The organism is Megasphaera cerevisiae DSM 20462 (genome assembly GCF_001045675.1).
GTDB lineage: Bacteria > Bacillota > Negativicutes > Veillonellales > Megasphaeraceae > Megasphaera > Megasphaera cerevisiae.
This window is the reverse complement of sequence record NZ_LEKT01000003.1, coordinates 1-57671: the sequence shown is the minus strand read 5'-3', so window position 1 is coordinate 57671 and position 57671 is coordinate 1. Positions and strand designations below refer to the sequence as shown.

53 protein-coding genes, 1 other RNA gene, 2 pseudogenes and 1 riboswitch (1 of these 57 running past the window's edge) are annotated in these 57671 nt (G+C 44.2%); of the genes and pseudogenes, 8 read left to right on the top strand and 48 right to left on the bottom strand.

Going from position 1 to position 57671, the window contains the following annotated elements:
• The 5 genes and pseudogenes from AB840_RS18130 to AB840_RS01630 form a co-directional block, all read right to left on the bottom strand.
• Nucleotides 1–244, bottom strand: the 5' end (the start) of a protein-coding gene (locus AB840_RS18130) for a hypothetical protein (RefSeq protein WP_152669407.1). The gene continues 593 nt to the left of window position 1, outside the view; 244 of the gene's 837 nt are visible here — the first part of the coding sequence; its start codon is at nucleotides 242–244; the stop codon falls past the left edge of the window.
• A gap of 438 nt (nucleotides 245–682) precedes the next feature.
• Nucleotides 683–841 carry a hypothetical protein gene (locus tag AB840_RS17025; protein ID WP_159445792.1) on the bottom strand — a complete coding sequence of 53 codons (159 nt, stop codon included), beginning with the start codon at nucleotides 839–841 and terminating at the stop codon, nucleotides 683–685.
• 74 nt (nucleotides 842–915) lie between these two features.
• Nucleotides 916–1181: pseudogene (locus tag AB840_RS01640) on the bottom strand (TonB-dependent receptor); the annotation flags it as partial.
• 186 nt (nucleotides 1182–1367) lie between these two features.
• Nucleotides 1368–2507, bottom strand: coding sequence for an acyl-CoA dehydrogenase (locus AB840_RS01635; RefSeq protein ID WP_048513080.1), 1140 nt, complete (start codon nucleotides 2505–2507; stop codon nucleotides 1368–1370).
• A gap of 33 nt (nucleotides 2508–2540) precedes the next feature.
• Nucleotides 2541–3323 (bottom strand): short-chain-enoyl-CoA hydratase, encoded by a 783-nt coding sequence (locus AB840_RS01630; protein ID WP_048513079.1) that lies wholly within the window; start codon nucleotides 3321–3323, stop codon nucleotides 2541–2543.
• A 238-nt stretch (nucleotides 3324–3561) separates the two neighbouring features.
• Between AB840_RS01630 and AB840_RS01625 the strand changes: the two genes are divergently transcribed.
• Nucleotides 3562–5025 (top strand): hypothetical protein, encoded by a 1464-nt coding sequence (locus AB840_RS01625; RefSeq protein WP_048513078.1) that lies wholly within the window; start codon nucleotides 3562–3564, stop codon nucleotides 5023–5025.
• A 78-nt stretch (nucleotides 5026–5103) separates the two neighbouring features.
• On the opposite strand, the gene AB840_RS01620 is transcribed toward AB840_RS01625, so the two are convergent.
• The 9 genes from AB840_RS01620 to prdC (AB840_RS01575) form a co-directional block, all read right to left on the bottom strand.
• Complete coding sequence (locus tag AB840_RS01620) at nucleotides 5104–6687, bottom strand: acyl CoA:acetate/3-ketoacid CoA transferase (RefSeq protein ID WP_048513077.1); 1584 nt, start codon at nucleotides 6685–6687, stop codon at nucleotides 5104–5106.
• A gap of 182 nt (nucleotides 6688–6869) precedes the next feature.
• A complete protein-coding gene (selB, locus tag AB840_RS01615) occupies nucleotides 6870–8756 on the bottom strand; it encodes a selenocysteine-specific translation elongation factor (protein ID WP_048513076.1) in 1887 nt (628 codons plus the stop codon).
• 111 nt (nucleotides 8757–8867) lie between these two features.
• Complete coding sequence (locus tag AB840_RS01610; RefSeq protein ID WP_200809915.1) at nucleotides 8868–9770, bottom strand: permease; 903 nt, start codon at nucleotides 9768–9770, stop codon at nucleotides 8868–8870.
• A 16-nt stretch (nucleotides 9771–9786) separates the two neighbouring features.
• Nucleotides 9787–10263 carry a glycine/sarcosine/betaine reductase component B subunit gene (locus AB840_RS01605; RefSeq protein ID WP_048513075.1) on the bottom strand — a complete coding sequence of 159 codons (477 nt, stop codon included), beginning with the start codon at nucleotides 10261–10263 and terminating at the stop codon, nucleotides 9787–9789.
• A 20-nt stretch (nucleotides 10264–10283) separates the two neighbouring features.
• The gene (gene prdD, locus AB840_RS01600) at nucleotides 10284–11021 is read right to left on the bottom strand and encodes a proline reductase cluster protein PrdD (protein ID WP_048513074.1); all 738 of its coding nucleotides are present in this window, start codon (nucleotides 11019–11021) and stop codon (nucleotides 10284–10286) included.
• Nucleotides 11022–11059: 38 nt separating this feature from the next.
• Nucleotides 11060–11785: a D-proline reductase (dithiol) protein PrdB gene (gene prdB, locus AB840_RS18050; RefSeq protein WP_078791694.1), complete on the bottom strand. Its 726-nt coding sequence runs from the start codon at nucleotides 11783–11785 to the stop codon at nucleotides 11060–11062.
• A 22-nt stretch (nucleotides 11786–11807) separates the two neighbouring features.
• Nucleotides 11808–12095, bottom strand: coding sequence for a CBO2463/CBO2479 domain-containing protein (locus tag AB840_RS01585; protein WP_048513071.1), 288 nt, complete (start codon nucleotides 12093–12095; stop codon nucleotides 11808–11810).
• Between the two features lie 23 nt (nucleotides 12096–12118).
• Complete coding sequence (gene prdA / locus AB840_RS01580) at nucleotides 12119–14035, bottom strand: D-proline reductase (dithiol) proprotein PrdA (RefSeq protein WP_048513070.1); 1917 nt, start codon at nucleotides 14033–14035, stop codon at nucleotides 12119–12121.
• Nucleotides 14036–14076: 41 nt separating this feature from the next.
• Entirely contained in the window at nucleotides 14077–15378 is a 1302-nt protein-coding gene (gene prdC / locus AB840_RS01575; RefSeq protein WP_327077804.1) for a proline reductase-associated electron transfer protein PrdC, read from the bottom strand.
• A gap of 310 nt (nucleotides 15379–15688) precedes the next feature.
• Here prdC (AB840_RS01575) and AB840_RS17695 point away from each other — a divergent pair, with 310 nt between their 5' ends.
• Together AB840_RS17695 and AB840_RS01570 are read left to right on the top strand one after the other, a co-directional pair.
• Nucleotides 15689–16093, top strand: a complete 405-nt coding sequence (locus tag AB840_RS17695; RefSeq protein WP_234984862.1) for a helix-turn-helix domain-containing protein — start codon at nucleotides 15689–15691, stop codon at nucleotides 16091–16093.
• A 60-nt stretch (nucleotides 16094–16153) separates the two neighbouring features.
• Complete coding sequence (locus AB840_RS01570; protein WP_234984861.1) at nucleotides 16154–17149, top strand: hypothetical protein; 996 nt, start codon at nucleotides 16154–16156, stop codon at nucleotides 17147–17149.
• A 128-nt stretch (nucleotides 17150–17277) separates the two neighbouring features.
• On the opposite strand, the gene AB840_RS15750 is transcribed toward AB840_RS01570, so the two are convergent.
• From AB840_RS15750 to prdC (AB840_RS01545), 5 genes are all read right to left on the bottom strand, one after another.
• On the bottom strand, nucleotides 17278–17616 hold the full coding sequence (locus AB840_RS15750; protein ID WP_053078121.1) for a glycine/sarcosine/betaine reductase component B subunit: 339 nt from the start codon (nucleotides 17614–17616) through the stop codon (nucleotides 17278–17280).
• An 85-nt stretch (nucleotides 17617–17701) separates the two neighbouring features.
• The gene (gene prdB, locus AB840_RS01560; protein WP_048513069.1) at nucleotides 17702–18427 is read right to left on the bottom strand and encodes a D-proline reductase (dithiol) protein PrdB; all 726 of its coding nucleotides are present in this window, start codon (nucleotides 18425–18427) and stop codon (nucleotides 17702–17704) included.
• A gap of 37 nt (nucleotides 18428–18464) precedes the next feature.
• A complete protein-coding gene (locus AB840_RS01555; protein WP_048513068.1) occupies nucleotides 18465–18887 on the bottom strand; it encodes a CBO2463/CBO2479 domain-containing protein in 423 nt (140 codons plus the stop codon).
• Nucleotides 18887–20656 carry a D-proline reductase (dithiol) proprotein PrdA gene (gene prdA, locus AB840_RS01550; RefSeq protein ID WP_048513067.1) on the bottom strand — a complete coding sequence of 590 codons (1770 nt, stop codon included), beginning with the start codon at nucleotides 20654–20656 and terminating at the stop codon, nucleotides 18887–18889. The genes AB840_RS01555 and prdA (AB840_RS01550) overlap by 1 nt, the downstream gene beginning before the upstream one ends.
• A gap of 58 nt (nucleotides 20657–20714) precedes the next feature.
• Nucleotides 20715–22010 (bottom strand): proline reductase-associated electron transfer protein PrdC, encoded by a 1296-nt coding sequence (prdC, locus tag AB840_RS01545; RefSeq protein WP_072061714.1) that lies wholly within the window; start codon nucleotides 22008–22010, stop codon nucleotides 20715–20717.
• Nucleotides 22011–22316: 306 nt separating this feature from the next.
• Between prdC (AB840_RS01545) and AB840_RS01540 the strand changes: the two genes are divergently transcribed.
• Nucleotides 22317–23777 (top strand): hypothetical protein, encoded by a 1461-nt coding sequence (locus AB840_RS01540; protein WP_048513066.1) that lies wholly within the window; start codon nucleotides 22317–22319, stop codon nucleotides 23775–23777.
• Between the two features lie 97 nt (nucleotides 23778–23874).
• Here AB840_RS01540 and AB840_RS01535 read toward each other — a convergent pair whose 3' ends face one another.
• The 26 genes and pseudogenes from AB840_RS01535 to AB840_RS01405 form a co-directional block, all read right to left on the bottom strand.
• Complete coding sequence (locus tag AB840_RS01535; RefSeq protein ID WP_048513065.1) at nucleotides 23875–24906, bottom strand: sirohydrochlorin cobaltochelatase; 1032 nt, start codon at nucleotides 24904–24906, stop codon at nucleotides 23875–23877.
• Between the two features lie 179 nt (nucleotides 24907–25085).
• Nucleotides 25086–25269, bottom strand: a riboswitch (cobalamin riboswitch).
• 88 nt (nucleotides 25270–25357) lie between these two features.
• Nucleotides 25358–26269, bottom strand: a complete 912-nt coding sequence (locus AB840_RS01525) for a polyphosphate kinase 2 family protein (protein WP_048513063.1) — start codon at nucleotides 26267–26269, stop codon at nucleotides 25358–25360.
• A 64-nt stretch (nucleotides 26270–26333) separates the two neighbouring features.
• Nucleotides 26334–27533, bottom strand: coding sequence for an MFS transporter (locus AB840_RS01520; RefSeq protein WP_048513062.1), 1200 nt, complete (start codon nucleotides 27531–27533; stop codon nucleotides 26334–26336).
• A gap of 105 nt (nucleotides 27534–27638) precedes the next feature.
• Nucleotides 27639–28430, bottom strand: a complete 792-nt coding sequence (locus AB840_RS01515) for a glucose 1-dehydrogenase (RefSeq protein WP_048513061.1) — start codon at nucleotides 28428–28430, stop codon at nucleotides 27639–27641.
• Nucleotides 28431–28621: 191 nt separating this feature from the next.
• Nucleotides 28622–29353, bottom strand: a complete 732-nt coding sequence (locus AB840_RS01510) for an amino acid ABC transporter ATP-binding protein (protein WP_048513130.1) — start codon at nucleotides 29351–29353, stop codon at nucleotides 28622–28624.
• 22 nt (nucleotides 29354–29375) lie between these two features.
• Nucleotides 29376–31115 carry an ammonium transporter gene (locus tag AB840_RS01505; RefSeq protein ID WP_143745057.1) on the bottom strand — a complete coding sequence of 580 codons (1740 nt, stop codon included), beginning with the start codon at nucleotides 31113–31115 and terminating at the stop codon, nucleotides 29376–29378.
• Nucleotides 31116–31138: 23 nt separating this feature from the next.
• Entirely contained in the window at nucleotides 31139–32002 is an 864-nt protein-coding gene (locus AB840_RS01500) for a transporter substrate-binding domain-containing protein (protein WP_048513060.1), read from the bottom strand.
• Nucleotides 32003–32033: 31 nt separating this feature from the next.
• Nucleotides 32034–32732, bottom strand: a complete 699-nt coding sequence (locus AB840_RS01495; protein WP_048513059.1) for an amino acid ABC transporter permease — start codon at nucleotides 32730–32732, stop codon at nucleotides 32034–32036.
• Between the two features lie 27 nt (nucleotides 32733–32759).
• Complete coding sequence (locus AB840_RS01490; RefSeq protein ID WP_048513128.1) at nucleotides 32760–34037, bottom strand: aminotransferase class III-fold pyridoxal phosphate-dependent enzyme; 1278 nt, start codon at nucleotides 34035–34037, stop codon at nucleotides 32760–32762.
• A 139-nt stretch (nucleotides 34038–34176) separates the two neighbouring features.
• Complete coding sequence (locus tag AB840_RS01485) at nucleotides 34177–34944, bottom strand: helix-turn-helix domain-containing protein (protein WP_048513058.1); 768 nt, start codon at nucleotides 34942–34944, stop codon at nucleotides 34177–34179.
• 261 nt (nucleotides 34945–35205) lie between these two features.
• A complete protein-coding gene (locus AB840_RS01480) occupies nucleotides 35206–36573 on the bottom strand; it encodes an AsmA family protein (RefSeq protein ID WP_048513057.1) in 1368 nt (455 codons plus the stop codon).
• Between the two features lie 221 nt (nucleotides 36574–36794).
• A complete protein-coding gene (locus AB840_RS01475) occupies nucleotides 36795–37961 on the bottom strand; it encodes a GNAT family N-acetyltransferase (RefSeq protein WP_048513056.1) in 1167 nt (388 codons plus the stop codon).
• Nucleotides 37962–37995: 34 nt separating this feature from the next.
• Nucleotides 37996–38859, bottom strand: a complete 864-nt coding sequence (locus tag AB840_RS01470; protein ID WP_268776068.1) for a DUF2156 domain-containing protein — start codon at nucleotides 38857–38859, stop codon at nucleotides 37996–37998.
• Nucleotides 38860–38924: 65 nt separating this feature from the next.
• Nucleotides 38925–39530, bottom strand: coding sequence for a DNA-3-methyladenine glycosylase (locus AB840_RS01465; protein WP_048513054.1), 606 nt, complete (start codon nucleotides 39528–39530; stop codon nucleotides 38925–38927).
• Nucleotides 39527–40255, bottom strand: coding sequence for an IclR family transcriptional regulator (locus tag AB840_RS01460; RefSeq protein WP_048513127.1), 729 nt, complete (start codon nucleotides 40253–40255; stop codon nucleotides 39527–39529). Before AB840_RS01460 ends, AB840_RS01465 begins: the two co-directional genes overlap by 4 nt.
• 54 nt (nucleotides 40256–40309) lie before the next feature.
• Nucleotides 40310–41434: an efflux RND transporter periplasmic adaptor subunit gene (locus AB840_RS01455; RefSeq protein ID WP_048513053.1), complete on the bottom strand. Its 1125-nt coding sequence runs from the start codon at nucleotides 41432–41434 to the stop codon at nucleotides 40310–40312.
• Nucleotides 41435–41455: 21 nt separating this feature from the next.
• Nucleotides 41456–41701 carry a pro-sigmaK processing inhibitor BofA family protein gene (locus AB840_RS01450; RefSeq protein WP_048513052.1) on the bottom strand — a complete coding sequence of 82 codons (246 nt, stop codon included), beginning with the start codon at nucleotides 41699–41701 and terminating at the stop codon, nucleotides 41456–41458.
• A 9-nt stretch (nucleotides 41702–41710) separates the two neighbouring features.
• Nucleotides 41711–42301: a recombination mediator RecR gene (gene recR / locus AB840_RS01445; RefSeq protein WP_048513051.1), complete on the bottom strand. Its 591-nt coding sequence runs from the start codon at nucleotides 42299–42301 to the stop codon at nucleotides 41711–41713.
• A complete protein-coding gene (locus tag AB840_RS01440; RefSeq protein WP_048513050.1) occupies nucleotides 42301–42618 on the bottom strand; it encodes a YbaB/EbfC family nucleoid-associated protein in 318 nt (105 codons plus the stop codon). The genes recR and AB840_RS01440 overlap by 1 nt, the downstream gene beginning before the upstream one ends.
• Before the next feature lie 22 nt (nucleotides 42619–42640).
• The gene (gene dnaX, locus AB840_RS01435; RefSeq protein ID WP_048513049.1) at nucleotides 42641–44617 is read right to left on the bottom strand and encodes a DNA polymerase III subunit gamma/tau; all 1977 of its coding nucleotides are present in this window, start codon (nucleotides 44615–44617) and stop codon (nucleotides 42641–42643) included.
• 74 nt (nucleotides 44618–44691) lie between these two features.
• Nucleotides 44692–44791, bottom strand: an RNA gene (gene ffs, locus AB840_RS15935) — signal recognition particle sRNA small type.
• Nucleotides 44792–45333: 542 nt separating this feature from the next.
• Nucleotides 45334–46437 carry an amidohydrolase gene (locus AB840_RS01425; RefSeq protein ID WP_048513047.1) on the bottom strand — a complete coding sequence of 368 codons (1104 nt, stop codon included), beginning with the start codon at nucleotides 46435–46437 and terminating at the stop codon, nucleotides 45334–45336.
• A gap of 141 nt (nucleotides 46438–46578) precedes the next feature.
• Nucleotides 46579–48192 carry an ABC transporter substrate-binding protein gene (locus tag AB840_RS01420; protein ID WP_048513046.1) on the bottom strand — a complete coding sequence of 538 codons (1614 nt, stop codon included), beginning with the start codon at nucleotides 48190–48192 and terminating at the stop codon, nucleotides 46579–46581.
• Between the two features lie 160 nt (nucleotides 48193–48352).
• Nucleotides 48353–49453 (bottom strand): annotated as a pseudogene (locus AB840_RS01415) (OmpA family protein).
• Nucleotides 49454–49610: 157 nt separating this feature from the next.
• Nucleotides 49611–51155 (bottom strand): M20/M25/M40 family metallo-hydrolase, encoded by a 1545-nt coding sequence (locus tag AB840_RS01410; RefSeq protein ID WP_048513045.1) that lies wholly within the window; start codon nucleotides 51153–51155, stop codon nucleotides 49611–49613.
• Nucleotides 51156–51173: 18 nt separating this feature from the next.
• Nucleotides 51174–51623: a GtrA family protein gene (locus AB840_RS01405; protein WP_048513044.1), complete on the bottom strand. Its 450-nt coding sequence runs from the start codon at nucleotides 51621–51623 to the stop codon at nucleotides 51174–51176.
• 181 nt (nucleotides 51624–51804) lie between these two features.
• On the opposite strand from AB840_RS01405, the gene AB840_RS01400 reads away from it, so the two are divergent.
• From AB840_RS01400 to AB840_RS01385, 4 genes are all read left to right on the top strand, one after another.
• Entirely contained in the window at nucleotides 51805–52380 is a 576-nt protein-coding gene (locus AB840_RS01400) for a phosphoribosyltransferase family protein (protein WP_048513043.1), read from the top strand.
• Between the two features lie 96 nt (nucleotides 52381–52476).
• Complete coding sequence (locus AB840_RS01395; protein WP_048513126.1) at nucleotides 52477–52914, top strand: MarR family winged helix-turn-helix transcriptional regulator; 438 nt, start codon at nucleotides 52477–52479, stop codon at nucleotides 52912–52914.
• 231 nt (nucleotides 52915–53145) lie between these two features.
• Nucleotides 53146–53301, top strand: coding sequence for a hypothetical protein (locus AB840_RS17020; RefSeq protein WP_159445791.1), 156 nt, complete (start codon nucleotides 53146–53148; stop codon nucleotides 53299–53301).
• A 32-nt stretch (nucleotides 53302–53333) separates the two neighbouring features.
• On the top strand, nucleotides 53334–54485 hold the full coding sequence (locus AB840_RS01385) for an acyl-CoA dehydrogenase family protein (protein ID WP_048513041.1): 1152 nt from the start codon (nucleotides 53334–53336) through the stop codon (nucleotides 54483–54485).
• Nucleotides 54486–54627: 142 nt separating this feature from the next.
• Here the strand turns inward: AB840_RS01385 and AB840_RS01380 are convergent, their stop codons facing one another.
• The 3 genes from AB840_RS01380 to AB840_RS01370 all read right to left on the bottom strand — a co-directional run bounded on the left by AB840_RS01380 (nucleotide 54628) and on the right by AB840_RS01370 (nucleotide 57347).
• On the bottom strand, nucleotides 54628–56025 hold the full coding sequence (locus AB840_RS01380) for a GntP family permease (protein WP_048513040.1): 1398 nt from the start codon (nucleotides 56023–56025) through the stop codon (nucleotides 54628–54630).
• A gap of 291 nt (nucleotides 56026–56316) precedes the next feature.
• On the bottom strand, nucleotides 56317–56739 hold the full coding sequence (locus AB840_RS01375) for an OmpH/Skp family outer membrane protein (RefSeq protein WP_048513039.1): 423 nt from the start codon (nucleotides 56737–56739) through the stop codon (nucleotides 56317–56319).
• Nucleotides 56740–56759: 20 nt separating this feature from the next.
• A complete protein-coding gene (locus AB840_RS01370; protein ID WP_048513038.1) occupies nucleotides 56760–57347 on the bottom strand; it encodes a hydrolase in 588 nt (195 codons plus the stop codon).
• Nucleotides 57348–57671 lie beyond the last annotated feature (324 nt).

Sequence of the window (57671 nt, the reverse complement as noted above, 5' to 3'; positions counted from 1 at the left end):
TTTTATCGATGGGCGGGATCTGATCTTGGACGAGGACGCTACCGAGGGCGAGCACTTTAGCGCCCGTGAGGAACGTAAGAGGCAGAGAGCTGTCTTTTTCTGGTTTCCAGTAGAAATCTAATATCGCTAAAAGACCGGATTGCATAGTTTCAATGCCCAATTTATCGTCACTCATGTTTTTCACAGACAAATCCGTAAGCGCTTTATACGCCAACTCTTTGGCTTCATCTCGCGTCAACCCCAAGTGTAAATTCCCTGGTTTGACCTCATCTATAGAAAGTGCGTTATCATAAGAAGGCCTAGGGCTAAAATTGCCGTTAATGTTTTCAAATTTTTGATTGCCCGTATACGTCCCATAACCAATGCATGTGCTGGCTATTTCACAGTCGATCTTCGCTCCATCAGTGAAAATCAACTGCGCAGACGATTTTTCTATCCCACCTGTGTGTATGTATTGTTCTCCCCATTTCCACTATTTTTCAAAATTTTTTCGCCGCAATTCTAGATCAATATAATTTGCAATCGTATTCTCAAGGAAAGAGCTCATCCCCGTTTTCATCGAAATATAGGTATCCAACACCTTTCCGGCAGCCTTCTCTGTAACCGTTATTTGTTGCCAGGCATATTCATTGTAGCTAGTGCCATACTTTTTATTTATGAGGGTATCCCAAGCACCCTGCCCCTATTCCTTAATTACATTAGCTTTGACTACCTCGATGTATTCCATCAGTATTTTCCGCTGTGCTTCCTCCGTTTTGGCTGTTTTTAATTTATTTCTTAATCCTTCATATCCCGATACTTTTTCATCACCCAACCATTCTTTTTTAGTGGGATTCCGCAAGAACCACTGCCGCGTCGCAGGGGTATAGGCCGAATCGGCAATCCCTGTACTCTGACTGAAATCACCATAGACTAGGGGAAGATATCGCCGTCCTGCTTGACTCTCCGGCCTTCGACGTTCACCTGGAAGACTGCCGTCTTTGCGGCTTTCTTTGTAATGACGTTGATGACGCTACTCCCTGGGTGATTTCAATATGATCTACATTTTCCGTGCCCAGCCGCTGCAGCTCGTCACCGTCACCGCTGTATTTGGCAAAGTCCCCCATGACGGGCTGTCCGTCAATGAAGATTAGTGTATGGCGAGGCTCTGCCCCGCAGATAGATACGGTGACGCGTCCCATGGCGTCTCCTGTCACAGAAGCATTATAGTAAAGACAAAATACCGCAGCATTTCTGCTGCGGTATCAAGGTGTAAGCATTGCATTTTATTGTGTAATGTGTAAGCGGTTTTATACTATTTCTATTTGTCTATACTATTTTCAACTACTATTTTATACATCTTTCAAAAAAGGAGGTTTCTCTCAGGATTATCTCAGGATAGCGCCGGAAATGACCATCTGCTGTACCTGGCTCGTACCTTCATAAATCTGGGTGATCTTAGCATCGCGCATGTAGCGTTCTACCGGATATTCACGAGTGAAGCCATAGCCGCCGAATACCTGTACCGCATCCGTGGTGACCTGCATAGCTACGTCAGATGCGATTTTCTTGGCAATAGCAGCATCCAAACTGTAAGAAACGCCCTGATTCATGCTGTACGCTGCCTTGTATACGAGGTACCGTGCGGCTTCTATCTTGGCTTTCATATCTGCAAGAATAAAGCTGACAGCCTGGAACTTTGCGATCGGTTTGCCGAACTGTACACGTTCCTTGGCATATTTCAGTGCATGTTCATATGCGCCTTCTGCAATACCCAAAGCCTGTGCGCCGACGCCGACACGGCCGCCGTCCAAGGTCATCATAGCGATTTTAAAGCCTTCGCCTTCTTTGCCGAGGAGGTTCGCTGCCGGTACTTTGACGTCCTGAAATACGAGTTCACGCTGCACAGATGCACGGATACCCATTTTCACTTCTTTTTTGCCGTATGTAAAGCCTGGGGTGCCTTTTTCTACGATAAATGCACTCATGCCCTTGGCACCTTTAGATTTATCAGTGCTGGCAAATACAACCGTGATTTCAGCTTCGCCGCCGTTGGTATTGAAAATTTTAGAGCCGTTCAATACATAATGGTCGCCGTCTTTGACTGCTGTCGTGCTGCCGTTCAGCGCATCTGTCCCTGCGTTTGGTTCGGTCAGGCCGAAGGCACCAAGTTTTACGCCGCTGGCAAGCGGTTTGAGGAATTTCTGTTTTTGTTCTTCTGTACCGAACTTCCAGATCGGCCAGGAGCAAAGCATGGTATGTACTTCAAAGCTGAGTCCGATAGACGGATCTGTTTTGGAGATTTCTTCACAAGCCATTGCCATGCTGAGGAAATCGGCGCCAACACCATCATAGTCTTCTTCGTAAGGGATACCCAGCAAGCCGAGTTCGCCCATTTCATTGACAATACTGCGGTCGAAAATTTCCTTTTCGTCCCGTTCCTGTACTGTCGGTGCCAGACGTTTTGCTGCAAAATCAGCAGCTAATTTTACGATATCCTTATCAATATCTCTTATTGCAAAATCCATGAAAAAATCCTCCTACATCTGTTTTAGATTATATTATTTATCCGTGAAATGTTTTTCACGTTTTTCAACAAAAGCGGCCATGCCTTCTTTTTGATCGTCCGTGGAGAAGCAAAGGCCAAATACTTCATCTTCATACGCAATGCCCGTGATAACATCGCAGTTGATACCGCGATTGATAGCTGTTTTAGCAAGCTGCACAGCAATTTTAGCGTTGGATGCAATTTCCTTCGCTACTTTCAGGCAGGTATCCATCAGTTCTTCCTGAGGAACAACCGTATTAACTAATCCGATGCGATGTGCTTCCTGCGCATTGATCATGTTAGCTCTGTAGATAAGTTCTTTGCCATAGCCGCGGCCTACGACACGGGGAAGGCGCTGTGTACCGCCAAATCCCGGAGTAATACCGAGACCCACTTCGGGTTGACCGAATTTAGCATTTTCCGAAGCATAACGGAAGTCGCAGGCGCATGCCAATTCGCAGCCGCCGCCGAGAGCAAATCCGTTGACTGCCGCAATAACCGGCTGCGGCAGGTTTTCAATACGTGTAAACGTATCCTGCGAGATCTTACCGAAATGACGGCCTTCGATCGGGTTCTTTGTAGACATTTCAACAATATCGGCACCTGCCACAAACGATTTTTTACCGCTGCCTGTGATAATAAGAACTTTTACTTCGGGATCATTTTCGATTTTTCCGACGCAATCGTTCAGTTCTGTAACCGTTTCCGTATTCAATGCGTTCAACGCCTTCGGACGGTTAATCGTCAGGATACCAATACTGTCTTCTTTTGTAAATTCAATGTTTTTGTAAGCCATTCATAAAGCCTCCTTAAATTAAACGAATCTTTAAGTTGATTTTTATTCAACCAACTTTGTACCTTCAGTATACATATTGCCTTACGGGAACGAAACAGGAAAGATTGGCATTTTTTAGCATCAATTTAGTCCATGGATTTTTTTGACTATTCATTGAGATTTTTTTGACCTTGTGATATGATAAATATGTCAAAATGTGCGTATTTGTAAATTGAATTGAACAAGGGAGGGTTATCATGTGATTTCAGATGGTTATGCATCTACCTTAAAACGGCTGATCACCTTTACGCAGGCAAAGTTTATTTCCCTGGCAGACGTCGTTGGATATGATGTTTCCTACGTTAACAAGTGGAGCAACGGAACAAAGCTGCCATCTTCGCGTTATGTCGAACGGATCAACGAGGAAATGGGCCATTATTTTGCAGAACTTATTGCAAAACAAGGCAAGAAAGAAAAATTTTTCAAAACATTCCCCATTTCAGAAACTGCCGAGGATCTGGGCTTTGAGATCAGTCAATACCTCTGTGCCGCATATAGATCTACGTTACATCAGGACCATTCATCCAAAGGAAAAGAAAACCAGCCCTCCATTCAAGTCATTACAGGCCATCATGATACGGCAGATTTTTTATCTGATATTCTGCAGAAAAGTCTGCAAAATCTGGATGGCGACGGTGAACTGCTCATTCTCGGTGATTTTTGCTCCTTATACGATGCCGGTTTTTGGAAGTATTTCGACGATATTCATTTGACAGCATCCAATCTGACGCTTCGCGTCGGTCTGAACATGGATAAATTAGAAAAAAATCCGCAGTATATCGGACATCTCTATGCTACATTAGATCGATTTTTAGATTTTGATTTTGTGTTTTATGATATTTGTGATATTGAAAATTCCAATATCATTCTTTTAAAAGGTGTTTTTGCTGTACAATACGCTATGTCCACACCACCTCGCTTTAATATGTGCACCTACATTTTTGATGAATCAATGGTGTGGGATATTTATGAGAAATTCAGCTTTACGGGAACAGAAAAAAAGGCTCTCAATTTCACGGTGAGCTCCCTGGGAATGGATGATCTCGGCTATCGTACAGCATTTTATGCCACCAATCGTTTCTTTTTTTTCCTTACAAACGGTTTTGAATTTTTACTGCCCCATGAGGTTTTTGACAGCATTATTCAAAAGGTATCTCCCGAGCAGGCCTTTGCCGTGCAGCGTCTTTGCGTAACGTGGGAGGAAATTCTCGATGTCTCAAAGATTGATTTTATTATACCGGCAACGTCTCTCATGCGGTATCTTGAGGACGGCTATATTTACTTAACAGACGTAGAATACAACCTGAGCGCGCAGGAGCGTCGGGAGCATATCAAAAGCGTACTGCAGGCCATGTCCAACAACGATCATATTACGATGGCAACCTTATTGCCCGCCCTAGGTGATGATATATATAAAGGAAAGAATTTATCCTTTTATTCCAATTACAAAACAGGCTTCCTGAAAAAGAACAAACAGCGGGTTCATAATAATGCGGATACATTTTATTTGATCGTAAATGACCGCCTTCATTCTCTTATTTTAAACTTTTTCCAGAACATGAAGGAGCTGCCTTCTTATCAGCAATATACATGTGAAGAACTGACAAATAAATATGAGGTATATAAGCCTTTGATTGAGCGTACTCTTTCATTAAACGAATAAGAGTACTAAAAAATATGGCCGAAACAGATGCTCTCATCCGTTTCGGCCATATTTTTTAGTACCTTGCTATTATGTTGTTTATTTGCCGATCTGATTCTTCATTTCCTTTAGGCCCATCGGCTTGTCTTCAAACAAATATGCCGGCATACGTTTGACATCATCAACAATCGGCTTGAATCCCATTTGATCCAAGACATCCTTTTGCAGATCAATGCCCGGTGCGATTTCTATCAGATGTACGCCGTCTTCCTTCATTTCAAAAACGGCCCGTTCTGTAATATACAGAACATGCTGATTATGATTACGGGCATATGTACCGCTGAACGTAATATGATCTACTGTCGGAACAAATTTCTGGACTTTGCCTTCCTGCAGAATATGCAGTTTACCGTCTTTGATTTCTTCCTTGAGCTTACCTGTTGTAAAGGTGCCGCAGAAAACAACGTTTTTCGTATTCTGGGTAATATTGACAAAGCCGCCGCAGCCGGCAATCCGCGTACCGAATTTAGATACGTTGATATTCCCGTCCGCATCGCATTCCGCCAAACCAAGGCAGGTCAAATCCAAACCGCCGCCATCATAGAAATCAAACTGCACGGCCTGATCGAGATAGCATTCTGCATTAACACTGGCACCGAACTGCACGCCGCCCAAGGGAATCCCCCCGATCGCACCGGCTTCTACAGTCATCGTAAGGGTATCACCGATGCCTTCTTCATTGGCAACGGAGGACACGAGTTCCGGAATACCGATGCCTAAATTGATGACCGCTTCACTGCTCATGTTGAGCAGCAGCAATGCCGCACGGCGGGCAATAACTTTTTTAGCGTTGAGAGAGGCCGGTTCCAATGCCTTGACCGGAACGGTCGCTTCACCGGTCAGAGAGGGATCGTATGCACAATCGAAGGATTGCTGATGCTTGGCCGGGTCGTCGCACTGTACGATATAATCGACATATATGCCCGGTACTTTGACAAGCTTCGGATCCAATGTACCGCCCTTGACAATTTTTTCGACCTGTATAACGACGATGCCGCCGCTGTTGTGAACGGCCTGCGCAATCGGCGTTGCGTCAAATGGAGAAACTTCCTTCGTCATGACTACGTTGCCCCATTCATCGGCATAGGTACCGCGGATAAAGGCAATATTCATATCCATACGCGGATAGAACAGCTGTTCATGGCCTTCGATCTCAATTACTTTGACGAAATCATCTTTTGTGACAGCATTCAGCTTGCCGCCTGTTATCCGGGGATCCGCGAAGGTTTCCAAACCGACATGCGTAATCGTGCCGAGACGGTGTGCCGCTACATCACGGAAATATTGAGCCAGCGTGCCCTGCGGAAGGTTATACGCCTGAATTTTATTTTCATTGACCAGCTTCTGCAACGCCGTAACCGCATTCCAATGGCCAAGAATTGCTTTTTTCAGCATGCCTTCATGAGCAAAGTGATCGCCGCCGCGGCCATCCGTATTCCCCTGTGACGCCGCATAAATCAAAGTCAGATCCTTAGGTGCGCCGGTTTCGAGAAAACGTGCTTCCAAGGCACTGGTCAAAGCTTCCGGCTGACCGGAGCCTACAAACCCGTTGGTCGTAACGACATCATTGTCCTTTACGAGCAGTGCTGCTTCTTGTGCTGTAATTATTTTCACTTGTTTCATTCTGCTTCCATCTCCTATTTCACGTCATTTATGTATTATCTATGTTTTTATTATACGAATACGGTATATGGAATACCACGTGAAACGAATGAATGAAATGGTACAAAAAAATTCCAAGAATTCCAAAACACGATAGGATTGGCAAAAATGGCAGCTGTATATAATGCTGCCGTCTGTACTATTTATAACGGATTCAATATCCGGTAGTTCTCAACCCGCCGGGTAATTCCTTGCTGATCCATATATTCCAGCAGCAGCATCGATGATTTTCGGCTGGATACCGTCATATCCCGAAAATCAGCCAGGGTCATTGTATCATGATCCCGGAAAAAATCCCGAACCTGCTGCACAGCCTGCTCGTACTGCTCTGCTGCAATAACATATTCAAAGGTCAACGCTGCCAGAGACTGTCCCGTTATTGCCAGCAACACCTCTTCGGCTTCCCGATCCAGCTGTAGCAATTCGTCTTTTTTTACCGGCGTGCTTCCTGACTGACGCACTATATCCTCTATCTTTTTCCGCACGTCTTTTTGATGCGCGGTAAACGTGATTTCAAAACGGGCTGCCGCAATCCGGCCGCCTGTATTTTTACAATACTGATCCGTCAGCATTTGTTTAAGAAGCGTATTGCACTCTTTTTCCGTCAGCGTTTTGCGCAGGCGGGAGCGGAATTCTTCAACGGCAATTCCCGGCCGCAGCGGAAATTTCTGGTGATACGCCAGCAATACCTGAACTGCCTGGCCGCGCAGCCTCTTGTATGTCTGGGCATGCATATATCCTAACGGGGTCTGCAGAACGGCTTTTTCCTTCTGCAGGATCTGCATCGACTCCTGCAGTATGTCTGGTGCCGCACGCGTATAGGCGGCCAGATCGTCCAGCGTAACAAAGGATTGGTCTGTATTGACTAAAAAGTCTTCGAGAATATGATCCAGATTTCCTTCTTCCTTGGTTTTCAGGCTTTGCAGGACGCTGCTTTTAAACCGGCGGTGTTTTTTGGGTGCTTCTTCCAGGACTTCCCCGCCGGCAATGGTATAAATGGGCGAATACGTACGCAGGATAAAATGATCGCCGGCTTTAACGACAACCTGTTCTTCCAGCCGCAGCTGTACAAACCCTTCGGCCCCCGGTACGATCCGATCTATGCCCAGCGGAACGGTACGGGCCATGATTTCCCGCGTTCCTACTAAAAGCCGTACCCGATCCCAAAGCCCGATAGATTTGACCGCATTTTTTAAGCAGACTGCCTTTACGTCAATCATCCATGTCGGCTGCAGTCCTGCCGACGCTGAAAGGACCGTGCCGCGCTGTATTTCTTCTTTCGTAATATTGGTCAGATTCAGTGCTGTACGATGCCGCGCCGAGGCAGTTTTTACGTTTTGATTGTGTATCTGTATATTACGGACGCGTACTTTTTTGCCGCCAGGATATACCGTAAGCTCATCATCAATAGAAATAGACCCGTCCAGCAGTGTACCTGTCACGACCGTGCCAAAGCCTCTTACACTGAAAACACGGTCCACATTCAAGCGAGCCGCGCCGGTTTCAGGCACATCTGGTATGCGTTCCGTCCATTCCTCCAGCTTTTTCACCAGATTTGCCATGCCGCGGCCGCTGATAGCATCCGTTTCTATGATTTCCGCATCCTGCAGCGGCGTATCTGCCAATTGGTCCCGAATATCTTCGATCGCCAGTTCCTTTATTTCTTCATCTACCATATCTACCTTGGTCAGTACGATCAAAAAATTGCGGATACCAAGAAGGGTAAGGATATCCATATGCTCCCGCGTCTGCGGCATCACACCTTCTCCGGCATCAATGACCAGCATTACCAAATTAATACCGGGCAGTCCGGCTACCATATTTTTGATGAATTTTTCATGTCCCGGCACGTCGACAATGCCGACGCGCTGCCCATTCGGCAAATCCAGATAAGCAAATCCCAGATTGATGGATAAGCCTCTTTTCTTTTCTTCCTTGGTTGTATCTGTTTCAATGTTTGTCAGGGCCTTGACCAGGGTCGTCTTGCCGTGATCTACATGCCCGGCTGTGGCTATTACAATGTTAGACATACAAAAAATCTCCCCTTTTCATACATATACAAAGGAGCCGCAGCAGGATTTTCACATGTAGTGTTTATTGCCAGCTGCGACTCTATCCTATTTCTGTATTTATTCGTAATATTATGCTTCCTGACCCGCTTTCGGTATATCGCCCTTGTTTTTAAGCCCTTTACGGATATAGGTAATACCCGTATAAATAACGACAACAATAATGACCCATGTCAATAATTTCAAATCCATATTAACGATCAAATTAGCGGCCACTAATACCCCTGCGATACCAGAAATCGTAAACGCCAGGCTGATCTTACGGGCATAATCGCCTGCCATAATGAATTCCTTGGCAGCTACCGGCATCAATGCCGCCGCTGATCCCATCATGACGGGAAACGCTACGATGGGGTTCATGCCCAACATAAATACCATGACCATGCACGGTGCATAGAGACCGCACCCCAGTGTCATCAGTGCTCCAAAAATAAAATTCAGCACAATCGCAATGATCAGCTTGCCGCCTTCCAGACCGACAGCTGTATTGCCGCTGCCAAGAAAATCAATAAAACCGGTCTGTTTTCCGATCATCAATACCGCTGTCACCAAAAGGGCCAGTCCCAGGTACGTCTGCACTTTCCGTTCCGGCAGCTTCGGCACAAGCCTGCCGCCGATAGCGGCACCAATAATGGCCGCAAAAATCAGGGAAAATAAAGTGATAGGCTCTACTTCAACATTTTTAATGAAAATATACGCCTCCATCATGACCGGAATCGTAAACGCCACGTTTAAAATTCCCGGCAGATGCTTGTCATGCTTCAGCTGTTTTGTCACATTCAGCAGCATTGTCGAAGTAGCGAAGCTGCCTATGCCAAACACATCAAAAAAATCGACGATAAAGCCAATACCTAAATTGACAGGCCAGCTGCCATATCCCAAATCATGGCGATGGGCAATTAAATCACGAACAAAATAAAATAAAAAGTAAAGGAATAGTATAGCCAACAGGCCTAGTAACATTGTAACGATCACGGTGCCTCGCCTCCAGTTATGTACGTTGATGATCTTTGCGCATAACTAACTTAATAGCAGCAAGGGCTTTTACAGCATCGACAGCCGCAACGGCATTCTCACCGATTACTTCTGTTTCAATGCCTGCAGCAGACTTATTAATATCTAAAACCTGTCGGGTGTATTCGTTTTCAACGACAAATTTTGCCTGCCGGCCAATAAATTTGAGACCTATAACACTTATATCCCTGCGACCGATCTGTTCCATTGTATTCATAAAATCAACATCAGAATTACCCCAACCGTCAGCGGATATAACCGCACCGCTGCAATTCATCCCTTCCAGCCACACGGCAGTACGCTGCCCAACCAAATGCTTCATCCGATTATCCTGCGGCGTACCTACGATAATAATACCGCAAAAATCAATATCCGGATCATCCGCAAATGCCTTGACCATGGGATCTTCAAAATAATGCTTCGTCGTTTCTTTTGTAGAGGGACCGATTCCCATATGCACACCTCTTTTCTATATTATACCATAGCCCGCAGCGCACCGTCGCGAAATTCGTTCGCAGTCAGCAAAACGGGCATGTTATTCATATCGATGATGGATATGCCGCCGGCAAACCCTCCGGGCTCCTGCGGAAATACCAGGGTATCATACATGGCACCTTGTCCGGCTACTTGTTTTACAATCGCTACTCGGGGTTTTCCCGGATGTGATTTTTCTTCATATACATGGGTTTCCACTGCATCTCTGCCATCCATGATTTTCAATAGTTCACGGATACCTTGTATAAATCGATCTGCCAGGGCAAACATCTCCAGACAAAGCTTTCTCGTCAGAATGCAGTCTTTTTTAGCCAGCATGTCTATCAGGATGATATAGTCTTCCTTTTTAGGCGTACCGGCACAGTTCCATTTCATGTTTTCATGCAGTATCCCTTCCGTCGAACCGAATTCGTGCATCTGCTCACCATCCCGGATTGCGCCGCACAGGACCACGCACACCCCGGTCAGGGTATGCGTAATCCCGGTCCCCATGAGGCCCAGCACCTTTGCCGATAGGGGAATAATATCCATAATCGTATTGGTCCGGACGTCATGATGGTGTGGCGGCAATACCTGAATCGTCAGCTGTTCGATATCGGGGTTCTGGCATGCCACATGATCGGGTATGATCAAACGGTCTGCTTCCAGATAGAAGTAGTTTCCCACAGTAACTTCCTTCATGTGAAAAACTCTGATCTTTAATGGCTCGCCTCGCATCTTTCCACCTGCTTTTCAGTCAATTACACTCACTTAAATTAAATGTGGGCAATATATTCGTACGGCAGTGGCACGATTTTCCCCGGTGTCTGAATATCTTCCAGCTGCTGCAGCGTATCACGGACGATACCCAGCTGCATGGGGATATTGTGCGGTTCACCGGCATTCGCACCCATAGGAACACGCGGCGCAACAGCACGGGGGGTTCCGTTTTGACGTACAACGGGCGGTAATGCTGCGATAATAATAGTCGGTATACCAATTTCTTCAATAGCTCTCTGCACGATCACGGCAGTTCTGTGGCAAGTGCCTCACCCGGCGGTCAGGATAACGCCGTCAACTGCTTCTTCCTTCAGCCGCTGCGCGATTTCCGGACCGGTCTTGTCGTGAAATACTTCCTGATCACCGCCGCCGCCCATAAATCCATAGTGGAAGGGCGCCGTTTCTTTGATAAATCCTTCTTTGACCAAGTCATGGAGACGATCCAGCGGGAACATACTGTTGATGTCACGGTTGGCATCGGTATTGTCGTAGCCGCCGTGAGACACCATCAGGTCAGAAGCAGGGGTACCATCGGGTATAACACGAAAGGATGTATCCCCGGCAAGATTGAAGCGTTTATCAGATTTTAAATGAGCACCGCAGGCTGACGCCAGGGCAATTCTCATTTCTTTTAACGGTTTGGTAACCGGCGTGAAAATGGATTTAGGTGTAATCGGCACATAAACCTCAGATTGCAGGCCTTCAAATATTGTTAAGCTCATAAGGCTGTATCTCCTCTCTCTATCAGGCTTCAGAATGTTTTCGTTCTTCTATGATGCGCTTTTGCTCACGAATCGCCCGGACATAATGAGCCGCCGGTTCTTTATCAAAGACCTCCGGATAAGACATGAGAAACCCGACTTCCTGACCGACTTCCAAATCATAGTTGGAAATAATCATTCGTTTCGGTATCCGCAGCTGTCCCAGACGGCCTTTCAGATCAATCGCGACGCTGCCATCATGTACTTCGACGATAATACCTTCATACATGCACTCACTGGAGGTATATTTTAGTTCGTGTTCATTATCCATGCATATCATCTCCATGCAGCGTTTTACTCTTCCGGCTCATATTTTTCGAGACGTTTCCTGCTCTTCGGCAAGGCTTGTTCATTGTCGGCCAGCGGAATTTTTCTGTCCAGCTTCTTTTCGATAATTTCGATATTGTTCAGCTTGACATTGGGGTTCCATTTCCGTTCGGCCGGTTTGATCGTGCCGCCTCCCAATAGAGTTTTCAGCATCGCCAGCTGACGAACTGCATCCTCACGGCACAACGTGTTATTGCCAAAAATCTCATTTTCAATGCCCTGCTTCGATTTGTTATTATCGCACATAGCACCCATATACTGATTACCGACAACCAATGCTCCCTGAACAGCGCAATAGGAAGCGCCAACGACTTTTACGCCTCGCTTGCCGATCTGTTCAATGTGAGAAGCAAAGTCTACATGATTGTTGCCAAAGCCTTCCGTCGTAACGATGGCGCCGTCTACGCCCATACATTCTATGGTTTGTCCCACACGGCCGGAAACATAGAATTTATCGGTGTTGGCCTGTGGTGAGCCTACGAGCATAATACCGACCAAATCGATTTCTTCGTCATGCATCGCTTCATGAACCAGCGGTTCTCTCCAATAATGCCGGGAGGTCTCCTTCGATGCCGGTCCAATGCAGGTAAGTGCATGGATGCCGCCGTCGACTAATTCCAGAGGATTGAGCATGACCGGCAGGTTGCCAAGGTCTACGTTTGGTTTGGCGCCTAATGTACCGACCGGTTCCGTAGGAAGAATCAGGTTATCATGCATAGCGCCCTGCCCCATAATTTCCTTGACAATCACGACCTTCGGCTTGCCGGGATGACGGGATTGGACAATTTCTTCTTTTTCTGTTACCAGAGATTCATCAGCCTTTTTAATGGCCTGGCGGATTTCTTCACAAATATAATCGGAAGCTCGATGCGCTGCCAGGGGGCCTGGACGTTCCATATTTGCATGTTCACGTATGGTGACGTTTGTTTTGATAAAGATCTCTCCCTTATCCGGCGCGCCCGGACGTCCCCACATAATATTGCGGTCCATTTCTCCTTCGCAGGAACCAAATTCACCGATTTGCACACCATTATGATCCGTACCGGTAACCATGAAAATAACGCCGTCCAATACACGGGTAACGCCTTCTCCCAGTTCGCCTTCCATTTTGGCGGCAATAGGCTGAACGTCCATGATCGTATTGCTGTATTCACCATACCGTTCCGGCGTAATGATGTCCAATTCCAATTTTTCTACAAGTTCCTGTGAATCTGCTGCTTCTTCGCATATTCCGTCTTTACGAATCGTCAGCGTAGTGCCTGCTATTTTTGTTTCATCACCCAGCACCACCTTTTCAATTCTCAAATGATCGTGATGGATTTCACGCACTTTGACAGCTTTTTCTTCCTTCGTTTCCGAAAGCACGGCTTCTGCCTTATTTTCTGCGGCTTTAGATACGATTTCTGCCGGGCCGGTACTTACAGCTGCCGGCGCGGCCATTGCCGTACCGCTGATACTCAGCGGAAACTCCAAATCAATGCCTTTTCCCTCGGCAATATGTATCTTTACCATGCCGTTTGAAGAAACAACGGATCCTGAAACTGCCGGTGACGTCTGAACCGGCATTGCATCCGGTACCTCTTCAGTTGCTGCAGCGGATACCGTTTCGGGTACAGCTGCGGATTCTTCAGCGGTTACACCGTCCAGCATATCTGCCGTAAGCGGTACCAGCGAATCCGCTGTCGTCTTAAGTGTGGCTCCGATAACTTGTTCGATTTTCAACACATTATCGGGAATCGTTAATAAACCAGAGTCTTCCAAATCCGGAAAAATATTGGGATCTTCCAGATTTGAGGATTGTAATACAGTGCCAGCTTCGGCACGGCAGCATAATACTGCTGGGTCCTTGGCGTGTTCTTTCGCCGTTTCTGCTGTAATCGACATATCAATTCCTCCTGACGTAATAGACATTCATTCTTGCGTCCTTATGGCAGTTTTCGATACAGCCTGTGACCATCTGCTCGCAGTACATGATCAGTATGATGATAAACCGGAACTCCTAACCTAGGAGCTACACCCATAACGGTGTTCGTTCATTCAGAACAAGTTCCGATAACTAATACCTGTGCCCCCGCTCGTTTCAGAGCGATGACTTTTTCTGCCTGCCCCGGGCATATGCCCGGCAAGCCACATCTGTATCGTCCATCTACTTCAACCATTCGTTTGCACATTTCCTTGGCAACAACCTCGGCTCCCATGCTTTCTGCCACATGAGTAAGTCGTTCCTCAGAACCGCCGCATTCACAAATCAAAATACCGGCCTTGCGAGTTTCCTGTGGAAATGGCATAGCAACCAAAAAAGCGCCGCTCGTCTTTGTAACCGGTGCAGCTTCGCTGCCGGCACGACCTGTCTGCGGTCCTCCGACAACGATCTCGCCATGAGGCTCTATATATCCGCCAGCTCGTTCTAATAATTCTTTTGCCGGAGTCCCGATGGGTACATTGACAAATACAGATTCCTTCTGCCGCACCCGTCCGGATACGGTAACATCCTTATCAATTACCGGCTTACGGTCTTCAATCGCTTCCACAATATGCTTAATCGTTTCCACATTATCGATGCAGGCCCCCACAGTTCCCGGCAGCTGTCCCGGTTCAAGCTCGATCCCCATGACTTCCCGGACAATGACTCGTTCATCTCCGGCAGGATACATATCAGGGAGTCTGAATATATCGATATGCGATTCATTCAGAAGGGCTTTTACCAACGCAATGACCGCTTTTTTATGCTTGGGCTTAATCGCGATATATGCCTGCGGCGCTTTGGTGATCTCCATGCAGTATTTAATCCCCCGCACCAGCTGCTGCGCATGTTCTTCCACCTGTTTCATATTATGAGCCAGCAGCGGTTCGCATTCTGCCGCGTTAGCAATAAATGCACCATTCGGAATTTCCGTTTTCAGTTTGACAGCCGTCGGGAATCCGGCACCGCCGGCACCGACAATCCCCGCCGCCGCAATGGCTTCCAGCTTTGTCCGGCATTCAGGAATTTTTACATAAGAGGCAGCGTCCTGCTGGGCATTGGCATCAATGGCGATATAGCTGCTCGTTATTTCTGCAATCGTGCCGTCATAACTGGCATGAATATTAGCGCCCAATCCCTTGGGTATCGCAATCAGCTGCCCCCGTCTGACAGTATCTCCTGCCGCTACCAGGGGACTGCAAGGTCCTCCGACATGTTGTTTCAATGGCAATACAATTCGTTTCACGTTATCACCTCCTTCCATCTGCAATGTGCACACGGACAATAGCTGCAGCGTATCACCCAGATGCTGCATCGGATAAGCCTGCTCTTCAGCATTCTCATGAGGAATGTCCTGTGTTACATATAGTATATAAGGGACATCGGTTGAAAAAAACAGGAAAGGTTGAATTTGGGTTGAATATATCTTGAATTTGACTGGTTCTTCCCAAAAGAGGCCATCACGTTTTTATATCAAATTTATATATAGACTATTTATCTTATTAAACATATAATTAGAATATACAAAGTACACAGAGCTCGCACGAATATTATATTGGCAGTGAGGTTTATTTATGAATGTCGAAACATATGCATCTGCACTAAAAAAATTAATACGATTTACAAAAACAAAATCCACATATCTGGCTGATCATGTAGGCTATGACGTATCCTATATCAGTAAATGGAGCAACGGAACCAAACTCCCATCTTCTCGTTCCGTTGAACAAATCAACAGTGAAATGGGCGTATATTTTTCTCGCCTCATCCAAAGTCAGACGCGAGAGGACGCATTCAAAAAAGCCTTTGCTCTGCCGTCAGATACAGCTGATCTGGCCTTTGAAATCAGTCAGTACTTAGGCAGCGCCTATCGATCAACGCTGCAAAAAAAGCCGGCCACGTCATTGGAAAGTAAATCCCTGGTTCGTATTATGACAGGTCATCACAATACTGCCCAATTTATATCCGGAATGCTGTGAAGCCATTTCACTTCCCTGACGGGTCGTCAGGAACTGCTTATTTATGGGGAATTCTGCGCCTTGTACGATGCTGGTTTCTGGAAATCTGTGCATGCGATCCATTCGTCCTGCTCCCATATCCAAATCCGTGTCGGTCTGGACATAGAAAAATTAGATAGAAATCCACACTATACGGCCGGTTTATATGCCGTATTAAATCAAAATCTCAATTTTGATTTTTCTTTTTACGACATCCATGACATGGAACATGCCGATTTGATTATTTTGAAAGGAAACTTTGTCATTCAATATGCGCTGCTTACTCCCCGGGGCTTTACCATGTGCACGTACATTGATGATCCGGCCTCCGTGCAGGATATTTACGAAAAATTCAGTTTGGAAAATGCCGGCAGAACAGAGATCATTACTAATGTAAAATCGCTTTGGATGGTAGATCAGGGATATCGCACTTCTTTTTATACAGCCGGCGATTTTTTCTTTTTCCTGACCAACGGCATCGAGTATTTGCTTCCTCACGAGGTGTTTGACAGTATTTTAAAAAAGGCCTCGCCGGAACAAGTACCTTCTGTAGAACGGCTCTGCATCACCTGGGAGGAGATATTAAACAAAGCAGGCATGGACATCATGGTGCCGACATCATCTCTGATGCGGTATCTGGAATCCGGTTATATTGACCTGACTGAAGTGGAATATAAGCTGAGTCCCCAAGAGCGCAAGGCTCATATCTTCCATGTATTGGCCGCATTGCAGAAAAACCCGCGGCTTTCCGTAGGCATGATCAGTGTGTCGTCAAATACGACCGCTTTTCAGGAAGCCAATCTGTCTTTTTATTCCAATTACAAGACAAGCTTTTTTAAGAAAAATCCACAGTATATCCAACGTGACACTAATTCTTTTTATGTAATCCTAAACAAACGGCTGAATGCGGTTATTTTAAATTTCTTCCGTCATTTAAAAGACCTTCCTCAGTATCACCACTATGATGAGCCAGAACTTACGGAAAAATATACGTTATATAAACCACTTATCGAAAAAATTTTATCTTTGAGTAAATAATAATATCTTTTCTTAGGAAATAATTCAAAAGCACCACATCTTCATGCACTATTTGCATAAAGATGTGGTGTGTTTTTTACTAGCTTTTATATAAACCAACGCAATTTATTCAAGATTTATTCAATAATTCAATCTTTATTCAAGATTTTCCTTATGAAAGAGAGTGCATGGCTCCATCCAAACACTGGGCCGGCGATATGACAGCCGGGGTATGCTGCATATCCATCAGACAGCGTGCGCCCAGAAAACCGCCCGGCTCTGCCGGAAACAATGACACCGTCAATACGCATGGCTTCGGCAATCGCGCCCGTCCGTTCTGCGGAAAATCTTTTATCAGCATACCTCTCAGATACACCGTTTACGATAATGCCGCTGCATTCTATATTCTTTTCCTGCAGCAGCGGCTGTGTAATCGGGTATCGATCGTGATGAAGCGTTGTCATTTTCGCACTCGGGCCCAAACCCATTCCCAATCCACTCCCTTCCCAGCAGGCAAAAAAGGGCACGCATTTTCATCCGTGCCCCTTTTTTATCCATCAGTACCCTGCCCCTTTAGACATTATGTCTGTATTCATATGGCAAAACCTTCAAGCCGTTGAAGCTGGGGCAATCCCGCACCCATTCCAGCGATTCCTTCAGGATTGCGGTCTGCTGGGGAATATTATTAGGTTCGCCGGCATTAGAACCAATCGGTACATGCGGAGCCGTAATACGAGGGGCTCCCTGCTGCCGCGCAATGGGCGGCAGCGCAGCGATGACGCAGCAGCTCATTCCTTCCGCTTCGCAGCAGCGTGTAACAATCGTGGCAGAACGATGGCATGTACCGCAGCCGCCGGTACAAAGAACAATATCCACGCCTTGTTCTTTTAACTTTCTGGCAATTTCCGGGCCTGTTTCATTTTTAAATTTTTCGACATTCCCACCGCCGCCCATAAACGTATAGGTTTCTTTCGGCAAAGATCCAATAAAGCCTTCCTTAATCAATTCGTGCAGGCGATCAACAGGGAACATAGCGTTTACATCTTTGTTAATATCAGAATTATCAAAGCCGCCATGCGTGACCATCAGTTCTGCCGACGGCGTATCAAACGCAATGACTCGATAGGAAAAATCTCCGGACGTATTAAACGGGGTCTGATTTTTTTTATGAATACCTCCGGCAGTGATAAATGCCACCTTGCACTCACTCAAGGGCTTTTTTAATTCTGTAAATACTGGTTTCGGCGTAACGGGAACAAAAATTTCCGAACGCATCCCTTCTACGGTTGTTAATTTCATGGAATGAACCTCCCTTATATTGTAAATGAATATATCCCTATATATGTTTTACTTTTATACGGCTTACATAAAACTCCGCCTGCTGGCCGGCGGCCAATGGCACGGATGTAAATACCCATCTCCGCGGCACAGCCACTGTTCCTGCCTGGTTACCCATTTCAATTTTCACGGCCGTATCATTCACTTCTATGATGACGCCGCCAATAAGTACCGGATTCACTTCAGATTCATGTTCCAGCGGAAAATAGTCGTAATCTAATGGTTCCGTGACGATCTGAATATAACTAAAATAAAATTGTACAGCAGCTCCCGGAGTTATATTCGTTCCTTGAACCATGGAATTGCGGACATACAAGACCCCCAAACGTCCGTTCAAATTGATTTTGACGATATTCTGTCCAGACTGTGTAACAACACCGCCCATTAGAACGGGATTGAGTTGATATGCGAGATCCGGCATCAGTGAAGAGTTCCGTTATCGAGAAGTTCCATATCCGGGAGACCTACCAATGCATTATTTTCATTAATAACGTCGTTATTCCACTTTTTAAGTGCCGGCAATACAGCTACGCCGGCCATTTTATTTTTCAGCATTTGAATGGCCCGGATTGCCACTTCCTTGGTTACGCAGGAGCAGCCGGCAACGTCATTTTCAAAACCGCCTTTATCCATATTTTCTTCCACCATCGCGTCTGCATAGGGATTACCAACAACAAGCTGCCCCTGATATGCGCAGAACGATACGCCTACAACGGGAATACCCCGTTTACCAGCCTGACCGATATGCTGAATAAAATCAATATGATTGTTGCCAAAGCCCTCTGTCGTAATAATGCAGCCATCGATGTCAAGACTTTCCAGTAATGAACCGAGACGTTCGGATACCCAAAGCTTTTCATCGTTGACCTGCGGAGAGCCTACAAATATAACTCCGATAAGATCCAGTTCTTCATCCTGAGCCAAGCCTTCTACGAGAGGTTCACGAATATAGTGGCGGGTCATTTCTTTCGTTGCCGGCCCGATACACGTCAGGGCATGGATAGAGCCGTCACGAACCTGATTCGGTGTCAGCACGATAGGCACGTTGCCAAGATCAACATTCTTCTGCCCTCCGGCAACACCGCAGGGTTCGATGGGGCAAAGGACATTATCATGCATCGCGCCCTGGCCCATAATTTCTTTGACCAGTACGATACGGGGATTTCCCTTGCGGCGGAGATCTTCGCACCGCTCTTCACGAATGACCGTGCCTTCGTATTTTTTCAATTCATCGCGAACAGCCTGAATAATGAAGTCTTCACATGTATGGGCTGCAAAGGGACCAGGGCGGCTCATGCCGGTAAGGCGCTTAATGACGGCGTGGCAGCGTATAATAATATCGCCTTCATCAGCACATCCGGGATGACCGAAGTACATTTTTTCATCCAAATACCCTTCTGAGGAACCAAATTCATGAATCTGTACCCCGTCTTCGTCAACACCAGTCAGCATGAATACAACACCATCTACTACTTTAGTTACACCCTCACCAAGCTCCCCCTCTACTTTCGTCGCAATGGGGCATACATCCATAATCGTATCGGTATACACATGGCGTTTATCCGGATAGATAACGTCCAGTGCCATGCTGATGCATAACGCATCTTCCCCAACAGCTTTTTTCACGATATCACCATCAATAAAAATCTTACCGTTTTCAATTGCTGTTTTGTTACTGATTTCAACATCTGTAATTTTAATATGTTTTTTCAGCAGCGTCCGGATAATTTTTTTCTGTCCTGCCGGTGCCGCGGAAGCCGTCCCGTGAATAACTGAACCCAGCGATGTACCTACAGGGATATCCAAAGACAGGCCTTCTAATTTATCAATTTTCACATGAATCATACCATTACCTCCTGAAGCGGAACTTGCAATCACTGCTTCTGCTGCGCTGGCTTCTTCCCTTGCTTTCTCCTGACGGGGCACACCCGCGGCGTCATTGACTTTATCAAGAACGCTGGCGGTAATAGGCATCAGCGCTTCTACATCCGTAAGCAGCGTACTCCCCAAAACCTGTTCGATAGTCAACCCATCCTCGCTCAAGGTAAGCAGACCTGCATCTACCATATCGTCAAACAATGTTGGATCTTCTAAATCCGCGGCCCCAATAACCGTACCTTTATCACGGCGGCAGCAGAAAATAGCCGGGTCTTTCAGGTGTTTGTTCAGCGTATCTTTCGTAATGGACATTGGATATCACACTCCTTGAATAATAGTACACAATATAAAAGATTTAACTAAATGCTGCTTACGTTTTAATCCGGCGCACAAGCTTATGATTGACGGCCCGCAATGCCCCATCTGTACAATGATATACGGGCAGCTTCAGTTGGGGAGCACAGGACATAACCGTATTGGAACAGTCTGTACAGTTGCTGATCAATATACCTTGTGCTCCCGCTTTTTTGATGGCCAGTACCTTTTGTACCTGTCCCGGACAGATACCGGGATTTTCACACTTCCTTGTGCCATTTTTCATACGCTTTGCTTGTTTGCAAAACTCTACAGCGACAACTTCGGAGCCCATACTGGCAGCCAGCTGTTCCAGCCGGGCTTGATCACCGCCGCAGGCACAAACGAGGAGGCCGATTGTATCCGGTCCCTTCAGAAAAGTTTCAGCTGCAATAATGCCGCCTGTGGTTTTCACAATAGGAGCGTCCCGCTCTGTCCGGTGTCCCATAAAGGGACCTCCCATAATAAGTTCACCGTATTCATCCTGCAAGCCTCCGGCCCGTTCCAGTAAAGCTCGAACTGGCAGTCCCAGCGGTACATTGCGGAACACTTGAATCAGTTCTCCCTTGATTTTTCCGGCAACCGTCACATCCTTATCGATGAAAGGCTTCTTATCATCTACGGCCTCCTGTACCTTACACAGCGATTCAGCATTGATGACAATAGCAGCTGCTGCCAACGGCAGCTGATCAGTCTCTAACAGACGCCCCAATACCTCTCTTACAATGGCCCGTTCTTCGCCGACCGGGTAACTATTCGGCAGTACATGCAGCACAATCCGGGAATCTGTCACGACGTCCCGGAGTTTTCGAATCGCCTTTTCATGAATTTCCTTGATAGCAATAATACCTTTCGCCGCATGGACAATATCCATAGCAATTTCCAGTCCGCGAACCAATTTTCCCGCATCTTCTTCAATTGCCGCTATATTATGTGCCAATATAGGCTCACATTCAGACGCATTAGCAATCACAACGCCCTCGCCGGAAAAAGGCCTGGATAATTTAGCATAGGTCGGAAAACCGGCTCCGCCTAATCCTACAATACCGGCCTCCCGGATAAGATCCCATGATTCCGTACTTTGAAGCCGTATGAATTCCAGAGATTGCTGCTCTGACGCTATGATTTCAATAGCCGTATCGGTAACAATTTCCACCACACCGGACACGCTGGAAAAAATATTGCTTCCCAATGCCTCCGAAGCCGCCGCTGCAATCAACTGGCCCCGCTTAACCGTATCGCCTTTTTGTACGATGGGAACAGATCGCATGCCAATATGCTGCTGTAACGGAAACATAAATACTTGTTCCATAAACCTGCCTCACCTTCCATCTCTTTGTTTAGGATATGAATTTATAACAAAAAATAAATTCATATCCATCAAAAATCATGTGTAATTCTTCACTTATGATGACGGTTGTCATCCTGAAACCATCATACGGTACTCTCTTCTTGAAAAAAACAGGACGTCATGACTTTTCGTTGACTTTATTTGGACTAATAAAAAATACTGTATTCTTGATATTTAAAAAGCAGCAAATATGTGATAAAATACACATAGTTGAGCACTTCGTTTTACATATTAGTTTTTATTTAAAATCTATATAAGGAGTATTTTATGCCTAGTGAAACGTATGCCTCGGCATTAAAAAAAATAATAAAATTTACCAAGATCAAGTTTACCTATTTAGCAGAACATATCGGGTATGATGTATCCTATATCAGCAAATGGAGCAGCGGCGCAAAGCTTCCCTCCTCTCGCGCAATTGACCGGATTAATACTGAAATCGGAGTCTATTTTGCCAATAGTATTCTCCGTCAGGAAAAGAAAGAACTATTCTGCAAAATGTTCGTCCTTCCTGCAGATACGAAGGATCTGGCGTTTGAAATTACGCAATATCTTAACAATGCGTACCGAGCTACGCTGCAAACGCAGCAGGTCCATACATCAGAAAACAGATCTACTGTCCGCATGGTAACGGGAAATCATAATATATCCCAATTTTTTTCCGAAATACTGCAAAAAAGACTGCATACCTTGACCGGAGAGCAGGAATTAATCATTTACGGTGAGTTTTTTTCTTTGTATGACGCTGGTTTTTGGTCCTATTTAGATACTCCCACACTTGTATGCTCCCGCATGAAAATTCAGGTTGGCTTAAATCTGGATAGGCTGGAAAAAAATCTGCAGGAAGTAGCTACGCTGTATATGATATTAAATAAATATCTTAATTATGATTTCACCTTTTATGACATGCATGATATGGAAGATGCGTGTCTTATCATTTTGAAAAATGAATTTGTCATCCAATACGCCATTCAGTCATCTCAGGGAATTACCCTCTGCACCTATACGGATACACCGGTTGCACTTCACGATATTTATGAACGCTTCTGTATTCAAAAGCTGAATAAAAAAGCCTTGCTTACGACACTGACTTCTCCTTGGAGCATTGATTCTGGATATCGTTCCGCATTTTATGCCACGTATAAATTTTTCTTTTTTCTCACAAATGGGTTAGAATATCTGCTGCCGTCTTCCGTATTTGATGACATGATGAAACAGCTGCCTCCGGAAAAGTTTTTTTCCATAGAACGACTCCGTATTACCTGGGAGGAACTGCTGAATAAAGCAGAATTGCATATTATGATGCCGACCACTTCATTGATGCGCTATTTAGAAACAGGGTATATCGATCTGACTGACATTGAATACAAAATGAACGTCGACGAACGAAAGGCCCATATTGCCAACGTATTGGCAACAATGAAGAAAAATCCTAAAATTACGGCCGGCGTTATCAATTTATCTTCCAAAATTCCGTTCTATCAAGAAGCGAATTTATCCTTTTACTCTAATTACAAAACAAGCTTTTTCAAAAAAAATCCTCAGCATATACAAAATGAATCGAATCCGTTTTATGTTATCCTGGCTCCCCGACTTCATGCTATACTGTTGAATTTTTTCCAGCAATTAAAAGAATCTTCCCAGTATCGGGAATACAGCCAGGAGGAATTATCGCAAAAATATACCGTATATACACCACTTATAGAAAAAATTTTTTCACTTCATTCCTAACAGGTACTCGTTATCCCGCATATATGTAAACACGGCCATGAAAATATTCCATCTATTTTCATGGCCGTGTTTTTTATATATCGGTACAGCGTAACGACTATTTTTTATGTTGTTTCTGCGATACAGCAGTGTTTGCTTCCAAGGCGTTCCAAGCTTCATCAGCCCGTTCGACAAACATATGCCGGACTGCGGCATTTTCTCCCAATCCATGAAGATATGGAGTTACCGTAAAGCCTTCCTTTTCAAGAATGCTTTTATGGGAATCCACTTCGGCGCCAGCCATATCATTATTAGCATGATCACCTGCAACCATCATCATCGGCATAAGAATGACATTTTTAATTCCCTTGGCCTGCAGCTGAGGAACAACCGTGTCGAGATGAGGCCAGCCTTCCACAGAGTAGACAAAGACGTTTCCCAGCCGGGCCGCATCAAATCGGTTTTGTACAACAGAATAGTAGGCATTCGCCGGATGCGGCGTACCATGTGCCATAACCAAAATAGCATCCTCTTTTCCAAGCTTGGGAAATTGTGTCGAAAAGGCCTGCACAAATTCGGCAATATCATCCCGTTGCCCTTCCTGACCCATCCAATACAAGATAGATGTTCCTATGGTCATTTTTTTGAAATCATGCTTGTATAAATCAAAAATAGCTGTGTCATATGCATATTCCATACCGGGAATAACATCCAACGAGGTAATCGCAACACGCGTGTAGCCTTCTTTTTTGAGCTGCGCCAATGCCTCTTCCGGTGTCGGAATCGTAAGATGTTCCTTAGCTTTTATCCGATCCACAATGATATGAGAGGTAAAAGCCAGCACTACCTTTTGATCTGGGTGCGCTGCCCGAATATCTGCTACTGTTTTATCAATAGTGGCCTTCCGGCTATCCTTATATGTCGTGCCAAAGCTAAGAACCAAAATTGCGTCTTTATTTTTTTTATCCTTCATTGATTCATTATTAAAGGTACGAACTCCGATTTCAGCAGCCTGCCTTAACGCCGGTGTTGCATCCTTGACCTCCGGATTCAGCGTATAGCCGGCCGCAGAGGCAGAGCCGCCAGCAGCTCCTACTGCCATCATAGTCAAAGACAAGAACAACACTGTTTTTAATTTTTTACCAAACATGATACCACTCCTTTTATGATATAAAAATACAGGCCTGAGCCCGACACATATTGGTCCACTCACGGGTATAAAACTCCAATTGATAAGTAACAGCATTGCTCCACAAAAAAAGCCGCACGGGTCTCCGGCGGCATATACAGCAATATCATAAATCTCCATTCCCATCGCTCGCAGGTCTATCGGTGATTATCAGTCAGGCAGTTCTTCTGGCTCGGATTCATCAGTCTGCAGCGCCTTCCCATGCTCATATGGCACAGTGACATTTATGCAGCAGACCTCCTCCTTACAGCGGCGGGACCGCGCCGGTTTTACACCGGACTTCTCTATTGAGTCTATTACGACACCTGACTTGCAATATGTATTTTTTTCAATATAACACACCACTGCAGGCATGTCAACAATCGCCACCGCGGCTGCGTCCCTCTCTTCAAAAAATTACGGCTTCATTCGCTTATTTTTTTACATCCGGCTTTTCACCCATCAGAGTTTTCAGGTCCTCAATATCTACAGCCCGGAGAATATTCCGGAATTGTTCCAGCTGTGCCTCTATATCGGCAGACAGTTTCGGAAAGCGCGGATTGATCTTCCGCAGTGTCTTCAGAACAATTTGGGAAACAACGTAACGCGTATACCACTTGTCATCGGCTGGCACAATATACCATGGTGCGTATTTTGTCGTTGTGGCTGTAATGACCTCGCCATATATCTTCTGATAGCGATTCCAATACTGTCGTTCCTGAATATCAGACATAGAAAATTTCCAATTTTTCTGCTTAGTCACGATCCGGTCAATCAACCTTTTTTTCTGTTCGTTTTTGGATAAGTGCAGGAAAATTTTGATAACAGGAAAACCATTTTCCGTCAAATATCGTTCCCAATCGCAGATCTGACGATACCTTTTCTCCCAAATATCCTTCTTAATGAGCTTTTCCGGCATGCCGTCACTTTTGATGAGCTCATGAATATGCGACACAATAACATCTTCATAATGGGATCGGTTAAAAATTCCGATTTCACCGCGGCCTGGTAATTCCTTGTTGATACGCCACATATAATCATGATCTTTTTCTTCTGTGCTGGGTTGTTTGAAACTATGTACGTGAACGCCGGCAGGATTCAACGGTGCAAAAACATGCTTAACGGTTCCATCTTTACCCGCAGCATCCATGGCCTGCAGTACAACAAGAATACCATAATGACTATCGGCAAACAACTTTTCCTGCCATGCATTCATTTCATCGATAGCCTGCGGCATCAGTTCTCCTTTAACCTTTTTTTTATCAATATCCACATCACAAGCCGTAGCATATTCACTCAAATCAATTTTAGTTCCTTCCTTAGCTAAATACTTTTCAATATCCATGCCAAAGCCCTCCTTCCCATTATACAAAAATCTTTATATTTCGCGCAAAGCATGACCCGTACCGCTATATTTCACCTGCAGCCTGTGCATAGCGGCATACTACAAACAAACACCATACAGCATTGATTAAAAACAAAAAAGCCGTCAAAAAAAATACATTGCGGATACCGACAGCCGCAGCTAAATGGCCGCCAAAAAAAGCTCCGGCAAACATTCCCAAAAACTGGGCAGATTGGTTGAATCCATAAATACGGCCCAGGCAGATTGACGGCGTATACTGCCGGACAAGATTATTAACAGAAGGCAGCAGCCCCGCTATCGCAAGGCCCAGCATAAACCGGTAAATACCCAGCTGCAGCGGACTAACTGCAAATCCCTGCAAAGCCAACGCCACACCGGCCAGACAGAGAGCCGCAAAAAGGACCTTTTGAGAACCGATATGATCTGCCAGCCGGCCTAACCGCGAAGCTACCAGCATACTGGCAATACCCGTACAAGAAAAAACAGCTCCGGCAATTAATGCAATATGAGCAGAAGATGCCGCAAGATATCCTACATATATTGTAATAATTGGTTCTATAGACATAACAGCAAACTGCATAACAAAGGTCGTAACAAACAACCCGACAATCAGCTGCAGACTTGGCAGTTTGAGAAACGTATCCCGCAGCGTGAGTGCCGCTGCCTGCGGCTGTGGTTTTATCGTTTCATGGATCCGGAATAATAAGAAAAAACCCAAAAAGCAGAGCGCGCCTATAACAAAAAAGTCATACCGGATACCTACCGTTTCATATAAAAAACCTCCGATGAGGGGCCCTAATAACGTCCCGGTAACCTGTGATGTAAAAAACATGCCCAATGCCCAGCCAGAATGCTCCCGCGGTGATTCCTGCGCGATAAGCGGAATAATTGCCGTCTGAAATCCACTCATAGCTCCCTGCGCCAGACGCAAGGCCGCCAATTGATATACAGATTGCGCAAAGCCCATACCAATCATAATAAACCCCAGCCATAAGCTGGCGCGTAATGCCATCGGCTTGCGGCCATACCGGTCAGACAGCCGTCCCCAGATAGGAGAAAAAATGGCCAGGCTGAAAAAATTACAGCCAAAAATAATCCCAGACCATTTCTCAATATCACCAGTACTATGAATTCCCATATCGGCAATATACAATGGCAGCATAGGTGCCATCTGACTCATACCAATAGATACGATAAATCCAGCACAGCAGCTGATCCAAAGATTTCGTTTCCATTTTTCCATATACCCTTTTCTCACCCTTTTCTGATATTTTTTATTATATCACACGCAGCAAGAAAAAAGCGCATCCTACTCCTGATTTTTTACGTCAGGTAAAATTTGTATTTTTTATGTTCGTAATCCCATGGATATTGTCTCGGGAATACTATTCCCGCCGTCAATAATAATCGCTTGTCCTGTAATGTACGCAGCATCTTCACTAGCTAAGAAAACTGCCAATTCTCCAATATCACGAGGTGTCCCCAAGCGTCCCAGAGGAATACTGCCGGCAATATCATCCAGTATCTGCTGCGGATTTTGAGGATTGGATATGCTGGCACTTCCCTTTACCATATCTGACAGCACATATCCCGGGCAGATTGCATTGACAGTTATGTTATGGGCCGCAAATTCTACAGAAAGAGATTTTGTAAAACCGATTAAAGCGGCCTTCGTCAGTGCATACGCGCAATCTCCTGGATCAGCTACAAAAGGGCCTGTCACGGAAGATATATTGATAATTCTTCCATAATTATGCCCGACCATATAAGGAATAGCTAGTTTTGTACAATAAACAGCACCTAATACATTGGTTTTTACATGCTGATCCAATATTTCTTCCGATAAGTCCATAAATTGACAAAGTCTTGAAATGCCAGCATTATTCACTAAAATATCCACTCCGCCCAGCTTCTCGAGTATCGGAGAAATCGTTTTTCTTACGGAAGCACAATCACTGATATCAATCTGGCAAGGAATTACATTATCTCCTAACGTCTCAGATATAGAAAAAACATTTGAAGTCCTGCCTGCAATAATGACCTTAGCCCCTTCACGAATGAGGCAGGTGGTGATACCAAGACCGATTCCTCTGCCGCCGCCTGTTACCAGCGCTGTTTGTCCTACTAGTTTTGCTGCCATAATTTCACCTCCATCACACCCTGAACCGCTTAATATAAGTATCTTGCATAACGTTATATTCGTTACAATAGAACCAAATATGGTTATGTCATTATCTTTGTTCTCAATCCAATATATGCTGCCCATCTGAAAAAGCCGCCATTACAAAAGTAATGGCGGCTTTCCGCTAAGACAGTAGTGCATCCAGTCTCTTATGACGCCAAAACACGCTGTAAAAAGATCTGCGTCCGTTCATTTTTAGGATGAGAAAAAATATCCGCCGGTTTTCCTTCTTCAATGATATAGCCTTTGTCCATAAAAATAACCCTATCAGCCACATCACGGGCAAATCCCATTTCATGCGTGACCACAGCCATTGTCATACCGGCCTTAGCCAAATTTTTCATAACAACCAGCACGTCGTTGACCAGTTCCGGGTCTAATGCCGAGGTCGGCTCATCAAACAACAGCATGCTTGGCTGCATGGCCAATGCCCGCGCAATAGCAACACGCTGCTGCTGACCACCAGATAGCGTCGCAGGATAGTCATCAGCAAAATCCTCCAAGCCAACCTTGACCAGCAGATCTCTGGCAATTTCTTCCGCTTTCTTTTTGGAAATATTCTTAATCTCCATAGGCGCATACATAACATTTTTTAAAACGGTAAACATAGGAAACAAATTGAAACGCTGAAATACCATGCCTACGTCCTGCCGCAGCCTGCGGGCGTCGGTTTTGCTGTTGATTAATGTTTCTTTATAGTAAATCTCACCTTTTGTCGGTGTTTCCAACAAATTCAAGCAGCGCAGAAATGTACTTTTACCGGAGCCGGAGGGCCCAATGATGACGACAACCTCTCCTTCATCAATAGTCATATTAATATCCTTGAGTACCTCATGATCGCCAAAGCTTTTCTCTAAGTTTTTTATTGTAAATACACTCATTTTTTTCACCTCGCCAAGATTTTTATATCGTATAATCCTGCAATGCATCATACCCTTCTTCACTTGTGCGGATTTTGACGACATTTTCCACATCATAAATAAACACTTTACCGTCTCCGTACCGTCCTGTATAAAGAATTTTCTTGGCCACATTCACAATCACCTGCGGTGAAATGGCTGAGACGATCAATTCCACCTTAACCTTTGGCAAAAGCCGTGACTTCACTTGGGCTCCCCGATACATGTCAACGTGTCCTTTTTGAATGCCAAATCCCAGTACCCGCGTTACCGTCATACCGGTAATGCCGATTTTTTCCAACGCGTTTTTTAAAGCTTCAAAACGAAGCTCCGATGTGATGATGGTAATCTGTGTCAGTTTATGCCCTGCTTTCAGCTGCGCCGGACGATGTTCTACCATAACGGCTTCCTCCACACTAACGGCGCTGTTTTCTTCTGATTTCCGCCCCAGCTTCATCCCTTGTAAGGTAGGGACCCTATCATCTGGAAGCGCAGTATCTGCCAACGGGTCCAGCACCGGCGCTCCCTGACTGTATACTTCAGCCAGTCCATGTTCCCAGAAGTCTAATCCGGCCAATTCTTCAACCTGACTTACCCTAAGTCCGGTTACTTTGTCTATGCCGTAAAACATTACGGCGCATAAAACAGCCACGCACACAACAATACTGACAATACCCATGATCTGCGTCATAATAAGCATTGATGAACCTGCTGCCAATCCATTTTGAAGAGAAAAAACGCCAGTTAGTACACAGCCCAGCGCACCGCAGATACCGTGGGTGGAAATAGCTCCGGTCGGATCGTCTGCCCGCATTTTTTTATCAACAAATTCAATGGAAAAAACAATGACAATGCCTGTCAAAACACCTATACATACCGCACCTGCCGGTGAAATGACATCACAGCCTGACGATACGGCAGCAATACCGGCAATACCGCCGTTTATAATCATGGAAACATCCGGTTTCCCATAGCGCCCCCAGGTGACAAGGAGAGTAGTCACAATGCTGGCCGCCACCGCAAGCTGTAAATTCTGAAGGACAAACCCCAGCGATACTTCGGCATGCCGCAGCACAAAAGATCCGCAGGCCACTCCCAGCCATCCTAACCATAGCAAAAATAATCCCTGTATTGATACGGCCAGATTATGTCCGCGAATCGCATTGACTATACCGTCTAAATTATATTTCCCAATACGCGGCCCTACCATTTTACAACCGATAAAAGCCGCCGTACCGCTCAAAACATGAAGAACTGCCCCACCGGCAAAATCATGAAAGCCCAAGGCGGCCAGCCAGCCGCCTGTTCCCCAGACCCAATGCCCTACAATGGGATAAATGACCAGGCTCATACACACACTGCACAAGCAAAATACAGAAAATTTTGTCCGTTCTGCCAATGCTCCAAAAAAAGATGCAATAGCCGCCGCACAAAGCATAGTCTGAAACAACACGGCATCAAAACGGCTGACGTGCCCTTGCGTAAGGGCAGAAGCTCCTATATCAGGTATCCCGAATAATCCGGTAATATCCCGCCCAAACAATACGCTGAAGCCGAGAAACCAAAAGAGTATGATGATAATTCCAAAGTTCGTGTATACTCTTATCATCATATCCGCCGCATTCTTGCTTCGGGACAAACCTGATTCTACCATTGCCACTCCCGGCTGAATAATGAATGCCAGAAATGCAGCCACAATAAGCCAGCTAAATTCCGCTGTGGGGTATATTATATCTATTCCCATTTGGTTTCACCCCTTATTCTCAATCAGCTCTTCGCATTTTTGACAGCTAATTCACTATATTTCTTAACCCATCCCTGTACGTCACCACTGTCTCGTGCTTCTTTAATAACTTCATTGACGATCTTCATCAATTCTGTGTTATCACGTAATTTACCGGCACTGACAATTGTATCCATTTTGGCTTCAGAGCTTGTAAATGCCAATTTTGAAATAGTAATATCCGGGTTAGTAAGTAAATATTGCTGCGCAATGACCTCATCAACAACAAAACCATCAATTTTATTTTGTTTTAATTCCAGCAGCAGATCCGGAATTTGATCCAGAACGACTTGTCTGGCCTTGGGCAGTTCCTTTTCTACGACCGGGATAGCTGTTGACGATTTCTGTACACCTATTTTTGTTCCTTCGCCAAAAGATTCCAGTGTTGAAAATTTGTCTGCATCTGCTTTGCGGACAATGACAATATATTTAGAATTAATATAGGGATCAGAAAAATCCATCGTTTTAGCTCGTTCTGCCGTCGCAACCATGCCCGACATTCCTAAATCCACTTTACCGCTGTTGACTGAAGCCAGCAATGCCGTAAAGTTGCTATCTACCATTTTCACTTTAACTCCCAGCTTTTTACCAATTGCTTCCGATAAAGCTACATCAATCCCAGTCATGGTTTTCCCCGGCTTGGAAATATCTACAAAATCATAAGGAGGATAATTCGTTTCAATAGCGACGGTAATTTCACCTTTTTTCTTAATTGCCTCCAAAGCGGATTCCTTACTGCCTGCAGGTGCAGAAGATGACGAGCTGCCGCAGCCGGCGGCCGCCAATACGGCAAGACTTGCCATCATGGCACAAATAATACGTTTTGTCATTTTTTTGTTGAATAACATAAAAATCCCTCCATTTTCATATACATGATATTTACCGGCCGTTGCTTTTACTCAAATTATTTTCCATAAGACGAATTAATGACGATATGATAACGGTAATAATCAAGTAAATAACGGCTACGATGACTAGTGGGGGAAATGGCTGAAAGCTGATTCCCTGAACGGTGGTGGCAGAGAACATAAGATCGGCCAGACCGATTACAGATACCTGAGAAGAAGCCTTGACCATAACAATAAATTCATTTCCCAAAACAGGCAGCAGATTTTTAAGAGCCTGCGGCAATACAATTTTCCGCATAGCTCTCCAAGTACTGAATCCCAGTGACTTGGCGGCTTCCATCTGTCCCGGATCAATGGATTGAATACCGGAGCGGATGATTTCACAGGCATATGCCGACATATTGATTGTAAGCGCAAAAATACCTGCAAACATGCGGTCAAATTCCACGCCCATAAATTCCACTGATGGGAAATGAATTCCAAGCAGAGGCAGGCCGAAAAATGCCAGCGCAATTTGTACAAGCAGCGGCGTCCCCCGGATGATTTCCACATAAATAATCGTCAGCCAGTATAACGGCTTAAAATTGAATAAATTCATTCTAAACAGCGCCAATAAGATTCCCAGCAGCAAACCAAATACCGTCGCTACTGCTGATGTGATAATTGTAATTTTTGTCCCCATAATAAATATATCGCCATATTTTGCGGCAATATTCAGCACGACATCCATAGCGTACCGTCCCCTTTCTGACGATCGTTAAGACAAACACTCGCTAAACGCACTATCCAAAATAGTCATGGCTTCGTCTATTTCCTCCTTGCATACTGTACAGGGAGGAATAAAACGAATTGCATTATGATAGGTACCGCAATTAATGAGAAGCAGGCCTTTTTCTAAGGCTGTTTCAATAATCCGAGACGTCAATGCCGTATCTGGAACTTTATTATCCTTTACCAGTTCAATGGCCAGCATAAGCCCCAAGCCGCGAACATCCCCGATTACAGGATATTTTTTTTGCAGTTCTTCCAGCTGTCCTTTGAAATACTGCCCCATAGCAGCCGCATTATCAATTGCGCCTCCCAGTAAAATCTGCAGCGATACCAGGCCTGCCGCACAAGCAACGGGATTGCCGCCGAAGGTTCCGCCATGGGCGCCGGGCAGCCATTTTTCCATAACGTCCTTTTTACCGAATACGGCACTTAATGGAAAACCGGCACCAATTCCCTTAGCCGTCGAAAAAATATCCGGTTTGACACCAAAATGTTCCTGACAATATAATTTTCCGGTCCGTCCATTCCCACATTGCACTTCGTCAAAAATAAGCATTATCCCATAGGTATCACAAAGATCCCGCATAAATTGTACAAATTCCTTTGGCGGTACAATATATCCCCCCTCTCCTTGTTCCGGTTCCATAATAATACCTGCTACCGAATACGGATCCACGATGGTATCAAATATCGTTTTAAATTGATCCATATAAAAATCAGGGCACTTCCCATCTGCTACAGGTACTACACTATGATATAAATCTGGATAATGAGCAAAATATATACTGGGAATCATGCCTTCGTAATGCTTACGATATGCTGAGTTTGAGGCCGTAAGTGCCATTGCGCCCATTGTACGCCCGTGAAACGCTCCCATGAAGGAAATAATGGCAGGCCTTTCCGTAGCACACTTTGCCAGTTTAATTGCGCCATCATTTGCTTCACTGCCGCTATTGCTGAAATAAATCATCGAATCTCCGACTGCTTCTGTCAATTTTTCGGCTAGTGCAACATACGATTCATAATATACAACATTGTGTCCGCCATGGATAAGATTTTCCATTTGCTTTCTCGCCGCTTCTACTACCAGAGGATGATTATGTCCTACATTATTCGCCCCGATTCCCATGACAAAATCCAAAATTTTACGTCCGTCATCCGTGTAAATATAAGAACCAATGCCTTTGACAACTCCCAGTTTCGTATACCGCGCCATACCAACAGGAGGTATTACCTTCAACGCCCGTTCATATAAAGTTTCCATATCGCTCCCTCGCTTTCCATACATATAAAAAAAGACAATGATCTCTGCGTTGGACATCATTGTCTTTTTCTATATTGCATATATCATATCATTGGATAGTATTAAAATATTGTAAAAAAACATCATAGATGCGCAATAGCTACCCTCTTCTGCTATTTTTAAATACCTCATAAAATTGATTTGGCGTATATCCCGTATATGCCTTAAAACTTTTTGTAAAGTGAGATTGGTCATAAAAGCCTAATTGCTCCGAAAAATTCTGCATATTTCGTATGTTGTCCTTTTTCATGTGATAAATAGCCTGTTGTATCCGCAGAGTATCTATATAAAATTTCACAGAAAACCCCATATCCCTTTTAAATACACGATTCACATGAACATGACTATAACCGGTTTCGCTGATAATATTCTCAATTTTTTCCATTTTATCCTTTTGTTGCAATTCCGTTATCAGAAATTTCGTCAGTGGATGCACATGGGACCGAATCCATGGAAAAAAAATATTCTGAAAAATACGAATCCGGGCCGAAAAATTCTTTGCCGCCATCATCTGCTCCAGCATGACCTCAAAAGGATATTGCCGTGTTACAAGCAATGCAGAATCAACAGCATTTCTCAGTGAATCCCTCAACGGATCAGGAAACACACCAGGCTGCAACCGCACTCCAAAAGCACATCCATCTATAGGAAAAATACGCTGTCTCCCCCGCAGCGCCGTACCGCCAAGATATATTTCAGGCCGGGACTGGTCATAGAGAAATATGATATCAGAGGTACCGTCAGGAATGACAATGATCGGCTCATTCGCAGAATTATCAAATTCAAAATAAGAGTCGACAATCGGATGCTGTACTGAAATTTCCTTATACAATACTTCTTTTTTAAAACAGTACGTTTGCAGCTGCATACAGATACCTCCCCGCCATATTGCAAAGGGGTTCCAGTAATCCACTGGAACCCCTTTGTTCATACTTCTCTTTTTTAATTTTTAATAATTCTAACACATTTATTTTATTTTTAAAAGAATATTTTCGAAAAAAAATAATATATTTTTATATTTTATATTATTTTTTTACTATCCTGACGATGTATTCAGATTATTTGAAAAATTTTGCATACCAGCAGGCTAGCAGTCGTACGCTTCGAAAAACAGTTTTTATCTCTGTACTCACAATAATCGTGAGCGGCTTCCTCCATTGTCAACATATATGGGGCCCATATGCACCTTCCCATGAACAATACTAAATTTTTCCGCAGTAACATCCCCCATAGCAAATGAAATAATAACATCCTTAAAGTTCAGCGTTTGTCCATCCTGTTCAAAACTTCCTGAGATTTTATTAAAGGGCAGGAAATGATACTGCCCCGATCCAGAGCAGAAACTGCCATATATATACCGCGTATTATTCTTTCTATCTTCTCCCATATGCAATTCCATATCTACCTCACAACGAAGCATCAGATCATGCGCAGCCACACTTCCTTTGAGTTTTTGTCCTGCAATATCTGCATGATACGATTTTCCATCGAGATCAAACTGCCCCGACGCGTCCACAGTACCGCCAAAAACCTCTGCCTTCACCTGTGGCGCCCTTAATTTCCCGTCTTGATAATGAAATCCACCCTTTACATTGGTAAACTTGAGTCCTGGCATATTGAGGTTGTCCATTGACAAGGTGCCATCGATAACCGGGCTTGGCAGCGCTCCCTTAATATTGGCATAGACCGATGCTTTGTTATCAATATGAATCCCCACACCAAGAGACTTGGGATTGCAGTTTTTGATTGAAAGGTACATGTTGTATTGGGGAATTTCTTTAGTAAAATCAAGTGTCCCGCCCAAATTGAGTTCCTCAGCTTCCACGGTACCCCTAAAATGCCCTGCAGACAAATCTAATTGGGTAATGCCTCCTGTATGAATATCCGCCCGCAAATCTACGTTATCAATAAAAAAATGCCGATCCGGCGACTCCGCTTCAATTTTTACATCTCGAAAACGAATATGGCAATTAAATTTTTTATTTCCTTTGAGTCCTGTTATCCTACTCAGAGCCGCTTTTTCACCGCTCCCTCTTTTTTCTCCATTTCCCATTTTTCCAGATAAATCATTAACATACAGCAGTTCCATATTGTCATCAAAAATCAAATGAATGTAGCCCTGATCAATCGTAAACTCCGTGACTGTCGTCGTCCCAATACGCCGCCACACCACATCCCACAAACTGACTTTAAAAGATCCTGCGGGGATATCGGCAAGAAGACGTCCTTCCGTATCCTTCCATACCAGATTTTCAAAGGATACCTTACCCAAAGGCGTCGCACTAAGCCTTTCTACCGTAACAGTACCCGGAAAAAGCTCTCTTTTCGCAACAACAGTGTTAAAAATATCGGCTGCCTTATAGCTTAGAAATATATACATTCCATAAAAGCAGATAACAGCTGCCACTAGTATCACGAATATTTTAACAGCCGCTCGCCGATGTTTTTTATACAATATTACTATTTTTTTTTGGCCTCCTGCTTTTTTTTCTTCCATGGCTTCTCCTGATACTGATGACTTCAATTTTATATTTACAGTCAGTATACCATATAATAAATTTAAAAAGCACTAAAAACCACTGGGGCATAAAAATTCAAATATAAAATTGCACAAAATAAAAGCAAATTTTCATATATCTATCAATACATAAAAATTTGCCTCCTGCAAGCTTTATTATACTTTTTAAATGTGACATCTATTTCAAAACTTCGCGTTTATTAATACCATTCGTTGATATAGCAGTTCGTTCTCGGAAAAAATTCATCCAACGTAGCCAAAGCGGCATCGCTACCACGGAGCTTTTCATAAAAGACAAGGCCGTTAACATCGACCGCCCCAAAAATGAGCAATGCCAGCGTACCAATGGGCATGAAAATCTCCGCTTCATCTGCACCGGCAGCGGTCACGCATCCCATGCCATCTTTGACAGCCAAGGTAAATGACCCGGTATTCCATTTTGCCAACGGATCTTCCGTGTGAAACGTAACCACACCCTCCGCGCCTTTTGGATAAGGAATTTGTTCCAATGCACCTTTGACATCCACAACGCGGCCAGCCATAAAAGGCATCGTTTCGTGCCCTTGCTTGCCATCTGGATAAAAGCGGTACGATTGATCCTGAAGACCTTCGTTCCATTGAAAAATTTTTCCCTGGGAACGGTGGTTATAGATGTAATCCAATAATCCCCTTTTTCCCTTCCACGAAGAGTAAACAAATTCTCCGCTGACGATGGTTTCGCCGCCCAGAGAATAGAACACATAGGCAATAGGCTGATCGTCTTGAAAAGCCACGGCAATATACCCCTCCGCGAGCTGAGCTTCTATATGACTGCGCCAAGATGCTTCATCCCGCACAGCGTATCCTGATACAGATCGGGTATAGGCATCATACACAGTTGCCAGATACGTCCATTGATCGGTATTATTCACAAATCCAAAACGAACAGTTTTATCAGTCAGGGGACGTAATTCTTCAAGACGAATCGTTTCCTTCCATTGATGGCAATACATTTCATATCCATAGTGCTGATAAAAGCCTGCCTTGGACGGCATCAATATATTAAGATACTGTTTCCGACGGCGCATTTCCTTTAAAGCCGCCGATAGCAGTTTTCCGCCAACCCCGCCGCGCCGCGCTGCCGGATGCGTAGCTAGTCCCACAATATATGATACAGGTATTTTTTTCCCCCTCAGAGAAAGTTTATAGGGATTTAAATGCGTAAGACATGCCATTTCCCTGTTTTTAAAACCCATAAGAACGTTTTCCGGCTTATAAAATGCAGAAAAGTACCATTGAAAAAAAGGATTTTCCCGTGGTTCAAAGCAATATGCCCACAGGTCTTCAACAAGTTTGCGGTCCGTAGGACCAGCCAGACGAAATTCCATAGCCTTCTCCTTTCTGCATAGCAAAAACTACCCATTATTGCCTTAGCATCACATCAAATTTTTCGATAAACCGTACGGGATTATACGATTCCTTAGATTGGCGCAAGCCAGGTATGCCCATATCCTCTTCACGATTAATATAGGTAGTATGGCTCCATGCATGCACAACAAATTCATGATTAATTGCCTGATACAGTCCGCGAATAGACGGATCACTTTTTTCAAAGTGAATAATAGCAGTATCATCATTCAACATTTCACCGATAGAAAAAGCAACGATTTTATTGAAAACGCGAATAGCGCCTCCCGTCGGCTGCAATATACCCCAATTATTAAAAACCGTTTCGATCGCCTGCCGTTCACCAATCAATTCTTCATCTTCGTCAGTACCTTCATGCTGATCATACCACGTTTTTTCTGCTTCCAGACATTCATCAAAATTTTTTTCCGTGATAGGTACATATTCATAATTACCAATGTATTGCGTGCGGAAATGGTTGAGATTATTTTTTTTCTGGCGATATTTTTTCCCTGACAGATTGATCAAGTTTTGCGTCAGATATACATATTCGTAATTATCCCGGTCTGGCGTGAATTCATAACAGTCTGGACAAAGACTACGGATCCGTTCTGCCGTCTCAGGCACAACGCCCTTCATGAGAAAAGGATAGCCATGCTCTTCAAACCATTCGTGCATCCGTTCAATCCCTTTGACAAAACTACCATCCCGGCGGGCAAAAGGCGGCAGCCAAAATTGCTTTCTGCCACGGCCGGAACGAATATATAATACATTATCTTCTTCAGCCCATTGTATTTCATACGGATATTGCCAAGAAAACAATGTCATAAAAGATGCATCCGCCTGTTCATATCTTTTTTGGTGAAAATAGTCATCAATAACCGGCTTATCTTCCAGTCGAAATTCTTTAAATTCTATAATAGTAACGCCCCCTCATAAGCAATTTATTTTGAAACATACGGGTTGTCTTTCATATAAAACCGCCATGGAAAATGTTTCCCCATGCCGGCATATTCAATATTAATACGCTCCGTACAGACTACAGAAAAAGTATCCGGAACTAACGGATGCGCAATGAATAGCTCATTTCCGCACAAGTCTATTCGGTTCTGCTTCAATGTGATATCCATTGCCCGGCATAATTTCCCCGGTCCATTGGTCAAATTCACTGCCGCACTTTGGGCATTTCGATTCTCTATCATAGCCGCTATGCCCTGTACTGGCTCAACGGCCCGTATGAGTACTGCCTGCGCATTCCCCTGCGGCGCCGTCACGATATTCATACAATGATACATCCCGTAAATAAGATACACATAGGTAATCCCCCCGGCCTCAAACATAGGTGCCGTCCGTTTCGTAATCCCCCGAAAGCTGTGGGCGCCATCATCTACCTGGCGGCGATATGTGCCGCCATACGCTTCTGTTTCCACAATTCGGGCTGCATATATTGCTTTGTCTGTTGCATGTACAAGGTACTGTCCCAAAAGTTTTGGGGCCACACAGCATGCATCTGCTTCATAGTTTTTTTTCGTCCATTTAGAAAATTTCATGATTTTTTTCGATATCCCAAAGAATAGGATACTTCATACGCATATTGGCTCATGGTAAAAAGCATTTTTTGCCGTATGGAATCATAAAAACGCATCGTCGGTCCGGCAATCGTTAACGATGCCACTACCTGTTCTTCAAAATTAAAAACCGGAACAGATAAGGCAAATAAACCATGCTCACTTTCATCTTGTGTAATAGCGTATCCATTATGCCGAATCATGGCAAACTCGCTTTCTGACAAATGACCATACTGAACAATCACACGATTGCGTTCTTCCTTATTGGCCCAGGCCAACAAAACCTTTCCGGCCGCCCCCTTATAAATAGGAAGCGATTCTCCCATGGGAATGACGCGGCGTAGGGAATGCGTACTTTCAACATGGTCAAGACAGATACGGCTGTCTCCCTCTACCACATAAATACTGGCCGTTTCATTAAACATCTGCTGAAGACGCCGTAAATATGGCTTGGCCAACGTTACAACATTTTCTGTCCAATGAGAAGAATAGCCCAATGCCAGAGCTTTCGGCCCCAGTCGGTACTGCTTGGACGCATCATTACGAGTTAAATATTGACGCCGTTCCAGCGTATTGACAATTCGGAAAGCCGTAGACGTATTCAATTTGGTGCGGGCCGCGATTTCTTTCAGCGTCATGCCCGTGTTGCACTCTACAAAGATATCCAGGACATCCAAGCTCTTTTCCAATGATTTCAACAAACTCATGTGCCGTTCTGTTTGCTCATTTTCTTTCACCAGACTCACCTACTCTTATACCATTTACGACTTGACTTTCATACCGATTTCCAAGGATTCTGGTGGGTCTTTAATTACTTTATCCCCCTCCTGAAGTCCATCAAGAATGACGACACGCCCATCCTCTTCATCACCCGTGAGCACAGACCTTGCATCTGCCAAGCCATTTTCATTGACGATATATACAAAATCACCGCTGTCCTTTGTGCGAATTGCCGTTTTAGGAACGGTAATCTGAGATACTTCCTGGGGAGTAGAAATACGAACATGATAAAACTCGCCGGGAACAAACAAATTTTTAGCATTATTAAATGTAATCTTTGCGGTATATGAACCAGTCGAGGGATCTTTTGCCGAAGCAAGATATGTTAGTTCACCGTTTTCTGATTCACCGGACGGGGCTATTACTGATACAGTTAAAGAACCACTCTGCTTAGCCGCCTGCAATGCACTGATATACATTTCAGGAACAGCAAACGTAGCCACCAACGGCGTCATCTGCTGTATCGTAGCCAGAACATTGCCAGCTACCGCCACAGAGGCATTGTCTGCCACTGCGGTAACACGTCCGTCTATAGGAGAATACACGGTAGCATTTCCCAACATATCGCGAGCTGACTGTACGGCCTGCTGCAGCTGCGCAATGCGGGCACTATCCACTGCTGGAGCAGCACTGGGAGCCTGCACAGCTGCCGGAGCAGCTTTCGCCATCATCTGATTGTACTCGACGCGAGATATGGCTCCCATTTGATACCACACATCCAACTTCGCCCGCTGGCCGCTGTCACCACCACCGCTGACCGGTGCCGAGTAAGACGGTGCGGCGCCGGCAGCGGTAGCCGCAACCAATTCAGCTTCTGCTGTACTGACGCTTTGCTGGTACGGTGCCGAATCGACCTGTGCCACTACTTCACCCGCCTTAATCTCTTGTCCGACAGTAAGCGGCGTGGAAACAAGCTTACCGGATAGCTTGGGAACAATATTCGTCATATGGAGGGCTGTAATATTGGCATCCAGGGTCAGCGCCACCGGATGTTCTGATTTAGAAACTTTCTCTACCTTTGTTGACACACTGTTTCCGCATCCGGTTAAGACTGCCGCAACATACAAGGCTGTAAGGGCTGCTGCTGCCCATTTTTTCCATTTCACGTTATCCCTTCTCCATGTATATCAAAAAAATGTATAATATAACGTCACAACTAATACTCCTGGCAGTCCGAAAATACCGATAATCAAGCCGGTCACCAAGGTAATCGGTACGTTATGAAAACCAAATAAATAACCATACGAATTGACAAGATACAAGACAATCAACCCTACAACAATGTTGACAAACAGCCTGCGAAAGGGCGCCAATACAAATTTATTCAAAATAAACAAAGCAATAATGCCAATGCCTATCCATAGATATTCCATAATGGTACCTCACATTTCCTGCCTGTTAGCTACCGCGCCGGCCAGCGTAGCTTCGTCGGCATATTCAATATCTCCACCCATAGGAAGCCCCCGGGCAATACGTGTTACACGGATACCAGCCGTTTTCAACAGCCGGGCCAGATATAGCGCAGTTGCCTCACCTTCCACATCGGGATCTGTTGCAATAATTACTTCTTTGACATCAGTATTTCCTAACCGCTGCAACAATTCCTTGATCCGCAAATCGTCCACCCCAATACCATCCAGAGGAGACAATGCGCCATGGAGAACGTGATATAATCCGTGGTAATCGCCGCTGCGTTCAATAGCCTGTACATCCTGGGGGGTTTCAACTACACAAATGATGGAGTGATCTCGTCCATCATCACTGCATATCGGGCACGGGTCCTTAGAAGACAGATTAAAACAGATAGAACAAAAATGCATATTTTCCTTAGCATTACGAATAGCCGCAATAAATTCATCCACTCTGTCCGGAGATTGCTGGACAATATAGTATGCCAATTTACGAGCCGTTTTAACGCCAATGCCAGGAAGACGGCGAAATTGTTCCGTCAGCGTATCCAGGGGCGTATCCATTAAAACATCCCCGGAAGGTTCATACCACCCGTAATTTTCCCCATTTCCTGCGCCATCATTTCATCTACCTTCTTATTGGCCTCATTAACAGCTGCGACAACAAGGTCCTCCAACATTTCAGCATCCTCCGGATCAATGATGCTGGGATCAATATGAACGCTTTCCACATTTTTTTCACCACTCATCACAATAGTCAATGCCCCGCCGCCCACTGTCGCTTCTACAGTACGTTGTTTTAATTCATCCTGCAGCTTTTTCATTTCCTTTTGCATTTTTTGCACTTTCTTCATCATACCTTGCATATTTCCACCAAACATGTGAATTCCTCCTGTTTTAAAATCAATTTTTATGTTCTATGTATATATTACAATCTCCGACCGTTTTGAGCAATGGTTCCAGAACAGCTCGTTCTTCTGAGGATATCTCTTCCAGTGAAATCGGCTGTAAAATCGCGCTCTCCTGTAAATTCTTCCGTGAGTCCTCAGGCGCTGCTACAACCGTTTTTTCAGTTACAGGTACCGTAGACGGCAAAATCTCTTGCGGCGGCAGGGGATCGTCTATCGTAAGGTTATTGTTTTTTTTTTCGTATGAGGAAAGCTCGGCATCTCCCTCCTGATAGCTGCGCATATGATACCTGCCACACAGAACAGTATTTAACGCCGCATCAACACATTTAAAATAATCTTCCCGGTTAGCCCGCTTGACCATAAATGCGGTTTTAAACGATACTATGACCTCTCCCTCGCCAATATATACTACACGGCCATTGCGAATACAGGAAAGAACGGCCTTCTTTTTCTCCTTATCCAGAACCTGACACATCTTATCCCATATATCCTGATATTGGCTGACTGCAACTGAAGCGCTATCAGATGGCGCTTGCGCGGCATCTGTCGGTGTCCTTTGCATAGCGGTCTGCGGCTCCGGTATTGAGGTCTTGATTTTTTTTTGAACAGCCGTCGCCGGCAATGACACTTCCTGAGCAGATACAGTTCCGGCAGTTGAAGAAGAGACAGAAAAAGCGGCTTCCTCCTCCGGAAAAGGGATGGATTCCCCTGAAAAGTTTCCACTTGGTTCGTCTTCTGCCGGTATAGAAACAGTCTCCGCTGATTTTTGCACAACCAATTCCGTCGAGCTTTCCCGTGCTGCCCACTGCTCCAGTCGTGTCAGCCGTTCTAAAATAGTGTCAGGAACCGTACACACGGCTGTCTTCCCTGACGTTGCGCTGCCTTCCGTTGCCCGGCTGGCCATGAGAAGCCCCATTTCTACGGCAATACGTGGAGACGGTGAAGTTTTTGCTGAAAGCAGTGCCTGTTGCAGCACCGTCAAAACAGCAAATACACGCTGTGGCGTACTCTTTTTCGCCTGTGCTGCCAATTCCTTCATGCAATCATGATACGCCGCTAACGTATCGGAATGAGGGGCCGCCTGATACAGCATAATTGCCCGTAAATGCTCCAATATTTCCGTCAAAATAACCAACGGTTCCTTCCCCATACGAATGATATCGTCAATATCCTTAATAACGACGTCGCCTTTTCCTGCAAAGACGGCGCCGGACAAGGAAAAAAGCCAGTCCCGGCCAATCAAACCCAACAAATTGCGAATCAGCGCCTCATCAATCGTTCCTTCTGCGTTGCTTACACATTGATCCAGCATACTCAAAGCATCACGCATACCGCCGTCAGCCTGGACCGCCAGAATATGCGCGGCCCCCTTCGTAAGATCAATATGTTCCTGCTCAGCTACGTACAAAAGCCGTTTAGCAATATCCCCACTGGTAATACGACGAAATTCATATCGCTGGCATCGGGACAAAATCGTCATCGGAATTCGTTCCGGTTCAGTTGTTGCCAAAATAAAAATAACATGGGACGGCGGTTCTTCCAGTGTTTTTAACAAGGCATTGAAGGCTTCTGTCGTCAGCATATGCACTTCATCAATAATATATATTTTCTTATGCCCCTCAGCCGGCATAAATTTGATCGTTTCACGAAGCGTCCGTATATCTTCAATACTGCGGTTGGACGCTGCATCTATTTCCACAACATCCATGGATTCGCCGCTTATGATATGGCGGCACACTTCACATTGATTGCAAGGATGGGAGGTTGGTCCATGGACACAGTTCATCGCCCGGGCAAATATTTTAGCTGTACTTGTCTTGCCTGTCCCACGCGGACCGGAAAACAGGTAAGCATGGGCTACTTTATCTGTATCAATAGCTTTTTGCAAGGTTTCCGTAATCAATGACTGACCGACAACATCTTCAAACCCTTTGGGCCGCCATTTACGGTATAACGCGATATATGCCATGTTCTTCCTCTCCATATACGAAAAAAAGCAGCTAACCGCTGCTTTTACCAACCGAAAAGTACTCGTGAATGATAACCCATCAGGTTTCCTCGTGGCACATGGAAAGATCTATTTATCGCTGCTTCCTTTCGGACCTGACGAGGTTCACAGGTTCCCATTGCACAAGCCCCAATGGGTTACCACACACCAGTACTCTCTTTAAGTTAGCTATGTAATTATAGCGTAAAAATGAAAATTTATCAAGCGTTTTGCCGTTGTTTCTCTCCACGTTTTTTCTCTTTTTATAAATGAAAGCAGTAATAACTTTCTTTTTTCTCTTATTACAATAGATTTATAGATACGTAAAGCGGTTCGCTGCCGTTCCTCGTCTACCTCATTACCTAAATTGCAAAATGGATGAAGCATGGGTCTGGCATTTTTCTCCTGGAACTTACCGTCCATATGAACGGCTGTCATAATGAAAGTATTAATTCAAAAAGCTCCTGGCTTTGAAAAATCTATCTATTGAATAATCCCCATTAAAAAGAACATATTTTCTAAACTGACGCTATGCGGCAGCTTTTTTGTCATGTATAAATTCCAGACAATACGGTTCTTCAATTATGCCTGACTTTTTATTTGCAGGCTTTGATAAACACAAAGCTTCAAGAATTTTTACATAAACTATACGTAACACGCTGCATTCGCATATACCTGCATTTTCTGGATTCTTCATTTTACTGAAGAAATTCAACAATAGACGCCATATGAATACGAACCCCATTTTCCAAAGACGGCACGTCGAAATGCATATCGGGATGATGAAGTCCCGGCTGCGCATCTACCCCCAAACCAGTAAAACCAGCTTTGATCCGAGGCCTTTTAATGACATACCAGAAAAAATCTTCTCCGCCAGGTGTTGTCATCGGCGGTTTACAAGCTTTCTCTCCCAACGTGTCAGTAATAATACAGCCCAGCCGTTTTGTGATATCCGGATCCAGTTCAGCTGCCGGGCAGCCTTCCGATATATCAATATCCGCAGTTGCTCCAACCGTAGCGGCACCAGCTTGAATAGCCTGTATCATTTTTCCCCGCAGCTCTTTCATAATCTCATTATATTGGGCCCTGATATCAAAAACAATTGCCGCTTCACCGGGAATCGCATTTGTCACACCGGAATCCGCAAGAAATCGGGTACATTTAGCACTAAACGATACAGATGGATCCATATGTATCGCATTCACTGCACTGACAGCCGCTACGGCCCCATCAATGGCATTAATCCCTAAATGAGGCCGGGCTCCATGCGCCTGCATACCATGTATGACTGCAGTGATTTTGGCCGATGCCGAATAAAGCATGGCTTGAATTACTTCTCCCTTACGGCACTCTTGAATTGGACGAACATGCATTCCCAACAAAATGTTTACATCATCCACGACGCCGCCTTCAACCATCAGTTTGGCTCCTATGCCTAATTCTTCAGCTGGTTGAAATATGATCTTTAGTTTGCCCTTATGTACCAATCGCTTTTGCAAAGATGCTTCAGCAGCAGCCAGCAGCATCGCGCAATGTCCATCATGGCCGCAAGTGTGTCGCTGCACTGTTTTTCCTTGAATATGGTGCGTCAGGGCATCCATGTCTGCCCTAATTCCCAATACCGGTCCGGGCAGACCACTGTCATACACGCCAACGACACCGGTAGAGCCGTTAACACCACGCTGTACTGAGAAGCCGGCCTGCTCTAATTGATCCGCTACATAGGCGGCTGTCTTGTATTCCTGTAATCCCGCTTCCGGAATCGTATGTAAATATTCGTAATGTTCTTGTACTCTTAACATATAAACTACACCTTCTATTCCATATTTTGATCCCTGTAGCCTGTTTTTTCAACTTTTATTCTGTTATGTTAAGCATAAAAACCGCTTAGGCAAAAGCCCTCCTTATCCCCATTCCCATAAAGAGGGCTGATACTTTATCGGCTATTCAAAATGCCAATCTTGAATAGCATCTAACGAACCTTCCCAAAAATCGCTAATCCCACCTTTAAGATTTTTACTTTGTACATGGATATCATCAGGAACATATAGTGATGTGACAAACTGATTATCTCTCATGTATTTTTGAATTTCGCTATACACAACATTCCTCTGCTCTGTTGACGGCAGTGACGCAGCTTGTTTTAGCATTCCTGTCAATGCGTCATCATCTGTATGACTGATATTATTGCCGCTGCCGGGTATAAAATAAGCACTATAATCAGGGTCTACCGTCAATGAATATCCAAAAAGCATCATTTCATAATTTCCCTTGCGGCCATTAGCTAAAATTGTCGGGAAATCAAGCTTTTCTTGTTTGACAGTCAATCCAATAGCCTGCAAATCCTGCTGGATCAAATCAGCCGATTGTTCACGCAATACATTGCCAATCGGAACCTGCAACGTAATTTCTTTTGATACATCAAACCCGGATGCCAATAATTCCTGTTTAGCTTTTTCCGGATCATAGGGGAGAGGATCTACACTTTTATCATACGCCGGACTGGCAACTGAATAAATAGTAGGTACGATATGAGCCGCGCCTTTATACAAATCGTCAACAATACGTTTCCGGTTAATTGCCATCGTAACAGCACGGCGGAACTGTGTATTAAAAGCCGGATTGCTGTTATTAATTTCCAGATATTGTCCGCCAAACTGCGGTGCAGTTCTGACCTGCAGATTAGGATCCTTCTTTAATATATCCAAATCCTTGATGGGAACGGTACCAATTCCACCGGAAGCTGCCATTTGTACATTTCCCGACTTTAGTTCCGTTACCAGATTCGTACCATTCATAATTCGTATAAATATTTTTTTTAATTTTGGCGCTCCCTTATAATACTCCGGATTCGCAGCAAATTCCACATGATCATTAGTTTTATAATCAACAAAGGTATACGCGCCGCTGGTGACAGCAGGCTTCATTGCTGCCTCCGACTGGGAAATATTAGCCGGATCTATTTTTTCAAATATATGCTTGGGAATAATATATACTTCCAGTCCCAATAAGCTCTTGATATAATTAGGGTCAACAGGACGCTTAGTCCGCAGTACGACTGTATGTTCATCAATTGCCCTCAATCCGGGAATCTCCGTTCCCTGTTCCAGTTTACCTACATTATTCAACCCCTCCAGCATCATAATATAGCGCCCCTTGGAAGTCTCTACTTTAGGGTTGGCAATTATATTCAGCGTAAAAACAACATCGTCTGCCGTCACAGACCGTCCGTCAGTCCATTTCGCTTTCGGATTCAGCTTAATAGTAAATATTTGATTATCCTGAGTTTCAAAGCTATCTGCTAAATGGGGCGTAAATTTATTTGGCTCCGGCATCCCCAATAACGTGTCGTACATAAAACGAGCGGTAAATTGCCCTGCCGTCCCCGGATTAAATAACGGATTGAAGGATTCCGGCGCATTCGTCATCCCAATTGTCAGCGTATCCTTTTTATTACTTGCGCCATTGCCACATCCGCTCAGTACAGCGGCTCCCAGTATCAGTGTCAGTCCTAAAATCAAACCTTTCCGTTTATGTATCCAATGCAATACCCCCACACCTGATCCCCCCTGATCTTCTTTGTCTAATTTATTCTCTATTCAATAAAAAAAACGCGATGACGCAAGCTTGCGTCATCGCATAGTGTAATTATACATTTTTTTCTTGTCTGCGTCAATTTACAACACATAAAAATTGACAAGCAAACCATACGAAAACTTATTTATTTTGCCAGATATCTACGCGGCGATTGTCCGCACGGCCCTGATCCGTATCGTTTGTGCTGACCGGATCTGTTTTCCCTTTATAGTCCAGCTGCATCTGAGATGCCGGCACGCCTTGATTTTCTGCGTAACCAGCCACATTATCCACACGCCGCTGAGAAAGAGCATCGTTGTATTCATGTGATCCCTTAGCATCCGTATTCCCAACCAGCTTAAAGGTATCCTGCGGATTTTCCTTAGCAACCTGCACAAAATGATCCAGTTTAGCCTGTTCAGCCGCCAGCGGATGATCTTCATCAAATCCGAAATGTATGCTTTCACGATAATAATCTTTTTTCTGAACCGGCGCCGGTGTTACAACAGGTGTCGGAGCGGGTTCCGGCGTATATACTGGTTCTGGAGCAGAAACTTCTTTATGACCGCCGCCAAAACGGTAAGAAAGCCCTGCAATAAATCCCTTATACGTAATATTGGCATCATCCTTCAGTCCATCTAAATCGCCCTTATCTGCCAATTTCGTATTGACATACCTGTAGCCTGCATTAATATCAAGATCAGGAGTCACAGTATATCCTAAACCGGCTTCCCAAATAGACGTGCTTTTCGTGCCAAGAGCGCCCTTAGCATACACATCGAGTTTATTAGCCAGCGGGGCCTTGGCAATAACACCAATTTGTGCAATATTGTTTGTTTGTGAATAGTCATCATAATTGGGAAGCTTATTCTGAATACGGTTCCAGCCTCCATAGACGGCAAAATTCTTATTGAGAGAATATACGAGATTGACTTCGTTTTCATTCCCATCAGTAGCCTTTTCCCCATCAGCATCTGTTTTTAAACCATAATAGCTATACTGTACGGCCCATTTATCTGTCAAGCCATATGACAAACCGCCCTGGAAATTCCACTTAGAGTCGGTGCTGCTATCTCCTGACCCACCTACAAAATTTCCTTCATCCACATCGGCCTTGGGATTCCATGCTCCAAGATCGACCTGCCACTGTCCTTTTTCCCACTGTGTCTACGGTGTTGCAAAGGCAAAGGACGTAGCACAGGCTGCTACAGCAGCCGCTAAAACGAGTATTTTCTTTTTCATCGTTACATCCCATCTTTCCATTTTAATTTATAATGCCTATTTATTGGTATTATGTTTTATTATAGCACAATATACCCTATAAAGCCGCATATTTATCACAAAATGTTTTTTTTATTATCTTGTCTTTTTATTATTACATATTGTAATGATTTGGTTTTTACTTGGCCGTCTCTCCTATATAAGAAATAATTTTATCTAGTACTGCCGGCAGCTTTTGGGACACGCTTTCGATATTCACCCGTTCGGTCCGTTCATGCAGGTCCTTACCCCACGGACCCAGAAGAATAAACGGAATTTGCATTTCAGCCATGGCCGAAAAATCAAAACTATATGCCTTACCCCAAAGGAGCAAATTTTCTTCTAGCAAAGATTCATTTAAACCGGGGTCAACACAACAATAGCTGCAATCAGAAACTCCGTTGAAATAATGCCCATACGAAATATCCGTCATCTCACCAACTGCCGTCAGCAGACCGGCAAAGCGTGAATCCGCAGTAGACAAGCTGTCCGCCGCTGGATAATATGGCGGCGCAAAAGCAATAATAACCAGCGGCTCCATCATTCCCGTAAAGTCAAGAACCTCCTCCAGCAACCGGATCGTTTCCTGGGCATACGTGCTTTCTCCATTTTGCAAGGACACAAAGCTATTATTTTTTACGCTTTCATAAAATACGTCAAATCCGGGATAAGAGGACGCTCTTTTTAAAAGCTCCGCCCCGCTGATAACCTCCACCTGATGCGCCGACGGCACTCGTTCCCGCATTTGTGCCACAGCATGGCGCGCCGCATCCATAAGAAGATACATTACATCCTCCGGAGTCTTATCGTATGTCATAAAATTAGCACAGGCTGCGATACGGTGCGGCAAAGATACATCGTATTTCTTTTTCCGATCCCGCAAATAAATCCATGCCGGCGGCGGCGTTATTTCCTCTCCCCATATATCAGACAACGACGAGTCGCCTTCTGTTTCAGCAATAATGTGAGCCATGATGCCGATCGGATTGATTCCTTCCTGGTAATTGCCAATGTGGACCGATTTTCCTTGTACCACCACAACCGGCAGTACTTTTCCCACCGAGCCGGTATATGCTACAAGACGGCCATTTTTCTTTTGATTAGGCTCGCTATCGATGAGAACACGATATAATAATCCATAGGTATCGCGCAAATCTTTTAATACCGATACTGCCATGCGCATACCCGCAGAATAGGATTCCTCATCAGGAAGAGAAATAAACAGAAGGCCCGCGTCTCCGACGTGAGCAGCATATTCTTCAAATACTGCGAGCTGCGCTGCAGCGCCGCCCTTCATATCACATGAACCGCGGCCCACAAGCCATTTTCCGCTTTTTAATTCAGAAAGAACCGCTTCATCCTTTTCAAAAAGGAGTAAGTCCTCCATGAGCTCCTGCGGTGAAAATGCCTCATTGCGCATAATGCCATATGGCTCCACGCCGACGACATCATGATGATTGAGAAAAATAACTGTATCTTTTTTACGTCCTGGGATAAACCCATAGACTACCGACCGGCCATGCGCATCATGAGGAATATGGATCATTCCGCAAATAACATTCTCCATCTGCGATAAAAGCTTCTGCAGATATTTTTCCATATCTATTTCTTTTTTGGTATCTGTCTCACTGTCAATAGCTATCATTTGACGCAATAGCTCCATTATTCTAGCATCTCTATTCATACACTCACTCCCTATCTTTTATTTGAATATCCATTTTTTACGTGACACATAATTCCACACCGTAACGATCGCACTAGCCATCACTTTTGATATCATAGGACTGAACCCCATCAGGACCGGTGAGGTAAATATCCACATAAGAAGTAAATTCCATCCCAACCCAATACTGCTGACCAAGAAAATCAGCGATATTTCTGCACCGCGGCGATACCGGCTGCCGCTGTCAAATACAAAGCAGTTACAAAGAATGTAATGATACAAAGTGGATGCGGCAAAAGCCAGCGTCGTCGCCATCAGAACAAGCTGAGTCTGTACAGCAAATACAGGAAGTTGTCCCAATCCTTGAAAAAATACATAAAACAGTCCCCATTCCAGCAATGCCGCCGAGCCGCCTACACAAAGATACATAAGCAATTTTATAGATTCATTATTTGTATACTCAAATCCAAATATTATTTTCGGTTTCATGTCATTCCCCAACTCAACATATAATCATTCTCTAACTATAATTTCATAGATTCAATTATACGTCATATAGCAAGGAATTGCCATATTTTTAATGAGGCACCATGGAAATTTATAAAAAAAAACAGTATACTAATAATATAAACGATTTATTACACTTGCATAAATCAGGAGGTTCGGAATTATGAATCCAAATGTATGGACAGTCTGCTTTAACCATCATTCCTATGACTTACCCATAAAAAAAATATCCGTATCTACCAGTATCGCCATCGTTGATTTTATTCATTGTGTATCCTTTATGCACGACGTCGCCATCGAAGCCAATCGATATATGAATCACAATATCAGTAATGCTGTCGATATTATCGTAACACCGGAGTGCCGCTGCGTTACGCTGGCAACGCAGCTGGCTCTGATGAACGGCTGCCAGTTGGTCATGCTCCGTAAATCCTTAAAAGCTTATGATCATCCGGATACCGCGTATTGCTCGGGACCCTGCCAATCTCTGATTGCTTTAAAACCTTCCCAGCTGTATCTGACTCAGGACCAGGCCGCTATGATGAAGGGAAAACGTGTACTGGTGCTGGATGATGTGGCCAGTACGGGAAGAACATTCATCGCTCTCAATAAGCTTCTATGCCAAGCTGGAATTAAAGCTGATTTTTTTGCTATTTTTGATGAGGATTCTGTAAAAGATCCTTTATTTGCAGCTCTGCCTTCGTATTATTTTTTGAGGACATTGCCAGTTATTTTATAAATTTCCACTTTATGTATATGGCAAAATGATCCGAAATATGTTACACTATATATTAGTTTGTATTGCGAAATATTTTAGAAGGAAGGGTTCTTGGCCGTGGATTACACAAAATGCATTAATTTTTTACTTACCATTGCCCAGCATGAAGTATTTTTAATTTTTTCAGAAAGTCTGGCTCAATTCGGTATTACACCAGGACAATACGGAGTTCTTGCCTGTCTTTGGAAAGACGAAACGCTGACGCCAAAAGAAATCGCTCAGATTCTCCGTGTGGAAAATTCAACGATTTCCGGGGTTTTAGACAGGATGCAGAAACGCGGCTTGATTGACCGTGTGCTGGATCCCAATAATAGACGCAGCATTCGTGTAAAAGCTACAAATGAAGGTCTTTCCATCAAAGAAGATGTACAGCAAAAAATCGAAGAGTTAAATGACAGTGTCCTTCACAATTTTTCCCAGCATGAACGCGAAGAGCTGCTGATACTGTTAAGCCGGATCGGGCATATCAATCTGGAAGAAACAGAAAAGGGATAGTGGATATACATAAAATAGGCAATATCGAAAATATTTTCGATATTGCCTATTTTATGTATATACTTTTCGCATTACGAATAGTTTGTCTATGCTATTTTGTATATTTCCTTGACCTTTTTATCCTTCATATGATATTATTCAAGCATAATATTTCTTATTACGAAATATTTTTTGATAGTATTTTTTGCTGACAAGTTTTCAGTAAAATAACACAAAGGAAGTGACTGTATCATGATGAACAATAACGTATCTATAAAGAAAAATAATCAAATCCGAATTCACGATTTTACAGATAACATCCTGAATCAAAAAACCATCAATAAAGATGACCAATCGCCGTATGAAATATTTCTGGAAGGTATTTTACTCAATCGGTTTATCATTTAATTACATATATTTTTTTAAGGAGTGACTGCATTATGAATTTTGAATTGACAGAACAACAGCAGCAGATCGTTGACCAGGTACGTGAATTTACAGCAAAACGTCTTGCTCCAGGAGTCGTTGAACGGGATGAAACATCGGAATTTCCCCTGGAAGCGTTTAAAGAATTTGGGCATATGGGCATGTACGGTCTTTGCTATCCCCAGGAATTCGGCGGTACCGGCCTTGGCTATCTTCCCTATATTTTAGCTGTTGAAGAAGTGTCTAAGGTAGATGCCTCTTTTGGCATCGGGTTCTCGGTCAATACTTCCCTGTACGGTGGCAGCATTATGTATTCCAAAGCAACGGATGAACAGAAAAAACGATTTCTTTCTCCCATTGCCAGCGGTCAGGCCATCGGCTCCTTCGGACTGACAGAACACTCTGCCGGTTCAGATGCTGCCGGTCAAAAAACGATAGCCGTCAAAGATGGGAACGACTATATCCTGAACGGTACTAAAATATTCAATACCAACGGTCCAATCGCTGATTATACCGTCATTTATGCCCTTACCGACCCGGCTATCGGTACCAAAAGTATGTGTGCCTTTGTTGTCAAAAAGGGCACAGAAGGCTTTCATGTCGGCAAGTTAGAAAACAAAATGGGAATTCGCGCAGCCCAAGTTTCCGAAATGGTTCTCAGTAATGTCCGCGTGTCAGCAGATCACATGATCGCAAAACCGGGCGAAGGCTTCAAATTGGCCATGCAGACGTTAGACGGCGGCCGTATCGGCGTAGGTGCACAGGCCTTAGGTATCGCTGAGGGTGCGTTCCAGATTGCTGTCGATTATCTGCAGGAACGTGAACAATTCGGTAAACCACTTTACAAGCAGCAGTATTTGGCTTTTAAAATGGCCGAACTATATGCGGACATTGAAAAAGCAAAACTAGTATTGTATAAGGCCGCCTGCCTCAAGGAAGCCGGCAAATCATTTACAACAGCAGCAGCAATTGCAAAACTAACCTGCACGGATGTAGCTATGAATGTAACCACCGAGTGTGTTCAAATGCTGGGCGGCAACGGCTATATGAAAGAATACCATGTAGAACGAATGATGCGCGATGCCAAAATCACACAAATCTACGAAGGTACCAATGAAATTCAAAAACTGATTATTTCCGGTGGATTATTTCGCAGCAAAAAATAAGCGGTAGAACGTTTATATGGTTATGACCAGCTGGAATGCCGGATTACTGCCAAACGTAAGATGGCATTCCTCCTGTATATCTTTCACAAACAAAAAACAGTGCACTTCCTGTGGGAGGAGATGCACTGTCACTCAATAAAATTTAATAAATACCTGTAGCCATATAGAAGAATACGGCAAAGAAAGCAAATACAACTTTCAACAAGGTAATAGCAAACATATCTTTATATGCTTCACGATGAGTCAAACCGCAAATTGCCAGCGTTGTAATAACCGCACCATTATGCGGCAGACTATCCATCCCGCCGGAAGCCATTGCCACGACACGGTGAAGAACTTCAGGGGGAATCCCCTGGGCCGCCGTAGCCTGCAGAAAATGCTGTCCAAAGATATCCAGCGCAATACTTAACCCGCCGGAAGCCGATCCGGTAATACCTGCAAGGATATTGACCATAATAGCGGCATTAAATAATGGCATGCTCTGTCCGACACCCAAAAGAGCATGGGCGACTTCCATAAAACCAGGCAGCGAAGAAATAACATTGCCATACCCGACTTCAGAAGCCGTATTCATAATAGCCAGTAAGGATCCTAATGCCCCCGCATTAAGAGCAGCCTTAACAGTCGTATTTTTGGACATGAATTTATGGCCGGTTGCACAGGCAATAATAACAGCTGCCAACAACCCAATAAGAAGCGCCCAAATAGCGATAACATTATGCACGCTTTTAGCCAGGAGCGGCACGTTTAATGCACGGAACGGTTCAAGAAGAGAATCATTCCACTGGAATACCATGGAAAAGTAAAAATTAAGAATCAATACTACAAGCAGCGGAATGATTGATATCTGCCATGGCGGAAGGGTTGCATTCGGATCAATGATCGTTTCATTTAATGTATGATTGCCATATCCTTCACCCTTTTTCTTACACATTTTGCGGCGCCATTCCAGATAAGCCAAACTGCTGATAACCAGTAATGTCCCCGAAATAAAACCCAAAATTGGAGCTGCAAAGGTCGTTGTGCCAAGATAAATCGTCGGAATAATATTCTGAATCTGTGGAGAACCAGGATAGCAGTCCATCGTTGCCGTGAACACACCAGCAATAAAGCAGGCCGGGATCAAATGCTTAGGAATATCCGCTTCTTTAAACAATGCCGCAGCAAACGGATACACAGCAAAGGCACATACAAACATCGAAATGCCACCATAACATAAAATCATGCAAGCAAAAACAACGGCAAAAATAGCCTTATCCTTACCAATGATACGGATAGTTTCCATTGCAATACTGCGTGCCATACCCGTTTCTTCCATGACCTTGCCAAAAACAGCTCCTAACAGAAATACCGGAAAAAATGATTTGATATACATGACAGCCTTAGCCATAAATAATTCTGTATACCCCGGTAAAATAGGAAGTCCCGAAAAGCTAGCGGCAAACAACGCAAATATCGGGGCAAACAAAATAACAGAAAAACCACGATACGCAAAGGTTACCAATAAAAATAAACTTAGAACAATTGCAACAATCTCCATACACGTAATCTCCTTTTCACTTTTTATTTAGTTGTTAATTCGTTATGTTTATCATAGCGAATATGCATGTTGAATAAAAGATAATGGAAGGGACATACTTTGCAAAATTTTCCTTGTATGGAATTTTTATGAATTCCATACAATAATAGCAATTATTTGTTTTAGTAATTAACAAATAATTATTCGCAATTCAAGGCTGCCTATATTATAAATCACAAAAGAGCGGTTTTAGACTATTCCTGTAATCTAAAACCGCTCTTGATCATCAATATCTGTTTACGAAAGATATCGTTATTTCAATTTAGCAGCTACATCATTGGTAATATCCTGAGATTCACCAATAACGACAGCGCCTTTCAACACAATATAATCCAAGCTCTTTTCCTTCTGTACCTGCTTGGTCTTTTCCAAAACATCTTTTTCTAATGGATTGAACAGTGCAATCCGTTTTTTATTTAAATCAGCATTATATTTTTTAACTAACTCTTCCTGAGCCTTTTTATCACTGGTTTTCTTCAATTCCGCCTGGAAATCCTTCTGCGTATTGGTCACATCTGTCTGCCATTCCGTCATAGCCTTCGGAAACTGCGGATGCTTCTGCAGCAATGCAGACATATCAATCGTACCCAACCCGGCCGCAAAAGAAGTTCCTAATGTCCCCAACGTCATCATAGCCGCTAAAACAGCTGTCATTACTTTCTTATTCCATTTCATAGTCTTGTCCCTCCTAAAAATCACTCATGTGCTCCTGTCAATTCAAAACATTCCTTACGTGCACTCTCTTCACAAGAACGCATCGCCAAAATCGTTTTTTCAAACAATTCCGGAAGCTCCCAGCCAAGCATTTCAGCACCTTTTTGTATAACATCTCTAGAGCAGCCGGCAGCAAAGCGTTTATCCTTAAATTTCTTTTTCAGACTTTTTACTTCCATATCCTGCGTACTGTGAGACGGTCTCATTTTGGCAGCTGCCCAAATTAAGCCGGTTAATTCATCTGCTGCAAACAACACTTTCTCCATTTCGTGTTCCGGCGCTATATCGACACACAATCCATAGCCATGACAAACAACAGAATGAATAAATTCATCGCTGGCATTAATTTCTTTCAAAAGTTCCGGGGCTTTTTTACAGTGCTGTTCCGGATACTTTTCAAAATCCACATCATGAAGCAAGCCAACAAGACCCCAATAGTCTGCGGCATCTCCATATCCAGATTCATTAGCATACCAACGCATGACGCCCTCGACTGTCAGTCCATGCATAATATGAAATGGCTCCCTATTGTACTTCCGTAATAAGTCCAGTGCTTCTTTTCTTTCCATAAAATACCCCCTTAAACCTTACAACACACATATTATATCATATTAGAGCCATGATAAGATAGTCCCGGATGCAACCGGTATGTGTCAAGAAGTTCTCGGTGAATGTATTGACCTAGATAATAGCTAGCCTCATCGACATCGTTTTTTTATAAAAATGCAGGCGTTGAGAAACTGTTAGCTAACTTCCCTATGGCACTGCTGGACGGGCCATTATTGCAAATGCGTCCGTGATGAATCCCTACATGCGTTTGAAAGGGAATCTTCCGCATGACTCGTCTCATCGTCCCACGGAAAGTGCGGCTGACTGGAGCGGTAAACCCCTTG

Excerpts from the sequence above, each read along its gene's own strand:
- AB840_RS01635 (WP_048513080.1), bottom strand. The coding sequence starts at position 2,507 with ATGGATTTTGCAATAAGAGATATTGATAAGGATATCGTAAAATTAGCT.
- AB840_RS01630 (WP_048513079.1), bottom strand. The coding sequence starts at position 3,323 with ATGGCTTACAAAAACATTGAATTTACAAAAGAAGACAGTATTGGTATC.
- AB840_RS01620 (WP_048513077.1), bottom strand. The coding sequence starts at position 6,687 with ATGAAACAAGTGAAAATAATTACAGCACAAGAAGCAGCACTGCTCGTA.
- selB (WP_048513076.1), bottom strand. The coding sequence starts at position 8,756 with ATGTCTAACATTGTAATAGCCACAGCCGGGCATGTAGATCACGGCAAG.
- AB840_RS01605 (WP_048513075.1), bottom strand. The coding sequence starts at position 10,263 with ATGGGAATCGGTCCCTCTACAAAAGAAACGACGAAGCATTATTTTGAA.
- prdD (WP_048513074.1), bottom strand. The coding sequence starts at position 11,021 with ATGCGAGGCGAGCCATTAAAGATCAGAGTTTTTCACATGAAGGAAGTT.
- AB840_RS01585 (WP_048513071.1), bottom strand. The coding sequence starts at position 12,095 with ATGGATAATGAACACGAACTAAAATATACCTCCAGTGAGTGCATGTAT.
- prdA (WP_048513070.1), bottom strand. The coding sequence starts at position 14,035 with ATGTCGATTACAGCAGAAACGGCGAAAGAACACGCCAAGGACCCAGCA.
- AB840_RS17695 (WP_234984862.1), top strand. The coding sequence starts at position 15,689 with ATGAATGTCGAAACATATGCATCTGCACTAAAAAAATTAATACGATTT.
- AB840_RS15750 (WP_053078121.1), bottom strand. The coding sequence starts at position 17,616 with ATGGGTTTGGGCCCGAGTGCGAAAATGACAACGCTTCATCACGATCGA.
- prdB (WP_048513069.1), bottom strand. The coding sequence starts at position 18,427 with ATGAAATTAACAACCGTAGAAGGGATGCGTTCGGAAATTTTTGTTCCC.
- AB840_RS01555 (WP_048513068.1), bottom strand. The coding sequence starts at position 18,887 with ATGCCGGATCTCGCATATCAACTCAATCCCGTTCTAATGGGCGGTGTT.
- prdA (WP_048513067.1), bottom strand. The coding sequence starts at position 20,656 with ATGTCCATTACGAAAGATACGCTGAACAAACACCTGAAAGACCCGGCT.
- prdC (WP_072061714.1), bottom strand. The coding sequence starts at position 22,010 with ATGGAACAAGTATTTATGTTTCCGTTACAGCAGCATATTGGCATGCGA.
- AB840_RS01540 (WP_048513066.1), top strand. The coding sequence starts at position 22,317 with ATGCCTAGTGAAACGTATGCCTCGGCATTAAAAAAAATAATAAAATTT.
- AB840_RS01535 (WP_048513065.1), bottom strand. The coding sequence starts at position 24,906 with ATGTTTGGTAAAAAATTAAAAACAGTGTTGTTCTTGTCTTTGACTATG.
- AB840_RS01525 (WP_048513063.1), bottom strand. The coding sequence starts at position 26,269 with ATGGATATTGAAAAGTATTTAGCTAAGGAAGGAACTAAAATTGATTTG.
- AB840_RS01520 (WP_048513062.1), bottom strand. The coding sequence starts at position 27,533 with ATGGAAAAATGGAAACGAAATCTTTGGATCAGCTGCTGTGCTGGATTT.
- AB840_RS01515 (WP_048513061.1), bottom strand. The coding sequence starts at position 28,430 with ATGGCAGCAAAACTAGTAGGACAAACAGCGCTGGTAACAGGCGGCGGC.
- AB840_RS01510 (WP_048513130.1), bottom strand. The coding sequence starts at position 29,353 with ATGAGTGTATTTACAATAAAAAACTTAGAGAAAAGCTTTGGCGATCAT.
- AB840_RS01505 (WP_143745057.1), bottom strand. The coding sequence starts at position 31,115 with ATGGGAATAGATATAATATACCCCACAGCGGAATTTAGCTGGCTTATT.
- AB840_RS01500 (WP_048513060.1), bottom strand. The coding sequence starts at position 32,002 with ATGTTATTCAACAAAAAAATGACAAAACGTATTATTTGTGCCATGATG.
- AB840_RS01495 (WP_048513059.1), bottom strand. The coding sequence starts at position 32,732 with ATGGATGTCGTGCTGAATATTGCCGCAAAATATGGCGATATATTTATT.
- AB840_RS01490 (WP_048513128.1), bottom strand. The coding sequence starts at position 34,037 with ATGGAAACTTTATATGAACGGGCGTTGAAGGTAATACCTCCTGTTGGT.
- AB840_RS01485 (WP_048513058.1), bottom strand. The coding sequence starts at position 34,944 with ATGCAGCTGCAAACGTACTGTTTTAAAAAAGAAGTATTGTATAAGGAA.
- AB840_RS01480 (WP_048513057.1), bottom strand. The coding sequence starts at position 36,573 with ATGGAAGAAAAAAAAGCAGGAGGCCAAAAAAAAATAGTAATATTGTAT.
- AB840_RS01475 (WP_048513056.1), bottom strand. The coding sequence starts at position 37,961 with ATGGAATTTCGTCTGGCTGGTCCTACGGACCGCAAACTTGTTGAAGAC.
- AB840_RS01465 (WP_048513054.1), bottom strand. The coding sequence starts at position 39,530 with ATGAAATTTTCTAAATGGACGAAAAAAAACTATGAAGCAGATGCATGC.
- AB840_RS01460 (WP_048513127.1), bottom strand. The coding sequence starts at position 40,255 with ATGAGTTTGTTGAAATCATTGGAAAAGAGCTTGGATGTCCTGGATATC.
- AB840_RS01450 (WP_048513052.1), bottom strand. The coding sequence starts at position 41,701 with ATGGAATATCTATGGATAGGCATTGGCATTATTGCTTTGTTTATTTTG.
- recR (WP_048513051.1), bottom strand. The coding sequence starts at position 42,301 with ATGGATACGCCCCTGGATACGCTGACGGAACAATTTCGCCGTCTTCCT.
- AB840_RS01440 (WP_048513050.1), bottom strand. The coding sequence starts at position 42,618 with ATGTTTGGTGGAAATATGCAAGGTATGATGAAGAAAGTGCAAAAAATG.
- dnaX (WP_048513049.1), bottom strand. The coding sequence starts at position 44,617 with ATGGCATATATCGCGTTATACCGTAAATGGCGGCCCAAAGGGTTTGAA.
- AB840_RS01425 (WP_048513047.1), bottom strand. The coding sequence starts at position 46,437 with ATGTTAAGAGTACAAGAACATTACGAATATTTACATACGATTCCGGAA.
- AB840_RS01410 (WP_048513045.1), bottom strand. The coding sequence starts at position 51,155 with ATGAATAGAGATGCTAGAATAATGGAGCTATTGCGTCAAATGATAGCT.
- AB840_RS01405 (WP_048513044.1), bottom strand. The coding sequence starts at position 51,623 with ATGAAACCGAAAATAATATTTGGATTTGAGTATACAAATAATGAATCT.
- AB840_RS01400 (WP_048513043.1), top strand. The coding sequence starts at position 51,805 with ATGAATCCAAATGTATGGACAGTCTGCTTTAACCATCATTCCTATGAC.
- AB840_RS17020 (WP_159445791.1), top strand. The coding sequence starts at position 53,146 with ATGATGAACAATAACGTATCTATAAAGAAAAATAATCAAATCCGAATT.
- AB840_RS01385 (WP_048513041.1), top strand. The coding sequence starts at position 53,334 with ATGAATTTTGAATTGACAGAACAACAGCAGCAGATCGTTGACCAGGTA.
- AB840_RS01380 (WP_048513040.1), bottom strand. The coding sequence starts at position 56,025 with ATGGAGATTGTTGCAATTGTTCTAAGTTTATTTTTATTGGTAACCTTT.
- AB840_RS01375 (WP_048513039.1), bottom strand. The coding sequence starts at position 56,739 with ATGAAATGGAATAAGAAAGTAATGACAGCTGTTTTAGCGGCTATGATG.
- AB840_RS01370 (WP_048513038.1), bottom strand. The coding sequence starts at position 57,347 with ATGGAAAGAAAAGAAGCACTGGACTTATTACGGAAGTACAATAGGGAG.